The organism is Acidobacteriota bacterium, assembly GCA_040754075.1.
In the GTDB taxonomy this organism is placed as follows: domain Bacteria; phylum Acidobacteriota; class Blastocatellia; order UBA7656; family UBA7656; genus JBFMDH01.
Map to the genome: position 1 here is coordinate 57,672 of JBFMDH010000022.1, position 57,671 is coordinate 115,342.

The 57,671-nt window shown below is 46.8% G+C and carries 55 protein-coding genes (2 of these 55 cut by a window edge); 23 read left to right on the plus strand and 32 right to left on the minus strand.

What is annotated here, in order from left to right:
• The 4 genes from AB1757_21090 to AB1757_21105 all read left to right on the plus strand — a co-directional run.
• Positions 1–1,192 carry the 3' portion of a bifunctional oligoribonuclease/PAP phosphatase NrnA gene (locus tag AB1757_21090; protein MEW6129549.1) on the plus strand. The gene continues 5 nt to the left of window position 1, outside the view, so 1,192 of the gene's 1,197 nt are visible here — the last part of the coding sequence; its start codon lies beyond the left edge, outside the window; the stop codon is at positions 1,190–1,192.
• A gap of 33 nt (positions 1,193–1,225) precedes the next feature.
• A complete protein-coding gene (locus AB1757_21095; protein MEW6129550.1) occupies positions 1,226–2,692 on the plus strand; it encodes an NAD(P)/FAD-dependent oxidoreductase in 1,467 nt (488 codons plus the stop codon).
• An 84-nt stretch (positions 2,693–2,776) separates the two neighbouring features.
• Positions 2,777–3,040, plus strand: coding sequence for a type II toxin-antitoxin system ParD family antitoxin (locus AB1757_21100; GenBank protein MEW6129551.1), 264 nt, complete (start codon positions 2,777–2,779; stop codon positions 3,038–3,040).
• Positions 3,037–3,333, plus strand: a complete 297-nt coding sequence (locus tag AB1757_21105) for a type II toxin-antitoxin system RelE/ParE family toxin (GenBank protein MEW6129552.1) — start codon at positions 3,037–3,039, stop codon at positions 3,331–3,333. The genes AB1757_21100 and AB1757_21105 overlap by 4 nt, the downstream gene beginning before the upstream one ends.
• 212 nt (positions 3,334–3,545) lie before the next feature.
• On the opposite strand, the gene AB1757_21110 is transcribed toward AB1757_21105, so the two are convergent.
• The 14 genes from AB1757_21110 to AB1757_21175 all read right to left on the minus strand — a co-directional run bounded on the left by AB1757_21110 (position 3,546) and on the right by AB1757_21175 (position 23,935).
• Positions 3,546–5,081, minus strand: a complete 1,536-nt coding sequence (locus AB1757_21110) for an FAD-binding oxidoreductase (GenBank protein MEW6129553.1) — start codon at positions 5,079–5,081, stop codon at positions 3,546–3,548.
• 72 nt (positions 5,082–5,153) lie between these two features.
• The gene (locus AB1757_21115; GenBank protein ID MEW6129554.1) at positions 5,154–5,660 is read right to left on the minus strand and encodes a hypothetical protein; all 507 of its coding nucleotides are present in this window, start codon (positions 5,658–5,660) and stop codon (positions 5,154–5,156) included.
• A 97-nt stretch (positions 5,661–5,757) separates the two neighbouring features.
• Positions 5,758–6,690 carry a GntR family transcriptional regulator gene (locus AB1757_21120; GenBank protein MEW6129555.1) on the minus strand — a complete coding sequence of 311 codons (933 nt, stop codon included), beginning with the start codon at positions 6,688–6,690 and terminating at the stop codon, positions 5,758–5,760.
• A 109-nt stretch (positions 6,691–6,799) separates the two neighbouring features.
• Positions 6,800–8,953, minus strand: a complete 2,154-nt coding sequence (locus tag AB1757_21125) for a S9 family peptidase (protein MEW6129556.1) — start codon at positions 8,951–8,953, stop codon at positions 6,800–6,802.
• A gap of 307 nt (positions 8,954–9,260) precedes the next feature.
• Positions 9,261–10,445: a DUF3089 domain-containing protein gene (locus AB1757_21130; protein MEW6129557.1), complete on the minus strand. Its 1,185-nt coding sequence runs from the start codon at positions 10,443–10,445 to the stop codon at positions 9,261–9,263.
• 258 nt (positions 10,446–10,703) lie between these two features.
• Positions 10,704–12,134, minus strand: a complete 1,431-nt coding sequence (locus AB1757_21135) for a HEAT repeat domain-containing protein (GenBank protein MEW6129558.1) — start codon at positions 12,132–12,134, stop codon at positions 10,704–10,706.
• Between the two features lie 233 nt (positions 12,135–12,367).
• Positions 12,368–13,150 (minus strand): DUF4388 domain-containing protein, encoded by a 783-nt coding sequence (locus AB1757_21140; GenBank protein MEW6129559.1) that lies wholly within the window; start codon positions 13,148–13,150, stop codon positions 12,368–12,370.
• 63 nt (positions 13,151–13,213) lie between these two features.
• Entirely contained in the window at positions 13,214–14,599 is a 1,386-nt protein-coding gene (locus AB1757_21145; GenBank protein ID MEW6129560.1) for a response regulator, read from the minus strand.
• Between the two features lie 216 nt (positions 14,600–14,815).
• The gene (locus tag AB1757_21150; protein ID MEW6129561.1) at positions 14,816–15,823 is read right to left on the minus strand and encodes a VWA domain-containing protein; all 1,008 of its coding nucleotides are present in this window, start codon (positions 15,821–15,823) and stop codon (positions 14,816–14,818) included.
• A 2-nt stretch (positions 15,824–15,825) separates the two neighbouring features.
• A complete protein-coding gene (locus AB1757_21155; protein MEW6129562.1) occupies positions 15,826–16,362 on the minus strand; it encodes a hypothetical protein in 537 nt (178 codons plus the stop codon).
• Positions 16,363–16,669: 307 nt separating this feature from the next.
• A complete protein-coding gene (locus AB1757_21160; GenBank protein MEW6129563.1) occupies positions 16,670–19,153 on the minus strand; it encodes an HD domain-containing phosphohydrolase in 2,484 nt (827 codons plus the stop codon).
• A 495-nt stretch (positions 19,154–19,648) separates the two neighbouring features.
• Entirely contained in the window at positions 19,649–21,646 is a 1,998-nt protein-coding gene (locus AB1757_21165; protein ID MEW6129564.1) for a thioredoxin-like domain-containing protein, read from the minus strand.
• 148 nt (positions 21,647–21,794) lie between these two features.
• On the minus strand, positions 21,795–22,964 hold the full coding sequence (locus tag AB1757_21170) for a beta-propeller fold lactonase family protein (protein MEW6129565.1): 1,170 nt from the start codon (positions 22,962–22,964) through the stop codon (positions 21,795–21,797).
• Between the two features lie 98 nt (positions 22,965–23,062).
• Positions 23,063–23,935: a zf-HC2 domain-containing protein gene (locus AB1757_21175; protein MEW6129566.1), complete on the minus strand. Its 873-nt coding sequence runs from the start codon at positions 23,933–23,935 to the stop codon at positions 23,063–23,065.
• A gap of 580 nt (positions 23,936–24,515) precedes the next feature.
• Between AB1757_21175 and AB1757_21180 the strand changes: the two genes are divergently transcribed.
• Entirely contained in the window at positions 24,516–26,135 is a 1,620-nt protein-coding gene (locus AB1757_21180; GenBank protein MEW6129567.1) for a matrixin family metalloprotease, read from the plus strand.
• Between the two features lie 70 nt (positions 26,136–26,205).
• On the opposite strand, the gene AB1757_21185 is transcribed toward AB1757_21180, so the two are convergent.
• From AB1757_21185 to AB1757_21235, 11 genes are all read right to left on the minus strand, one after another.
• Positions 26,206–26,610 carry a cobalamin B12-binding domain-containing protein gene (locus tag AB1757_21185; protein MEW6129568.1) on the minus strand — a complete coding sequence of 135 codons (405 nt, stop codon included), beginning with the start codon at positions 26,608–26,610 and terminating at the stop codon, positions 26,206–26,208.
• A gap of 18 nt (positions 26,611–26,628) precedes the next feature.
• Complete coding sequence (locus AB1757_21190; GenBank protein ID MEW6129569.1) at positions 26,629–28,311, minus strand: methylmalonyl-CoA mutase family protein; 1,683 nt, start codon at positions 28,309–28,311, stop codon at positions 26,629–26,631.
• 159 nt (positions 28,312–28,470) lie between these two features.
• Positions 28,471–28,641 carry a hypothetical protein gene (locus AB1757_21195; GenBank protein MEW6129570.1) on the minus strand — a complete coding sequence of 57 codons (171 nt, stop codon included), beginning with the start codon at positions 28,639–28,641 and terminating at the stop codon, positions 28,471–28,473.
• Between the two features lie 151 nt (positions 28,642–28,792).
• Complete coding sequence (locus tag AB1757_21200; GenBank protein MEW6129571.1) at positions 28,793–30,436, minus strand: hypothetical protein; 1,644 nt, start codon at positions 30,434–30,436, stop codon at positions 28,793–28,795.
• A gap of 469 nt (positions 30,437–30,905) precedes the next feature.
• Complete coding sequence (locus tag AB1757_21205) at positions 30,906–32,042, minus strand: site-specific integrase (protein MEW6129572.1); 1,137 nt, start codon at positions 32,040–32,042, stop codon at positions 30,906–30,908.
• Between the two features lie 86 nt (positions 32,043–32,128).
• Positions 32,129–32,446 carry a helix-turn-helix domain-containing protein gene (locus AB1757_21210; protein MEW6129573.1) on the minus strand — a complete coding sequence of 106 codons (318 nt, stop codon included), beginning with the start codon at positions 32,444–32,446 and terminating at the stop codon, positions 32,129–32,131.
• A 96-nt stretch (positions 32,447–32,542) separates the two neighbouring features.
• The gene (locus AB1757_21215) at positions 32,543–32,902 is read right to left on the minus strand and encodes a hypothetical protein (protein MEW6129574.1); all 360 of its coding nucleotides are present in this window, start codon (positions 32,900–32,902) and stop codon (positions 32,543–32,545) included.
• 67 nt (positions 32,903–32,969) lie between these two features.
• Positions 32,970–33,245, minus strand: a complete 276-nt coding sequence (locus AB1757_21220; GenBank protein ID MEW6129575.1) for a hypothetical protein — start codon at positions 33,243–33,245, stop codon at positions 32,970–32,972.
• A gap of 51 nt (positions 33,246–33,296) precedes the next feature.
• Complete coding sequence (locus tag AB1757_21225; protein ID MEW6129576.1) at positions 33,297–33,704, minus strand: ArdC-like ssDNA-binding domain-containing protein; 408 nt, start codon at positions 33,702–33,704, stop codon at positions 33,297–33,299.
• Between the two features lie 9 nt (positions 33,705–33,713).
• A complete protein-coding gene (locus tag AB1757_21230) occupies positions 33,714–33,899 on the minus strand; it encodes a hypothetical protein (GenBank protein ID MEW6129577.1) in 186 nt (61 codons plus the stop codon).
• The gene (locus tag AB1757_21235) at positions 33,899–34,297 is read right to left on the minus strand and encodes an SWIM zinc finger family protein (protein ID MEW6129578.1); all 399 of its coding nucleotides are present in this window, start codon (positions 34,295–34,297) and stop codon (positions 33,899–33,901) included. Before AB1757_21235 ends, AB1757_21230 begins: the two co-directional genes overlap by 1 nt.
• A 651-nt stretch (positions 34,298–34,948) precedes the next feature.
• Here AB1757_21235 and AB1757_21240 point away from each other — a divergent pair.
• Positions 34,949–35,479, plus strand: a complete 531-nt coding sequence (locus AB1757_21240) for a phospholipase D-like domain-containing protein (protein ID MEW6129579.1) — start codon at positions 34,949–34,951, stop codon at positions 35,477–35,479.
• On the opposite strand, the gene AB1757_21245 is transcribed toward AB1757_21240, so the two are convergent.
• A complete protein-coding gene (locus tag AB1757_21245) occupies positions 35,456–35,668 on the minus strand; it encodes a hypothetical protein (GenBank protein ID MEW6129580.1) in 213 nt (70 codons plus the stop codon). The two genes, AB1757_21240 and AB1757_21245, sit on opposite strands and share 24 nt — an antisense overlap.
• Positions 35,669–35,836: 168 nt before the next feature.
• On the opposite strand from AB1757_21245, the gene AB1757_21250 reads away from it, so the two are divergent.
• The 6 genes from AB1757_21250 (at position 35,837) to AB1757_21275 (ending at position 38,261) form a co-directional block, all read left to right on the plus strand.
• On the plus strand, positions 35,837–35,986 hold the full coding sequence (locus AB1757_21250; GenBank protein ID MEW6129581.1) for a hypothetical protein: 150 nt from the start codon (positions 35,837–35,839) through the stop codon (positions 35,984–35,986).
• A gap of 1 nt (position 35,987) precedes the next feature.
• Complete coding sequence (locus AB1757_21255; GenBank protein ID MEW6129582.1) at positions 35,988–36,560, plus strand: tyrosine-type recombinase/integrase; 573 nt, start codon at positions 35,988–35,990, stop codon at positions 36,558–36,560.
• 8 nt (positions 36,561–36,568) lie between these two features.
• Complete coding sequence (locus tag AB1757_21260; protein MEW6129583.1) at positions 36,569–36,757, plus strand: hypothetical protein; 189 nt, start codon at positions 36,569–36,571, stop codon at positions 36,755–36,757.
• Between the two features lie 3 nt (positions 36,758–36,760).
• Complete coding sequence (locus AB1757_21265) at positions 36,761–37,213, plus strand: hypothetical protein (GenBank protein ID MEW6129584.1); 453 nt, start codon at positions 36,761–36,763, stop codon at positions 37,211–37,213.
• Between the two features lie 378 nt (positions 37,214–37,591).
• A complete protein-coding gene (locus AB1757_21270) occupies positions 37,592–37,975 on the plus strand; it encodes a M15 family metallopeptidase (protein MEW6129585.1) in 384 nt (127 codons plus the stop codon).
• A 16-nt stretch (positions 37,976–37,991) separates the two neighbouring features.
• The gene (locus AB1757_21275) at positions 37,992–38,261 is read left to right on the plus strand and encodes a hypothetical protein (GenBank protein MEW6129586.1); all 270 of its coding nucleotides are present in this window, start codon (positions 37,992–37,994) and stop codon (positions 38,259–38,261) included.
• Between the two features lie 16 nt (positions 38,262–38,277).
• Here the strand turns inward: AB1757_21275 and AB1757_21280 are convergent, their stop codons facing one another.
• From AB1757_21280 to AB1757_21290, 3 genes are read right to left on the minus strand one after another with little or no spacing between them, the layout of a single operon-like run.
• Entirely contained in the window at positions 38,278–39,447 is a 1,170-nt protein-coding gene (locus AB1757_21280) for a hypothetical protein (GenBank protein MEW6129587.1), read from the minus strand.
• A gap of 20 nt (positions 39,448–39,467) precedes the next feature.
• Entirely contained in the window at positions 39,468–40,301 is an 834-nt protein-coding gene (locus AB1757_21285; protein ID MEW6129588.1) for a hypothetical protein, read from the minus strand.
• A 48-nt stretch (positions 40,302–40,349) separates the two neighbouring features.
• A complete protein-coding gene (locus AB1757_21290) occupies positions 40,350–41,393 on the minus strand; it encodes a hypothetical protein (protein MEW6129589.1) in 1,044 nt (347 codons plus the stop codon).
• Positions 41,394–41,567: 174 nt separating this feature from the next.
• Between AB1757_21290 and AB1757_21295 the strand changes: the two genes are divergently transcribed.
• From AB1757_21295 to AB1757_21335, 9 genes are all read left to right on the plus strand, one after another.
• Positions 41,568–42,905, plus strand: coding sequence for a hypothetical protein (locus AB1757_21295; GenBank protein MEW6129590.1), 1,338 nt, complete (start codon positions 41,568–41,570; stop codon positions 42,903–42,905).
• Positions 42,906–42,970: 65 nt separating this feature from the next.
• Complete coding sequence (locus AB1757_21300; protein ID MEW6129591.1) at positions 42,971–44,281, plus strand: hypothetical protein; 1,311 nt, start codon at positions 42,971–42,973, stop codon at positions 44,279–44,281.
• Positions 44,278–44,676 carry a hypothetical protein gene (locus AB1757_21305; protein ID MEW6129592.1) on the plus strand — a complete coding sequence of 133 codons (399 nt, stop codon included), beginning with the start codon at positions 44,278–44,280 and terminating at the stop codon, positions 44,674–44,676. Before AB1757_21300 ends, AB1757_21305 begins: the two co-directional genes overlap by 4 nt.
• 9 nt (positions 44,677–44,685) lie before the next feature.
• Positions 44,686–45,093: a hypothetical protein gene (locus tag AB1757_21310; protein ID MEW6129593.1), complete on the plus strand. Its 408-nt coding sequence runs from the start codon at positions 44,686–44,688 to the stop codon at positions 45,091–45,093.
• Positions 45,090–46,100 carry a hypothetical protein gene (locus AB1757_21315; GenBank protein MEW6129594.1) on the plus strand — a complete coding sequence of 337 codons (1,011 nt, stop codon included), beginning with the start codon at positions 45,090–45,092 and terminating at the stop codon, positions 46,098–46,100. Before AB1757_21310 ends, AB1757_21315 begins: the two co-directional genes overlap by 4 nt.
• A complete protein-coding gene (locus AB1757_21320) occupies positions 46,093–46,728 on the plus strand; it encodes a hypothetical protein (GenBank protein ID MEW6129595.1) in 636 nt (211 codons plus the stop codon). The genes AB1757_21315 and AB1757_21320 overlap by 8 nt, the downstream gene beginning before the upstream one ends.
• A 54-nt stretch (positions 46,729–46,782) precedes the next feature.
• Positions 46,783–47,883: a hypothetical protein gene (locus AB1757_21325; GenBank protein MEW6129596.1), complete on the plus strand. Its 1,101-nt coding sequence runs from the start codon at positions 46,783–46,785 to the stop codon at positions 47,881–47,883.
• Between the two features lie 145 nt (positions 47,884–48,028).
• Complete coding sequence (locus AB1757_21330; protein ID MEW6129597.1) at positions 48,029–49,435, plus strand: hypothetical protein; 1,407 nt, start codon at positions 48,029–48,031, stop codon at positions 49,433–49,435.
• 204 nt (positions 49,436–49,639) lie between these two features.
• Positions 49,640–52,048: an AAA family ATPase gene (locus tag AB1757_21335; GenBank protein ID MEW6129598.1), complete on the plus strand. Its 2,409-nt coding sequence runs from the start codon at positions 49,640–49,642 to the stop codon at positions 52,046–52,048.
• 81 nt (positions 52,049–52,129) lie between these two features.
• Here AB1757_21335 and AB1757_21340 read toward each other — a convergent pair whose 3' ends face one another.
• Complete coding sequence (locus AB1757_21340; protein MEW6129599.1) at positions 52,130–52,510, minus strand: hypothetical protein; 381 nt, start codon at positions 52,508–52,510, stop codon at positions 52,130–52,132.
• 437 nt (positions 52,511–52,947) lie between these two features.
• Here AB1757_21340 and AB1757_21345 point away from each other — a divergent pair, with 437 nt between their 5' ends.
• Both AB1757_21345 and AB1757_21350 read left to right on the plus strand, forming a co-directional pair.
• On the plus strand, positions 52,948–55,554 hold the full coding sequence (locus tag AB1757_21345) for a P-loop NTPase fold protein (GenBank protein ID MEW6129600.1): 2,607 nt from the start codon (positions 52,948–52,950) through the stop codon (positions 55,552–55,554).
• 325 nt (positions 55,555–55,879) lie between these two features.
• Positions 55,880–57,064, plus strand: a complete 1,185-nt coding sequence (locus AB1757_21350; GenBank protein MEW6129601.1) for a hypothetical protein — start codon at positions 55,880–55,882, stop codon at positions 57,062–57,064.
• A 66-nt stretch (positions 57,065–57,130) separates the two neighbouring features.
• Here AB1757_21350 and AB1757_21355 read toward each other — a convergent pair whose 3' ends face one another.
• Both AB1757_21355 and AB1757_21360 read right to left on the minus strand, forming a co-directional pair.
• Complete coding sequence (locus AB1757_21355; protein ID MEW6129602.1) at positions 57,131–57,658, minus strand: DNA N-6-adenine-methyltransferase; 528 nt, start codon at positions 57,656–57,658, stop codon at positions 57,131–57,133.
• A gap of 1 nt (position 57,659) precedes the next feature.
• Positions 57,660–57,671, minus strand: the end of a protein-coding gene (locus tag AB1757_21360) for a hypothetical protein (protein ID MEW6129603.1). Its footprint extends 171 nt past the window's final position; 12 of the gene's 183 nt are visible here — the last part of the coding sequence; its start codon lies beyond the right edge, outside the window; the stop codon is at positions 57,660–57,662.

Here is a 57,671-nt window from a genome sequence, read left to right on the forward strand (position 1 = left end):
GAGAGACAGAAGAACTCTCACCGATGTGAGTGGTAGAACGGCAGAGGTTGTGCCATTAAAAAAATCTGCCGAACTGGTCGCCTTGCTTGAAAAACATCGAGGTGAGCGCCATGCCATTGTCATGCAAGATTATCCTGACCCCGACGCCATCTCTTCGGCATGGGCGCACAAAATGATTGCGGCGCGATTTGCTATTGAATGTGACATCATTTATGAAGGTCGCATCTCGCATCAGGAAAATCTCGCGCTGGTACAACTCACCGATATTGATCTGGTGCGTTATGGTGAAGGCTGTGACCTCAAACAATATCAAGGCACCGTGTTTGTCGATAATCAAGGAACAACTTCAAAACTCACAGACCGCTTTGAAGCCCTCGGGATAAAGCCTCTGGTCATCGTTGACCATCACGAACCGCAAAACCGCATCACCGCCGATTTCACAGATATTCGTAAAGTCGGAGCCACGGCAACCATTTATACCGAATACCTTCGCGAAGGGTTGTTTGAACTGAAAAAGAACGACCCCAAATGCGTGATGCTGGCGACCTCTTTAATGCACGGAATTCGCAGCGAAACCAGCGGACTGGTGCGCGCTCATCTGGAAGAAATGGAGGCTGCGACTTTTCTTACCAACCTCATTGATCATTCCATGCTTGAAGACATTATGTCCGTGAAGCGTTCAAAAAAAGTCATGGATGTGGTCAGGCTGGCGCTCGAAAATCGCACCATTCAAGACAGCTACTCGATTTCCGGCGTCGGCTACTTGCGCGTCGAAGACCGCGACTCGATTCCGCAAGCTGCGGATTTTCTACTCACCGAAGAGAATGTTCACACCGCGATTGTTTACGGCATCATCATCAAAGGCGACCGCGAAATGGTGGTCGGTTCGATGCGCACGGATAAAGTGACGCTCAACCCCGATGAGTTTTTAAAAGAAGCATTGGGCGCAACCGAAACCGGACGTTATTACGGCGGCGGACGACGCGGTGCCGGTGGGTTTGAAATTCCCATAGGTTTTTTGGCGGGAATCGTTGATGATGAATTGAACCGCATGAAATGGCACCTCTATGATGAGCTTATCAAAAAGAAATTCTTTGCTAGAATAGGAGTGACAAGTCCCACACAAATTCCCCGTGAATCATCACGCGATGCTTCAAAACTCGAAACCGGCGCACTGCGTCTGGAAGAGTGAAGCGAATTTTTAGTTCTATAAAAGAGTTTTCAAATGTCCGACAAATTTAATCGTCGCCAGTTCATTAAAGACTTGAGCCTTGGCGCAGCCGCACTTGCATTACTACCGAATGTTTCTATTGCCCGAAAACGCAACAATCTGACGATTCAAGGCACGCCGAAAAATGTCGTCATCCTTGGCGGCGGACTCGCAGGTCTTGCTGCCGCTTACGAACTTAAAAAAGCCGGTCACACGGTTACTGTTTTAGAGGCGCGCAAACAACCGGGTGGGCGTGTGCGCACCCTGCGCGATTTCGACGATGGGTTATATGCCGAAGCCGGACCCGTCGCTTTTCCCGAAAGCCACACCTTTACGTGGGACTACACGCGTGAATTCAGTTTGCCGATTCGTCCGGCATTTCGCATCGACCTGGATTCGCTGGCAAACATTCGCGGACAGCAATTCCGCATCGGCCCGTCAAGCACGACCATTCCGCTTGATTTAAAGGCAAGCGAAAGACAGGCAGGCATCGGCGGTATGCCGGCGCTCTATCTTGGTAATTATATGCGCGAAGTCGGCAATCCCCGGCGCGCAGGGTTCCCGACCGAAATGTTGCGGCAGATTGATTCGCTGTCTTTGCGCCAGTTGTTAATTAATGAAGGCGCATCCGAAGATGCCATCCGCATTATTGAAGCTTCGCAACTCGGCATCCTCGGATTCGGACTGGATTCGGTTTCGGCAATGGACGGCGTCGTCACCGAAGCCATCGCTTCGGACGCCATCTTTTATGAAATCATTGACGGCATGGATTTATTGCCGAGCGCGCTGAAAAAGAAGGTCAAGAAGCAATTCCGCAAAGCCGCCATCGTTGAACGCCTCGAACAGACCGCAACCGGCGTGACGGTTTATTATACGCAGGGCGGTGAAAGTTTAAGTATCAATGCTGACCGGGTGATTTGTACGATTCCCTTTCCGGTGTTGAAAAATATTCCTGTGACCCCGGCGTTTTCGGCTGAAAAACAACAGGTGATTAATGAATTGAAACTGACGCCGGTGACGCGCACCTATCTGCAATTTCGTCGTCGCATCTGGGAAGAGAGTAAATTGAGCGGTTACGGCATCACCGATTTGAATGTGCAAAACACCTATTCACCGACGATTACTCAACCGGGCGCACGCGGCATCCTGGCATCGTATGCAGGCGGGCAGCGGGCTTTGGATTTAAGCGCGATGAGCGAAACCGACCGGCAAAGTGAAGTGCAGAGGCAGATGTCGGGAATGTTCGGTGTAACCAAAAAGCAATTGGATATGGGGATAAGTCAAATCTGGCACGAAGACCCCTGGACGCGCGGTGGATTCGCCTATTTCGAGCCGGGACAGATGGCAACGCTTTTACCGCTCGCGCAACAAGCCGAGGGACGCATTCATTTCGCAGGCGAACACACTTCCGCGTGGCACGGCTGGATGAACGGGGCATTGGAATCGGGGGTTCGCGCCGCCGAAGAAGTCAATAACGCCTGAAATGAAAATTAAAGTGATTGACATGAATTTGCATCTGCCGAATACTTTGACAAACATTGCAAAAAGCAGAAGGAGTAAATTTTTATGACTATCACGCTGTCGCCCGAATTAGAGAAAAAAATAAACGAGCGCATTGAAAGCGGTAAGTATACTTCGGCAAACGAGGTCATCAGCGAAGCCTTTAAAGTTCTCGAAGAACAGGAAGAACTCGACAGGCTGAAATACGAAGCCCTCAAACGCGACATCGAAGAAGGCATCGAATCATTGGAAAACGGCGAAGGTATTCCGGCTGAGCAAGTTTTTGCGGAAATCCGTGAAAGACATAAAATGCTGAGAAAAACCCAATGAAAAAGTGCATTTTCAGTCGCCCTGCTCAAAAAGACTTTCAGAACATTTATGATTACATTGCCGAGATAGATGAAGATGCCGCTTTGGATTTTACGACCCGCCTGCAACTGATGTGCGATAATTTGGCGAAAATGCCGCAAATGGGAAGAGCTAGAGATGACTTGAAAAAAGGGCTTCGCAGTTTTTTCATAGAAAGCTATGTTATTTTCTATCAGATAACCGGCACGGATATTCAAATCATTCGTGTCTTGCACAGTGCCAGAAATATCGAACGAATCTTTTCAAAGCGATAGAAGCGGCGAACGAACGCAAGCGCGACGGTGTACGCAGATGTTCTATGCGTCCGGGCAGTATCCGTCTGACTCACGCCATTCGCCGCCTGAGTGAATAATTCTGGGTGTCTTTTGCGTCTAGGCGGTTTAACCTGTTCTGGCGCGGTCAGAGACCGCTTGCTCAACGGCAATAATTTAGAGACCGCTTTTTTAACAGCCATGAGTAAACCGCTCTAAACGCTTTCCATTTCAAACATCTTTTTGTAGTGGCGATACCAGTCGCTTTGAAATACTTCCTGCGTGTCGTATTTCAACTTCAGTTGCAAAAATTCTTTGAACTGCGGATAACATCGTTCAACCTGTTCGCGCCGCGCAAAGCGGTGATAGGTCAGGTAATAACTGCCATTATGTTTAATCGCCAAATCAATCAGAGAGCGAAAAGAATTCGCCGCCTGCTCGATGCCTTCCGTGTTGTGCGTGACGTGCAGGTTGAAAATCACGCAAGCCCAACTTTCTCGCGCCCACGCCAAAAAACTTTCGGTGTCTTTTTCAATCAGCCTCACCGTGCCATAAATCACATTGGCATTTTGCGCGCGTAACACGCGCCTGGCATCCATCATAAATGCGACCAGTTTTTCGCGCGGCACATAGATTTCCGTAATCATCTCCGTCGCTTTCAGTTTTGCGCCGAGCCTGCGGTCTAAGGCTTCATGGTAGTTGTCAACATAAGCCGCCGAAAGCTGTGAATCAGACCAGTAGATTTGCCCGGAGGTTGCAAGGTATCGCCTGGTGTAAACATCGAAGGCGCGTTTTTTGTATTTGTGGGTGTAGTAAGTCAGGCGTTCCCAATCTCGCGGATGAAAGCGCGTCGGGTTTTCGGTAATTGGCGTCAATGGGTCAACCGGCAGGTAACAGGAAAATACCCCACGACTTAAAAAACTTTCGCGGCTGCTGTCGGTGGCGAATTGAAAATCGCCGTACAGGTAACCATCCTTGATGCGTTGTTCAAACATTTGCGGGATGTCTCTGGTATCGCGAATCTCAACCACGCGCTGAACTTTTTTGCGTTCCCATAAACGCAGTTTCACGGAAATTACCATGCCAAACAGCCCATAGCCACCAATAACTAACCGAAAGAGTTCTGAGTTTTCCTGACGCGAACACTTCACCAATTCGCCCGCGTGATTCAAAATCGTAAACGACTCGACCTGATCAATGATGGGTTTAAATTTGAGTCCCCGCCCGTGAACATTTGAAGCAAGCGCGCCGCCGATTGACAGCCGATCAGCGCCGGTCTGCTTTTGCATGATGCCCCATTGTTTGCTGTCGCCTTCCTGCGCTTTGCGAAGATAATCAAGCAGCGCGGGCCATTCGATTCCGGCTTCGACTTCGACGATGCCGCGCGTTTTGTCGAAATCCAAGACCCGGTTCATTGAACCCATATCAATCAAAAAACTGTCGGTGGCGAATTGCTGCCCACCCATCGAATGTTTATGCCCGCAGATGCTTACAGGGGTTCGCTGTTGTTTAGCGTCCCGAAGAATTGCGCGAAGGTCTTGCGCGGTGTTCGGCGTAAAATATCTTGCCACGCGAGTGCGGTTGAGTTGCGAATGCACATCGTTGACAAAAATTTCCGAAACCGGATTATTTTTTGCGTTGCCTTGAACCTGGCTACCGTAGCCGGTTTCAGTAAACGCCTCGGCAGGCAACACGGCTACTGCACAAGAAGCTTTTAAGAATTCAAGAAACTCGCGACGTGAAATTGACATAAACAACTCCGGTGAAAAAATCTACGTGCAACCGACATCAGGCGAGTGATTGCTGCGTCGCCGCCTGGTTTTCTATTTTCCTTTTGCCGGTTGATGCGCGGCTTTCAGTTGTTTGGCGAAACTGTTGGCGATTTTGCCGGGCACGGTTCCGAATAATGAATTGACATGACCGCTGGCGACGACGATGCGAGTGCGGACGTGAATCACCGTGAATGAATACTCAATAGTGAACGGTTGACGGTCTATTGAAAGCACTAAATCAGCCGACGACATACTATCGGTTACGCCGAGTCCGTATTGCCGCAACTCTTTGTGGTCATTGAGGGCGCTAATCATCGCTTTGTTTTTAACGAAGGCGCTTTGCGAATTGACATAAACGGTTTTCGCCGAAGCGAGCAACACACGCGGGTCTCTGTCCGAAACGGTGTCTGGCTGGCTCGCTTGCAGTGTGTACCTGGCTGATCGTTGCAAGTTGTTGGTTTGTGCTAGTGATTGATAAGTGAAAATCGCCAGTAACATCAATAAAAATGCGCTTGCCTGACGCTTGAACGAATGAATAGACCTCTCTTGATGAAACATAAATTTGCCCTCCATCTGCGATTTGTACAGTCGGGAGTTTACGCGGTTTGCCAGCAGTTGTGTTGACGGGTTGTGACAGTTTTTTAAGTGTCACAATCTAAGTAAGCGGTTTGCTGAGGAAATCTTTGAATTTTCGGAGTTCATCAAGCGATGAATCGGCGAGGATGCGAAAGACGCGGTAGTTGCAGTCAGTGTTGAGTTGTTCGGCAGTCAACGCATCAGTAATCACCAACCAGCTTTGCTGTAAGCCTTTCTGCCAATCGTCAACACCTGCCGAACGAAAGCAGATGGTTTCGGGGTCAATCCCTGCGGCAACTAAAACGGTGCGCGACCACTTGAACAACTCTTCCCAATGCGACACCACGGTGATTAAATCCTCAGCCTCAGGACGCGCTTGTCCTTCTAAGGCTTCGGGAACCGAACGCATATGCAAAAAGAGACAGGACGCACCGACGGGGAGCGCGGCGCGAACCTGCTCGGTACGCGAATAGAGCGCGACGGGCGCTGCGCCTGCTAAATTTTTAGCACAGGCTTCAATAGTTGAACCGAGCACGCGAAAGCCTGTCGCCTGTTCAATCTCTGCCACGAGAATCCGGCGAAGCCCTTCGTCAGGTTCAATCAATAGAAAATGGTCAGGCGGTTGGGCTTCAATCCAGTGTTTGATGCGCGCAGCGATTTCGCGCATCCCGTAGCCTTTCGCCCGCGCCGTTTGAATCAGGTTTGCGATTAACCTGTCGAGTTCAAGCGTTGCATCACTGGCGAGACTGGCATCAAGTTCACGAACATAAACGCCGCTGCCTTTATGAAATTCGACCCAACCGCGTTCGGCTAAATCGCGATAAGCGGCGCTCACGGTGTTTTGATGAATTTGCAAACGATGCGAAAGTTCGCGTGTGCTTGGCAGTTTTTGATTGGGTTTGAGGTCGCCGCTAATGATGCCAAGCGTGATTTGCGTGGCGAGTTGTTCGCGCACCGGCACTTCACTGTTTTTCGAGAGCCAGATTCGCATAGCGGGAGGTGATTGAACCACATCATCGGCAAAAAGCGCGAGTCAACGATAACGAACAAATTCTGCTCAGGAAATGGTGATGCGTCAGGTCTGAGTTGTAAAACATCGCATCACCATTTCCTTTTAATCGCTACTCCACATCGTAAATTTTGATGGGTTTGTTTTGCAGATATTTTTCAAACCAGTTGACGATGTGCTGCAAGCGTTCGATGCGATGCCAGGGCGCGCCCGAACGCGACAATTCATGCGATTCATTCGGAAAACGCACCATCACCGTGGGAATCTTGCGATACTTCAAGGCGCGAAACATCACTTCGCCGCCTTCATTCGGAGGCGTGCGCCAATCGGCTTCGCCTTCGATAAACATCATCGGCGTCGTAATATTTTTCACATAAGTAATCGGCGAACGTTTGACGAAATCTTCAGGGTCTTCCCAGGGCGCGGCGCGAAACCACGTCGGTTGAAAGAGCGTGAAATCCGCCGTGTACCAGAAGCCCGCCCAATCCGCGATTGAGCGTTGCGACACCGCTGCCGCGAAACGTTGCGTATGCCCGGCTGTCCAATTGGTTAAAACACCGCCGCCGCTGCCACCTGTGACGCCCATGCGTTTTTCGTCGATGTAGCCGCGCTTTAACACTTCATCAACGCCCGCCATCAAATCTTTATAATCATCGCCGGGATAGTTGTACTGAATGATGTTGCCGAACTCCTGCCCGTAAGAGGTGCTGCCTCGCGGATTGGTGTAAAGCACGACGTAACCTTTCGCCGCCATCCATTGAAATTCATGGGTGAAGGTAAACCCGTAGGCTGCATGGGGACCGCCGTGTATTTGCAGAATGAAGGGATATTTTTTCGAGGCATCGAAATCGGGTGGCTTTTGAATCCACGCTTGAATTTTTTTGCCGTCAAAACTGGTGTACCAGATTTCTTCCGGGTGAGTGAGATTTAATGTTGAAAACAGTTCGTTGTTGATATGGGTAAGCTGCGTGAGTTTTCCCGACGCCGTCTCAAGCAAAAACAGGTCGCCAATATTAACTGAATTGGAAATTAACGCCACGAATTTCGAGCCATCCGCACTTGCCGTATAAGCTTGAACTTCGTGGTCGCCTTTGGTGAGTATATCGACTTTGCCGCTTGCTGCATCAATGCGTTTTAGGTTGGCGCGACCATGTTCTGCGACGTTGACATACATGAAGCGGTCGTCTTTGCTCCAGATGACGCCGCCGGGAGCGCCACCTCGCGGCGCGCGCTGGTCGCCACCGATGCCACCGCCAATATCGAAATCATAATTTGCCGTCAGGTTTTTCGCGGTTGCGCCCAGGCTGTTATCAGCGACAAATAAATCGGGCTGTTTGTATGACAACGCGGGTTTCTCGGAAAGCGCGCCGGTAAAAGCAAGGCGTTTGCCATCGTTGCTGAATGCGTAATTGCGCATCCCGCCTGCAAAACTCAAGACCTTCGTTTCATCGCTGCCATCCGAGTTAATTGAATAGAGGTCTGTGCGCGGTTGCTCGTAATAGGTTTCGACAACACGATTGGCGGTAAAGTAAATCCGCGAACCATCGGGCGACCAACTGGCATTGCCTTCATCGAAATTGCCTCTGGTGATTTGATTCGGCGTGGATATTTCACCTGGGACTGTAGGAATTCTTACCGTCCAGAGATGCGACCGGGATTGGGCATTGAGGTAGCCCGCGCCATTGAACCGATAAGTGGCGCGATTAATCACCCGCACATCGCTGGTGCGTTCCGTCGGTTTTTCTTTGCTGCTGCCTTCGCTTGCAGGCTTGGCTTTTTTCATCTCTTCCGAACTTTGAAAGACTATCATTTTGCCGTTGGGAGACCAGTCAAAACTGCCTGCGCCACGCGGTATCTCCGTAAGCGGTTGCGCTTCGCCGCCTTCAAAGGTCATCAGATAAATCTGTGGCGGTTGCGGACGTCCTTCTTTTTCCGGCGAACGAATGAAGGCAAGCATTTTGCCATCGGGAGACCAACGCGGACTCGCGTCGCGCGGTCCCGCGCTCAGTTGTCTTGGCTGACCGTCTGCTGTTGAAGTAATCCACAGCGCCGATTCGTAACGGTCAGCTTTTTGATTGACCCAGACCTTTACGAAAGCGACCCGCGAACCATCAGGCGAAATCTGCGGGTCGGCAATCCATACGAATTTGAATAAATCCATTTCCGTAAGGTTTCGTTTGTCTGCCGCAAATAAAGGCACAGGCAAAGAAAGAACGATAATCAGCAAGCATGAAAAAGCGAGGTTAAGGCGAAATAGACGAATCATCAGACGCTCCTTGGTGAAAAATAGATTTCGGTATGCGTTTAAAAGACGTTAGGAAAGCAATAGCTTATACAATAAAAAGTGCAGTGCCAAATCACCGTTTACTTTTCAATTGCTGCGCGGCAGGCAGAGATTGAACATCGCCACCGTTTAAAACTTATGGTGTGTTAATGAAAAGTTGTAAACGACGAAGGCTCGAAAGCCGACAATGCTCACCTGGACACTTATCGTTTTTCGAGCCTTCGCAACAAAACTGTTCAGGTCAGTTTCAACAATTATTCACGTTCATCTGTTCACCTTCATCGTCGGATTACTTTTTCTTTTTTGTTGCCAGATAGGTTTTGCCCTGCTCATGCACAACGTCAATCAAGTTGCCTATAGCCAGATGTACATCGATTAAATGCAAGCCCCAATCCATCATCACCTGTCCGTTGGTAACCACATCACCGGCGATGTTATCGGTGCGCGGGTCTTGTGGATTGCCATGAACTTTGACCGCAAGATATGAGCCTTTGTCATTGGCTAGGCACTCAGCCGTAAGCAAACCGGGGAGGCTCACAAAAGGCGTATCAATCGTTTTTGCGGGTGTCACCCATGCCGGTGGTTCAGCCGATGAACTGAAACTGCGACCCCGCGCCGAAAGATAGGCGTGCAACTCGCCGCTGCCACCGCCAAGCGCCGCAGGGTTGACGCAAGCCGCCATCATATTTTCGCCCGCCACGCGACCAAATCGTGAATTGGCGGGCGGCGGCACGCTTTCGCGAAACGAAGCATAAGCAATCACACAACCCGTCTGTTTTGACGACCGGCAAAGCGGCATCTTTTGAAATGCGCCGCCGACATCTTTTCCTTTCGGCACAGGAAGATTGGTGCCCAGCAACAACGCTGAAATAATGCGCTCCTGCACCGGCTTGCCGTCAATTTCGTTACGAATCAGTTGTGTGAGTACGCCTGAACCTTGCGAATGACCGATTAACACAACGCCGCGACCTTGGTTGTCGTTTTGCAGATAATAGTTCCAGGCATCAAGCACATCGTTATAACCAAGCGCGCGGTCAACCGGCATGGGCTTTCCGGCAATTCCGGCGCGTAGGGCAGTCAAGGTAACTTGGCGATAAAGCGGCGCAAATACGCGACACTCGGAAGCAAAGCGCGCGAACTGTACTTGAATCACCGCTTTTTCTTCGGTGCCGGCAACCATGTCGCTGTTGGGCGTCGGGTCATTGGAAACCGTCGGATAAACATAAAAACAATCGATAGGCGCTTTCGGGTTGGGTTTGAAAATCTCTTTGGTCAACTTGCCATTTGCGGCAACCACCGTCGTGGATAAATCAACTTTGCAGGCATCATCTCTTCCCGGACGACAAAGCCAGGTTTCGCCTTGGCTGTAATCATTTTTAGGTTGCAGGGGTTTGTTGTGTTCCTGCGCGATTGCGGTTGAGGCGATAGTGAAATTGAGAGCCAAAGTTAAAGCAATGAGAAATTTTTTGAGCATATCTCTTCCCTCTTGAGTATGGTGAATTGCACAGTTTCAAGTTTGAAGCAGTATCGCTTGCGCTTTCGACAAGCGCAAGCTTTGCTGCGGGTTTCAGGCGCATTTTTATTGGTTTTTTACAATAAAACTATTGTGTGCGATGAGGGGTGAACGTAGAATGCGACTAACCCAACAAACATCAAGTTGGTTCTTTCGTTAATCATTTTATCAGGCTGAACGGAGTCGCGTCCGTTCAGCCTTTTTGTTTTGGAGAGAGGGTTATTGGGGATTGGCGGCGCGGCGCGGGCGCGTCTGTTTACGTAAAACTTCATCACTGGCGCGCGGTTTCCCGGCAATGCGCCATTCGATGCGTTTGATGGCAAGCGTCGCATTGTTTGCGGTTTCCACACCCGAAGTCGTGGCTATCGGTTCAAGTTCAGCGATGGTCGCTTTATCGCCGATTTTGCCGAGAATCTCGATGGTTTTATGACGAACTTCCAGATTTGCGGAACGCGCGTAAGGATAGAGGTCAGAGATATATTCGGTTTCCATCAAGTAACCATAAGCCTGTTCGCTTTGCCCGGTTGAAAGTTTTGGCGCGATATTGCGAATTTGTTCGCGTTCGCCCATTTTGTAAAGCGCCCAGTTCAGTGCCAGTTTCACATCGCCATTCTTTTCAATCAGCAACATTCTTGATAACTGATCGGCATACTTTTTATCGGCAATGCGCGCCAGCCCTTCGACACTGTAGCGGCGACGTTCGCTGTCTTTATCATTCAGATTTTCGAGAAAAATCTGTTCAGCGCGATCATCACCGATTAACGCCAGGGCATAGAGCGCGGCTTTATCACGCGGCGGCGCAGAACCCGTGAACACATCTTTCATGGTCTTTAATGCGCCTTTGCTCTCTTCGCCGCGACCATACAATGACATCAACGGTTGCACTGCGCCGCGATATTTTAAAAAGCCCGTGGCAAAAATTGCCTGAGTGCGAACCTCTTCATTGGAATCGCGGAAAAACGGCACCAGATAGCGACCTGATTCAGGGTCTCCGATTTTAATCATTGCGCGAATCACGTCCACGCGAACATTCTGGTCGGCATTCAACGCATCCGCGAGTTGCGGCACCGCGTCGCGTCCGCGCAATACACCAAGCCCGCGAATTGCCGCGAGTCGAACTTCGCGGTCGAAATCGCTGCGCGCGGTTTCGCCTAAGGCTTTAATGATTGCCGGATCGACGGCAGCATATGGCTCGATGATTTCCCGATCATCGGTGTCCATAAACGGATTTAAACGATTCCAGCCTTTGCGATGGTTGGTGATGAAATCAATATTGTGTTCGGTATAAAGCGCTACCAGCGAGCGCACCGTGATGTGGCGCACCTCTTTGTTGGCATCTGTGAGCGCATCAATCATATCAGCGGTTGCCGATAAATCTTTAATTAAACCGAGAGATTTTATCGCCTCGATGCGCACATCTTTGTCTTCATCACGACGCGCGGCAACCGCCAGCGCATCGACCACATGCGGGTCGCGCGCCCGACGTTCGCCCAATTTGCGCGCAGCATCCTCACGCGTTTCCGTAACCGGACTTTTTAAATAAGCCAGTAAGGTTTCAATAGATTGATTTTCAGCCAATACCGGAATGATGAGGGAGACAAGCAAAATGGCTGACGCGAAAATAGACAAATTTAATTTCCTTGAAGGCATAGCAAAACTCCTGAGAAGACTATCCTGAAAATAGGTTCTGTGGGGGTAACAAAAAGCGGGAACTTGTCTTGGGTAGTCAACATTGTTGTACGCTTCGATGAATTAAGTCAAGCAGTTCTCGCTTGCTTGTGACGGATTGAGCCGGATTTTCAGACTCAGGAAGTTGATGAAGAAAAGTTGTGGGTCGTTGCCTTGATGCGAGTCGTGAATTTGCCTGACAAAAGTCCTGGTGGTTAAACAAAACTGACTTTTGCCAGTTGGTTATTGAGCGCGCTTAAAAAGATTTCGTACATCTCCCGCCATTCGTCGCGCATCGACGGCGTTTGGTAATCTTCTTCGATTTTCGCGAAGAAGGTTGCCAGGGTTTGTACCTGATGCTGGCAATGATCGCACAGCGCGGTTTTGGCGCTCGGCTGAAATTGCAGAAAGTCATCCGAAGCGTTTTTCAATAACAAAGATTGTGCCGCCAGCGGTTTTTTGTAATTCATCACAAAATCGACTAATTGATTCACCATCTCTGTAAGGTTTTGCAAAACCGCTTCGCCATTTTTCTGCATTTTCGGTTCGCTGAGTTTGACGACCAACCGCTCCAAATTGGCAAGCAAGCCAATTAATTTGAATTCCAATTGTTCATCTTCACTCATCTCCGGCATTACAAAAGCGAAGTTCGATGAAGCAGACACCTTAGCGACAACTTGCGCGTCATCCGGTAAGGTAATGAGGTTTAAGGTTTCAGCTTCGCGCAACACTTCCTGCCAATCTTTATGAATGGTGCGGTAAGGGAGCGGTTCCTGTTCGATAATTCGGAAAAAGCCATCATGCCAGGTGATGAGTTGATGAAACGCTTCTTCGCCTTCGGTTTTGCCAAGAACGGCATGCAACATTTCACCTTTCATAAAAAAGATGGCGCCCTCCTGGGCGCGATGGCGCAACACCAGACTGGCTGACCGCCCTTCAAGACAAGCTTTTTGAATCAAACTTACCAGATGATTATCCGCGAGATTACCTTCCATCATGATTTGTTATCCCTTGACACTGCGTACAGGTTCGTTCGCCTTTTAAGTTTGACGAGGTGTTCATCAACTGTGTTTGCGCATCATATCCAAAAGCGCCTGCGGTTCAAAAGGTTTCATAATCCAATCCGATGCTCCGGCAACTCTGGCGCGCACTTTATCAAAGAAATTATCTTTGCCGCTCATCAGCACCACAGGAATACTATCCATCGCTGCATTGCTTTTAATTAATTTACAGAGCTGGTAACCATCCATGCCGGGCATGAAAATATCCATCAAAATAAAATCGGGCATCTCTTCTTTCAGTTTCGCCAACGCTTCAATGCCGCTTGCGGCGGTGAGTACGCGGTGCCCGCGGCGCGTGAAAATGACGGTTAATAGTTTTCGCATGATGGCGCTGTCGTCAACGACCATCACGACCTTTTGAACCTGATTCTTGAGCTTGGCTTTCTGCGTGAAATAAACCTTCAAATTTTCCAACAGGTTTTGCAGGGGGTCAGGAAATGTCGGGTTTTTGACTGCGAGTGCCAATGCCATTTTGAAATATTTGGTCGCCGCTTCCAGCATTCCCATATTTAAATATGCCAATCCCAAGTTAATTAACGCGGTGTGGTTTTGCGCCAGATTTACCTCATTGCCATATTGCTCGATTGCCCGCAGTAATAATCGTTTATCGGCTTTCAGGATTAACGCATTCAAATCAATATCGGCAAGCGATACCATCGCCTGACAACCTGCACAAATTGGCGGCAGTTTTTTGGCTTCGGTAAAACAAAACGGACAAACCCATTTATCGGCTACGGAAGTTTCTATGACCGGATGATTGCCGGGTGCGGTCAGGCTTGAATCGGTTTGCACACAAGTAGCCGCTGCTAATGACGCTTCATCAATTGCCGCTTCCGTCGTAACCAATGCCTGGTTTTCCGCTGCGATTTGAGTGCCTTCGGTATTTGGCAAGCTTGCGGGTTCATCAATTATCGGTGTTTGTTTGGACGGTAACTTTGCCAACCAATCTTGCACCTTTTGATTGTGCGGATTGACTTCAAGCAGTTTTGCAATATAAGCCTCGCGTTCCGCCTGGCTATCGGCAACCGAAGCCAGCCACATCCAAACCATTTCATCCGTGGCGTCGAGTTGCGCGGCTTCAAGCAGATAGGCGCGCGCTTGCAGGCAATTCATCGCTTTTGCGCATTCAACGCCATTTTGAAATAAGAATTTTTTTAGCGCGCTGCGAGCTTCCTGTTGCTGTGGATTGATTTCGAGAACGCGGCGCAAGTGAAAGATTTTGTCATCGGAAGAATCGGCGACGTATGCCAGCCAAAACCAAGCCATCTCATCCTCTGGCGCAAGCGCAATGGTTTTTCTGAGCAGGCGACGCGCGGTTTGCGCATCTCCGGCTTGCGCCGCGGCGATGCCTTTATGCAAATAACTTTGAACCCGAATGGCTGACAAATTACACCTCTAAATTTAAGGAGGTCATGGGCGCTATGCAAAGGGGCTGGTTAGAAAATTTACTTAATGAAGGTTACGGGATATTTTATTCAAACATGCTGCATTCTAAAATTATTCAAACAAAAGTCAATAGTCCATTCGCCTGGTTTTAATAAATATTCCCCAAGCCTAACCTGAACTGACCATTTTCGACCAGGTCTTTAAAATCAAAAAAAGTCATTTTTTTGCGGCGTAATAACCGCGTCGCGCCCGCACGCTGAATTTCGCATTGAGCAAAGCGACCTGGATGGTTCGCCATTTGCCGTCACGTTTGTCGTTAGTCGAATAGTAGGTCAGGGTGTATTGATTGCGGAGTTCTTCAATGATGTTGGCAAAAGCGGTTTCGAGATTATCGCCGTTCGGCGAATTGATATATTGTGCGCCGGACTGTTCAGCAAACTGTTTCATCTCGTTTCTGCCGCGCAAGAGTTCCAGGCTGTTACGGGCGCTGGTATTGATTTCACTGCCATCGATTAAATCGACGCAATAGATGTTTACGCCCAGTTGCAAAGCTTTTTTCATGACTGAATCAAGCGAAGCTTTTTGACTGCTGGTATCATAGCCATCGGAAATCAACAAAATGGCGCGCCGTCGTTCGGGTCTTTCCGCCAAGGCACCGAGCGCCTCATTCAGGCAATCATAAAGCTTGGTGGTCTCTTTGGCTTCGGCATCCCAGATGTATTCGGTGATGTCGCGCACATTGGAAAATTCCTGCATGAGTTTGACCTGATTATTAAATCCAAAAACCGCCACCTGATCGTCTTCACCGATTTTTTCAACAAAAGAGGCAGCAGCGGCGCGAACCAGACTGAATTTGTAACCCATGCTGCCGCTCATATCCACCAGAATGGCTGCGGCAAATGGCGCTTCCTCGGCGTCGAAAGAATTGATGGTTTGCAGGGTTTTGTCTTCGCTTAACTGAAAATCTTTAACCTTCAACCCGTGGGCATATTTGCCTGCCTCATTGATGACCGTCACATTGACGACCACCAAATCCGAACGCAACTGCACAGACTCATCCTGCGGTTCGGGCGACGCCTGTGGCGGTTGCGGTTCCGTTTTTGTCGCAGTTGATTTTTTGTTTTGCGCCAATACCTCAAGTTCTGCGGGTTGTTGTGGAGCAAAAAGGATGATGAGAATCCATAAGGCAAGAAAAATTTTGTGCATCGCCGGTTTTCTGAACATAGTTACTTCTGCATCTTCCGAATGAATTGTGTGAGATTGATGGCTTCGTTGGAATTATAAATTACCGTAGCCGAAATCACGTGACGGGTTTCTGTGGTTAAACTGTCCTTGATTTTCGTAGAGACTTCCAGCAGTCGGTTGACCATTGCTTCCAATGACAGGTTCTTGTGGGCGTCATCTTTTTCTTCGGAACCGCCGGCAAAACTGAGTATGCGTTTGGCGAGCTTTTCAATCGCGTTCACATTTTTCATGTCCTGCGAAGACAGGGTTTTCTGTTCCTGAAAATGTTTGGCAATATCGCCGGATAAATCATTCAACTTCTGGGCGTCTTCAACGACTTTTCGATATTCATTATTTCTGCGCTCAAGTTCCATGCGAATGCGCATTTCAGGCGGTAAAGTGGTTTCCTGTTCGATTCGTTCAAACTCTTCGTCGTCGGTTTTCGGCGGACGCGGTTTGGATGAGGCTGTCGAATTCTGCGCAACCGCACTAAAGGAAATAGCGAAAAGACAGCTGACTAACAGAAAAAACTTCATCATCCAAACTCCATTGATTTTTTTAGGGCAGATAAAATTTTTAGCACACTCATTACTGTGAGTTCAAACCTTTAAAATTTAGCCAATGATGCGGACAAAAATTTGCAAATGACCTGGTTATCGCCCAGCGCAAGCTGGCATCCGCGAAATTAAAAAATGAGTTTTCGGTTTGGCAGGTTAAGTGAATCGCTTGAGTAAGGCTTAGCCACCATCGGATTGGTCAGTAAGTAAGCTTTCGACCGCTTGTTTCGGTAGGGTTTCTTGTCTATAGGGCGAAATGCAGGGGGCGCAAAAATTTTTCATTCAACCGTTAATTCAAATCGCCGGTATGCATCATATTGCCCAACCGGGCAGTCAGGAAATCAAAGCTCGTGCGATTGGCGATGCAATCCATTTGCGCGGCTTGCAACATCTCTTCAAAGCTTTCCGGATTGCCTGAAGAGGTGGTTGCCGAACCGATGCTGACGGACAAATTTAAATGATCGGCGGATTGAACGACTTTTTCGATTTTCTGGCAAATCTCTGCGCTCTCTTTGCGACTGCGATGCGGCAGTAAAGCAATTAAGGCATTATCCCAATATTTTGCTACGACCTCATTTTCCATCAATTGTTGTTTAATCAGTTTGCCGAGATTAACCAGCGGATGATTGGTTGAGGCAAGCGCGCCGGTGGTGACTTCTTCAAAATTATTTAAGGAGACAAACAGTAAAGACATCGGCGTGTTGAACTGTTGGCAACGCACGCGCGCCTGTTCAAACTGCGCCGCCAGTCCGCGGGTATTTGCCAGTCCGGTTTGCGAATCAATCGAAGCCGCTTTTTGCGCCTGTTCAAACATCAGAGCGTTGAAAACCGCATCCGATGCCGGTTGCGATATGGAATCCATCAACTGAATAAACTCGCTGCTGTAACTTTCAATCTCCATCGAATAGATGGCGATAGCGCCGAGCGCATCATTATTTTTGCAAAGCGGAAACACCATCACGCCTTTGTATTTATTGGCTTCGTGCGCGTCGAGATAGCCAAAGTCGAGCAGCGGATTGGTGTTATACATGGGCTTTTGATTGGTAATGACCCAACCGGTGATTCCGGCTTCGGCAGGTTGACGTTTTTTCGATAAGCGGTCGGCATTGCGACCGATGACGTGAACGATTTCATATTCCGAACGGGTGGCATCAAAGAGGGCAATCGCGCACGTCGTAAAGGGAATCATTTTGGAAAGCCGATTGGCTAAAATCGCTACCGTGTCTTCGACGGAAAGCACACTCGATAAGGTGCGCGACAATTCATAAAGCGCGGAAACCCGTTGATTGGTTTCGGCAATCGAATGCAAAGCGGCAGCCGCGCGGTCGATTTTGACTTCCTGCGCCAGTCCGTTCGCCGGTTTGGCATTGGTTAAGGCGGCGCTCTTTTGTTCAGCGCGTCTTTCAGTTTGCGAAGCCACGAACGACGCGGCTTCCATTTCGAGTTCATCAACCCTGTTTAAGAAAATTTCGACAAGGCTGGGGTCATACATCGAACCGGCATTTTGTTTGAGATAAGTCAAAGCATCTTCGCGGCTCATCGCTTTGTGATAGGGTCTATCGGAACGCAACGCATCATAGGTATCCACCAGAGTCAGGATGCGTGCGGTAATCGGTATGGCTTCACCTTTCAAGCCGTCCGGGTAGCCACGCCCATCCCAACGTTCGTGATGATGGCGGACAATCGGCACCACCGGATAACGAAAATCGACATTGGATAACATATCGGCACCGATGATGGTGTGCATCTTCATTTGCTCAAATTCATGTTCGGTGAGTTTGCCGGGCTTATTCAAAATATAAGCCGGTACGCCGATTTTACCGATGTCGTGAAGCAGAGCGCCGGCTTTTAACGCTTCGATTTCCAGAACTGACAAGCCGATATTTTCTCCCATGCGACGGGCAAACAGCTTAACCCGCTGAATATGGTCGTGCGTGACATCGTCTTTGGCATCGATTGCCATTGCCAGCATTTCCAATATCGAATCATAAATGCTGGTTACCTCTTTGTAATGGTACTCTTTTTCAATCAGGCTCGATTTATAGGTTTTGAAGGCGTAGTAAATAATAACCGGCACCGGCGCGACCAAAAACATGGTGACCATCATGGTCACAATACCGAAATTACTGTAGGTGTATTCGACAACGCCAACCGCAGTAGCCGTTGCAATCAAAGTGACCAGTTCCCAAGGCAAAGTTTCCGAAATGGTTTTCCTGAAACTGGTTTTGTGGCGGAAATAAAACATCAAAGCAACATCTCCGGCATTGACTACATAATAAGCGATTGCCATCAAAATCAACGGCACCGCAAAGATCAGCATTCGCTCATTGGTGTTCGGCAGGTTGAAAGACTCGCTTAAAAAAGTTCTGACATAATCATAGGTCTTCGCTGCGGCAAAAACCGATAAGGTGTGATTCGATATATTAAAAATGATTAGACTTGATCGGGAGGTCGCGCGATGGCTCGCCAAAAATACATCAATCAAGGTGAGGATGATCGCATGTGAAGGAGAGAGCGATAAAATTGCTAAAAAGGTGACAATCTCAACCAACGAAATGTGACAATTGGTTCCCGGCAATTCAATGACAAAGCGCGTTGAAGCAATCGCCAGTAATAGTCCTAAAGCAATAAAAAAGAGTAAAGATTCAGCAGAAACCACAAACAGGTTAGTCAATGACACAATGATTAACACGGTTGCCACGATGGCTTGTAAAACCAGCCAAATCAAACTGCTTTTGCTGTATTGCTGAATATCTGCGCTTAATTTTTCCATCTTGAGATCACGGAGAATGCAGGAACAAGTTGCCTTGAACGCTGGCGGGTTCAACGCACTTGCAAATGAAAGGTTTTAGGGGCTTGATTGGAGGCTAGTAAATATCCCCTTCCCAAATCACGCCATCACATACATTCGCTCGGTTTATCATTACACTAAACTCCTATAGTTTTTCAACGAAGAGGGAGGTGAAACTTTTTGGCGAAACTCATGAAACAAATCAAATGCCATGAAGGCAGAAGTCACTTGTGAACCGGCTAACCTTTCTGTCAGACAAAATTAAAGCGCCTCGCTTCAGAAAAAGCTTTAGATTCGCCTCGGTTTATTCAGTCAATTTGCTATGAATGATTTCAGTCAAAATGAAAATATGAAGGATAGCTTGAGTGAAAATTTGGGGAATCAAATTGCCAATAGATGAAATGCTACCCCGACAAAGCGAAGCTCAAAGGCTGGACTATTCAATGCCTGCTTTCAAAATCAACTTCGTTAAAGCGGCTAAAATTTTATTGCAGCCGTGGTCGTAATCACACGATTCCCTGCGCCTTTTTGGGCTTTAACCGGAATCTGCAAACGAAGCTCTTTGAAATAACACAAACTCTCTCTTGCGGCTTCACAGTAGTAGACCACCAGATGCACTCGGATAAGGGTTTCACCGTCGCTTACTTTAAGCGGCACACGCATCGGAAAATGGGGATTGCGAAAAGTTTTCTCCGGTGCACCATTCACTTCGACCACAGCCGATGACGATGAACTGATGGCAACCGAGGATGGCGCTTGGGGATTTAATTTATACCCGGCAGGCAATTCGAGTTGAATGATTAAATTTGCTTCTCCGACATCGACAGTTTGCATGGGTTGTTCAATGATTTCGCCACTGAATTTATTTGGTTTTGCCGATGGTGGTCGCAGCTTTTCGAGGTTCTTGAATTGAACCGTTGTAACTTTCCTGCTCTTTAAATCGGCAACCCGAATGGCGTGATTATTGGTGTCGGCAATATAGAGTTTGCCAAACGCCAGGCTGACACCACCCGGTTCATCAAACGTGGCTTTCGCGCCGTCTTCCAAGCCTTCTTTGCCGGTGCCTAAAAAGGTGGTCGAAGATTTATCGGCGGGCGAAACCATTTTAATTTTGTTGTTGTAAGTGTCCGCGACATACAACACGCCATTGTGATAAGCGATGCCGAGCGGATGTTGCAGTCGAACATTTTTTCCTCTGCCATCTTGATCGCCATAATCGAATAAACCTTCGCCGACGATGGTTTCGACGCGCCCCTTGAGGTCAAGGTCTGCGGCGCGAACGGCGCTCACTTCGCTGTCGGCGAAATACAATCGCTTGCCGTCGGTGGTTAGCCCGGAAGGTTGAGCGAGTGCCGCTTCATTCAACAACCCGTCAATGATGTCTTCGCGTCCCGACCCGGCAAAGGGAACCGCGCCGTTGGTTTTTGGATTGAGTACCCAGAGTTGATGTGGACCCGCCATAGCGATATAGAGCAAGCCGTTTACCAGCGTTAAATCCCAGGGCGAATTGAGCGCGACCGTTGTGCCGATGCCGCCCATCAAATCAATGCGCCGCGATTGTTTGCCGGTGCCTGCAATGGTCATCACTGTGCGCCTTTCAAAATCCACTTTGCGAATTGCATGGTTTTCGGTATCGGCAACATAAAGCACACGACCATCAAAAGCCATGCCTTGCGGATGATTGAATTCGGCAGTTTGAAAATCGCCGTCAGTAAGACCCATCGAACCCGCGCCAATCACTTCTTTGATGGCGTAATCATCAAGCGACGCGACCACAAGGCGATTGTGATTTGAATCGGCGATGAAGAGTTGTCGTGACCGTTCATCGGCAAGCACTTTACCGGGAAACGCCAGCATCGAAGTTGGAGCTTTGGATTTTTCAAGTTTCAAGTTGAGCGGCGCGCGATCAAGTTTTCCCTTTGTGCCGAATTCATCAATCAATTTGGCGATGGCTTTATCGAAGGGGTCGTAGATATTTTCTCCCGAAGCATAACCAACAACTTTGCCGTCGGGGTCGATGAGCATAAGTGTCGGCCAGGCGCGCACCGTATACTGTTGCCACACCTCCATCGCAAAATCGTTGACGACCGGATGCTCAATTTCATAACGCAAGATTGCCTGGCGAATGTTGTCAATGTCGCGTTCGCCTGTGAACTTTGCGGAATGCACACCGATGACCACCAACTCTTTTTCATATTTGTTTTCGAGTTTTTTCAAATCGGGAATGATGTGCATACAGTTGATGCAGCAATAGGTCCAAAAATCCAGCAACACAATTTTACCGCGCAAGGCTTTAAGCGATAGCGGGCGTTCGGTGTTCAGCCATTCAAGTTCCGTCGGAAAATCCGGCGCATTAACTCGCGCTTCATATTCAGGCACTTTGCTTTGCTCCTTTTGTTGGCTCGCAATCAGGTTTGCCAATCCATTCACATTGGCAAAACACCAGAGCGCGATGATGAACGATAACCGTCGCATAAAAATTTCGACCTTGATTGAATGATGATGAACGAAAGACGGCAAAGGCAAGTGAAAAAGGCGGGAAACGCTCTTCAACAAAAGAGACAGGATAGACTGCGGGTTTATCGCTTTCCCCCCAAAACGCCGCGGTCTATCCTGTGTGAGATTATTCGACAATGACCAGACCGGCGGGGGTGCCGCCATTTACGGCAACTGCGCCGATGTCTTCCAGACCGGCGTTTGCGGTGCTCGCGGTGAGCCGCAAAGCGTGAATGGTGCCGCCGTTGCCGACATTCAATTCATACAAAAACCGGTTGTCTTTATCGAGCGCGATTTCAAATGGCAACCGTCCGAACGCCAGGGTGTTATGGGAACTGAGCAGATTCAATTCGCCATTGGCTGCCAGTGAAAAAAGTGAAAGCGTGCCGCTTCCGGTGTTGGAAATCCAGTAAAACGTGCCGGTGTTGTTGGCGACTATCCAACAGGCAGCGCGTTCAGGTGCATTGGAAATGGCGCTGATGCGACGAATGTCGCCGCCGGTTGAAACCGTGTAAGAAACCGCGCCCGGAAGTCTGGCATCGCCAACAATGAGTTGCGAATCGTTTGCCGGATTAAAGACGCCGGCAAAGGGACCGGTTTGCTCGTTGAGTTGTCTGAGCAATCGCAAGCGCCCGGTGGGTTTGACGCGAAAACAATCAACCCCGCGACCGCCCAGACGTAAACCGATAAGCATATTGCCTGCCGGATTGAACAAAATCTGTGTCGGGTTATCACCAATCGCCAACTCAAACGGACGTTTGACATTGGTAAGCGAGCCATCGACGTTCAAACGAAAACCCGCATAATTTGGCGGCGTGGTTGCATCGCCTTTATTAGCTACATAAAGCCTATCACGATTGATGGCGAGACTCCCTGGGGCAATGCCTCTTGAAGGCACAGGTTGTCCGACAAGGCTCAGTGACCCATCCGGTTGAATAGCCATTACCGAGATGTCATTGCTTGCGGGATTGATGGCAATTAGAAAAGCGCCGCTCGGGTCGACAATCAAGGGGCTTTGTGAATCAAGGATACTGCCGGTGCCGCGTCCACCGGTTGGATAGGTTCCGAAAAACGTCAATTCACCGGTTTGCGTATTGCGCTCAAAAGCCACAATCGCATTATCGCCGTTCGGATTGGTCATGGTGTAAACCAAACTCTTTCCCGAAGCGGCGCTTTCATCTCGATTGGGAATTGGCGAAGCAAAACTCGCAGAGGAAATAAAAAATAATTGCAGACCAAGAACGGTTACAACACCGATAACTCTGAGGTAAAAACGCTGAATGATTGAACTGCTCATTGCTGGCATACATCCTTAAAAAAAACTGTGTTGAATGCGACAGAAGATCCTATTCGGTCGCATTTTGATTTTTCCGGCAATCGCTTAAAACTTTTCGCTTAAGAGGGTATTGCGCTTAAAAAATCCTGAATCACAGGCGCAAGGCTTGATGCCATTTCGAGATTTTTTCGGGCTTCTAAATTGGAAACCACAAACGCGAGATAATCACCGCTTGCGAAACCTGTGACCTCACACTCCTTTAATCGCGCCTGATGCAAATCTATTCCCGAAATTTGCGCAACGATTGCCTGTTGATTTGCCGAAAATACTTCGTCGCCTTTTTGGGTGAGCGCCAGCGAAACCACCTCATCCTGATTTTTTAAAATCAAATGCACGAACGAGCGATTATTGAATTTACAACGATGCCCGACAAGGATTTGGTAATCGGCAGGAATTTTGGTTTTGACCAAGGCAACGAGACCCGCGAATTCGCCCAGTCTCGTATCCATCTCGGCTTCAGAAAAATATCGGTTAGCGAAATCCTTATCAATGGCACAATGGATATGGTTATTCAATCCAACCTGTAAAACCGCCGCATCCTGCAAACGCGCTGCGGCGAGGGTTTGAGATTTTTTATAAGCTTGAATGGTTTGCAAAACGCCAACGCTCAGCACTCCCAAAAGCACAGTTGCGGCAACCGCTAAAACCCATCTTGGAAATTTTAAAGGCGTGGACGAATCCGGTGATTGTTTTTGCAACTCACGGTGAATTCGTTGTTGCAACGCGACCGGGACTTCATCTTTTTGGACTGCCCGACGCAAAGCCTGTTTAATCCGCTCACGGGTTTTGAATTCCTGGTTGCAATCCGTACAGGTTTTCAGGTGATGAGCGATTTCCTGAGTTTGTGATTCAGACAATTCTCCGCTCAAAAAAGCATCCAGATTATTTTTTATTTTCAGACATTCATTTTGCGCAAAATTTATGATTTCCATCTTGGTTCCCTGATTTCAATAACTTGGTCTTTGCGAATGGATGATACATTGACCCGAAGATACGAATCGCCTACTTCCGGGAATGGCAAAGCAACAGCGGTTCTCAATGCCACGGGCTGATACATCACGCACCTATTGAATACCAAAACAAATTAAAAATATTCCCCGGTGTGAAAATTTTTTGGATTAAAAAACGACGAAATTAATTTCCCTCGACAGGTTATTTTTTAGTTCACTTTGAGAAACTTTTCAGTCATATTGACACCAGAAGACACACCAAATTTTACATAGTTCCATTTGAAACCAAGTAATTTTTTCACCTTGCTTCCCTTAATCGGTTAGGAAATCGCGCTTGTAATGTATTTATTTACGCGGTTTTTTCTCTTTTTGAATGTGGCACGAGGTTTGCCCCTTTGAGATTGGCGTCTTATGCCCCCCGCATTAGGTTTTAAGCCATTGAAAGGAAATAACAATGAAAAATAGGAGCTTAAAACTTCTGTATTTGCTGTCTCTTTGCCTCACGCTGTACCTGTCTCAAATCACATCTGCCACAACTGCAATTGAACCCAGCGATTTGGAAATGGTAGTCAGTGCTCGCGCCATCGTTATCGGTGAAGTATCAGACATTTCAACAGGAGTACAAAACGATAGAGTTTATTCATACATTCGCCTGAAGGTTGAAGAGGTCATCAAAGGCAAAAATATTTCCAGCGAAGTCGTTTTAAAACAACCGGGCGGTGAATATGGCGATCTGGGAACCTTAATTTTTGGTATGCCGAAATTTGAAGTCGGCAAAAAAGTTCTGGTTTATCTCGATAGCTGGGCTGACGGCGCTTTGCGCGTTCACCAGATGTTTCTCGGCAAATTCGATATTACAAAGGACGCCTCTACCAATCAATTTTTCGTCACCAGAGATCAGGGCGAAAATGTGCAATTATTCACCCGCGCCAATACTGCCAGTACACGACGCGCCGAACTTAATACTTTCAAATCGCGTCTCTGGAATTTATATGAAAGCAATTTTTCGCGAGCCGAGAAATTCGAGGAGGAAACTTACGGCGATCTGCCGATGCTTGCCGAACCACTGGAATTTGCCAGCCTCAGACAACGCGGACAAATTTCTCCGATGTGGGTGACGCTAAATCCGCCGCAACCGCCGCGCTGGTTTGAACCGGATAGCGGACAAAGTATCGCTTACTATGTCAATCGGGATGGCGCACCTTCGCCGATTGTGGTTGATGATGTTGATGCAGCGCTTCGCGCCTGGACGGAGGGCACGACTTTACGCTTTCACCTGGGTGGTGAAACCAGCGCTTGCCAGGCAGGCGTCAACGGCTCCATCACGGTCGTCTTTAATAACTGTGACGGCTCATTTTCGAGAAGCGATGGGTGTTCAGGAATTTTAGGCGTCGGTGGTATCAGCAAATACCTGCCATCGCAATCCAAGAGCGTCAACGGGATGACATTTTACAAATCGCTTGAAGGCATGGTGTCGCTCAACCCTTATGGGTTGTGCAATGTGATGAACCGTTGTGACCTGCAAGAAACGCTGACGCACGAACTCGGTCACGCGCTGGGACTTGGTCATACGACCGATGAAATAGCGACGATGTGGCCGATTACGCATTTCGATAATCGTTGCAACAGTTTGTTAGGTGATGATATTCAAGGCATACGGTTTATGTACGGATCGACGGGGGGGGCGCTCAACATCACGACCGGCACCGACCTGTTACCGGCAACCGTCAATTTCCCTTATGCGACCAAACTCGATGCTACCGGCGGCAGCGGCACCCAAACCTGGCAGTTGACCGGCGGTCGTTTACCTTCGGGGTTGCAACTCAGTTCAAACGGCACGTTGTATGGGCTGACCTTTGAAGTGGGAACCTATAATTTCTCGGTTCAGGTGCGCGATACTTCCGGCAGGAGCGCACAAGCTTCGTTCAATCTGTCCGTACAAGCCGCAACCCCGGTTCCGGAAATTAGTGAAGTGATTTATAAGAAGAAAAAGGTGATTGTCACCGGTCAGAATTTTGCGCCATCAGGGGCGCTCTACATCAATGACCGGCAGCGCTTTGCAACCTTTACCAGCGATAAAATTCAAACCGACAAGGGCAAACTCAAAGTTGGAACTTATACGGTTTATGTCGTGAATCCCGATAACAAGGTTTCAAATCGCTTTACTCTGGTCATTCAATAATTGCTCGATTTGAAGAAGGAATAGCTGGAGTTTTAATTTCTTGAGCGCGTCAATTATTGACGCGCTCTTTTTAACCGTGACGCCGCGCGTGTTTGCGGATGAATTCGATAATTTCTTCCATACGCGCGCCCGGCGTGAAAATTTCGGCAACGCCCTGCTCTTTGAGTTTCGGAATGTCGTCATCGGGAATAATCCCGCCACCGAAAATAATCACATCATCAAGCCCCGCCGCGCGTGCCAGTTCAACCACGCGCGGAAACAAAGTCATATGCGCGCCCGAAAGAATCGATAAACCAATCGCGTCAACGTCTTCTTGAACCGAGGCGCTGACGACCTGTTCGGGCGTCTGCCGGAGTCCCGTGTAGATGACTTCCATTCCGGCATCTCGCAGGGCGCGAGCGATGACTTTTACACCTCTATCGTGCCCATCAAGTCCGGGTTTTGCCAGTAATACTCTGATTCTATCCTCTGTCATATTTTCCTTTTCAATTCATTAAAACGCCGGTTCCTGATACTCGCCGTAAACCGGACGCAAGGCATCGCACATTTCACCAAGCGTGGCATAAGCGCGCACTGAGTCGAGTAACAGATACATCGTGTTTGCGCCTTCGCGCGCCCCATCGGCTAAGGCTTTCAAAGACTCTTGCACACGCTGGTTGTCACGTTCGGCTCGCAGTTTTGCTAATCGTTCGCTTTGCAGTCTCGCGGTTGATTCATCAATTTGCAGAAGGGGAATTTCCTGCGGTTCGTTTTCCATGACGAATTCATTGACCCCGACAATGATTTTATCTTTGGCATCAACTGCGAGTTGATATTGATAGGCGGAATCCTGAATTTCGCGTTGCGGAAAACCTGCATCGACCGCTTCAATCATGCCGCCGAAATCATCAATCTTGCGGAAGTATTCAAACGCCCCCTCTTCCATTTCGCGTGTGAGTTTTTCAATGAAGTACGAGCCGCCCAATGGGTCAACCACGTTTGCTGCGCCCGACTCATGGGCGATGATTTGTTGGGTGCGAAGCGCAATCAGCGCCGCTTCATCCGAGGGCAACGCAAGGGCTTCATCATAGGAATCCGTATGCAAAGATTGCGTACCGCCGAGCACGCCCGCGAGCGCCTGAATCGCCACGCGCACAATATTATTTAACGGTTGTTGCGCGGTGAGTGATACGCCTGCGGTTTGGGTGTGGAACCTGAGCATCCACGAGCGCGGACTCTTGGCGCCGAAACGCTCTTTCATCACCTTGTACCAGATGCGCCGCGCGGCGCGATATTTGGCAATCTCTTCAAAGAAATCATTATGCGAGTTGAAGAAAAACGATAGTCTGGGCGCAAACTCATCAACATCCAAGCCGTGATTGATGCAATACTCGACATATTCAATGCCGTCGCGCAGCGTAAATGCCAACTCTTGCAACGCCGTCGAACCGGCTTCGCGAATGTGATAACCGGAAATTGAAATCGGATTAAAGCGCGGCGCCTCTTTGGCGCAAAACTCGACACTGTCAACCACGAGTCGCATCGCCTGACGCGGCGGATAAATCCACTCCTTTTGCGCGATGTATTCTTTGAGAATATCGTTTTGCAATGTGCCGCCGACTTTCTTCCAATCTGCGCCCTGTTTTTCCGCAACCACGAGAAACATTGCAAGAATCATTGATGCAGGCGCATTGATGGTCATTGAAGTGGTGACCTGTTCGAGAGGAATGCCATCGAATAACACTTCCATATCGGCAAGTGATGAAATCGCCACGCCGCATTTACCGACTTCACCTTCGCTGAATGGATGGTCTGAATCATAGCCCATCAAGGTCGGTAAATCGAAAGCTGTTGAAAGTCCGGTCTGCCCATGTTCGAGCAGGTATTTGAAGCGTTTGTTGGTATCGAACGCTGAACCGAAACCGGCAAATTGACGCATCGTCCAGAGTTTGCCGCGATAGCCGGTCGCGTGAATGCCGCGCGTGTAAGGCGGCTCGCCCGGAAAGCCCAACTCTTTTTCATAATCGAGGTCGGCGATGCTGTTGGGGGTGTAGAGACGTTCGACCGGCGCGAGCGAAGTGGTGGTAAAGACTTCGCGACTTTCCGGCATTTTTTTCAGTGTGGGACTGAGCGTGCGTTCTTCCCATTCTGCTTCGGCTTCCTGCAAACGATTGGTGACATCAAGTGTTGCGCTCATAACTTTCCTCTCGCATGAATTTCAAACGATAAATCAAAGGAGCACTTTAGAATTAAAGCTGATGATAGTTGAGCCTTCAAACGGGTGTCAACGCCAATGAAAATGGGCGTGTTGATAAGGGTTGGCGTAAAGATTGTCAACTGGTTAACGAATGGTAGATTATTCGTCGTTGGTCACGCGCCGCAAATCTTTTTTATATTTTTCGCGACGTTCCTCTTTTTTGCGCCGGTCTTCAATCTGTCGAGTAGGTAAAATTGGGGCGCGCTCGCGCGGTCGCAACTCCTCTTTTTTAATGGTGATTTTTCCGAGTTTATCTTTTTTAGATGCCATCGGAAATTATTATACAAAGGCGGGAATGGTTTGTTGATGGCATTTTAGAGATTCATCCCAGGAGCAACGGACTCAAAATCCTATACTCTGCCCTTGACCATATTCAGGTATTTCTAATTTGCCAGCAGTTTGCGGTTATCGTGTCCCTGGGTTATTGCTTTCCCAGAAATACCTTCGCCGCTTGAAGCTCAGATTGTCGCCCGGTAGCCCTATTACATCCCTTTGTCAACTTCGTGTAATAAAACCGTGTCTTGCGTCGATTGCCCGCAATTTCAGCCGCACGGGCAGCACCGTAGAGGCTATTAAATCGGTTCGGTGTAATCTGAAGCACCGCTTCATATTCCTTTAGCGCTTCAGCCGGTCGTTTAAGTTCAAGCAGTAAATCGCCCAGCATCTCGCGCGCCGGTAAAATCGCGCCCGGCGTGACCGGATGTTTATCGGTCGTGTCCTCTAACTCTGCCGTAGCGCGCAACAACCGTTCTGCTTCGTCAGGTTTTCCTTTTGCCTGTGCAAACCAAGCGGTAGCAGCGAGGAGTTGAATCTGAACCTCCTTTGCCCAGTCATATCCATCTTTAATCTTAGCCAGTTCCATTTGAATGGTGGTCAGCTTTTCAATCTCTCGTTGTGCCGTAACCAGGTCTCCACTGCGCGCCGCACCTATCGCTCGCGCGAAATAGAGATTGGCTTCGGCAAAGCGGAAACGTTCCCAGGGAAATTGACCGGGGTGCAGGGTTAGCGATGCGGCATCCTGCCAGCGGTGCCTTTCAAGGGCAAAGCGCGCAGGAATTGCCGTCCATGCAAAAGCGACTTGAAAGACTGCTTCATCAGATTCACTGTAAGACAGTGCTTTATCCAGAATGCGTTTCGCGTGCTCGTCCTGTGCGCCTTGCAGATAGGCATACATCAAATAGTCCATCGCGTGAAGATGATCGTGCGAAGTTGCATCGGGTTGCACCCGGTCGAGTTGTTGTCTGGCAGCGGCAGCGGAAGCGAGATTCGATTGAATCGAGTCCGACCACATCCCTAGCCGCGTGAAAATGTGCGAGGGCATATGCAGGGCATGCGCCGATGAAGGCGCTATTTTCGCATAGCGTCGGGCTGCGGTCAGCGCCAGGTGCGCAAGTGACGGATAGTCGTAGCTGTGAATCAAGTAGTGAGTGATTCCCGGATGGTCAGTTTCGTGCGATCCGACACGGTAAAGAATCTTCGCAGCTTTGGTGCGGTTGGTTAAATTCTTGTCGCTCGCTGGCGCCGTCCCGTTCAGGGCAAGCGCATAGAAAATTGCAGCCTCGTGGTCCTGCGGATAGCGCCGATAGACACTTTCCATCGCCACGGCATAAGCGCGCGCGCGCTGCCAGTGATTTTGTTTGTCCGCGTCTTTGTAAAAGATGTCGAGAGCCACAATATAATCTCGTTCGCGCGCGGTTTTTGGATTGGCAGCTTTGGCGCGCTCGATTGCCTGCTGGCCTTTTCGCAATTCCGCAGGCGTCGGTGGAAGCCACAACGGATGATATAAACTCATTGCCACGCCCCACCATGCCATCGCGCAGTTAGGGTCAGCGGCAGTGATTTCAGCAAATGTCATCTCGGCATCGGGATATTGAAAGGAATGGAGCAGCGCCAGAGCGCGATTAAATTTTTGCTGTGCGCCAGGCTCACAAGAGATGGAAAAATTCACCCGTCCGAGTTTTTCTGTTGGTTCATGCTGATGTTGGTGATGTTCTTGGGCACTAACCAGAGCGACATTAAAAAAGACAATTAGAAGTATGAGTCTTAAAACACCGATGGCGTTCATCTTCTCCCTCCATCAATCTGATTTGCATCTCTCTGCCCTTAGTGGCAATAGAAAATTAAATATGTCGGGATTATTAATGCGTTTGAGAAACTGTTGAGCGCCTGCCGATGAAAAGTCCCACCTATTTTAAGCGGATTAAAGGTGTCACAGCATTCTCCCACTTACATCACTTCATCTCATTTGAAGTGAGGGCGAAATAAAATCCTTTGATCAATCTGTGGTGATCGTTATAGACGGAAAAGAACCAAAAAGGCGACCAGAAGATGTAACAGAGGCGCGCAGTAGAGGCAATTGAAAAGTCCCGCTGCATTGCCGCTACGCCACAAACAGAAGAAGAAAAGTTGAAGCTTGTAAACCGTTGAAAGTATTGATGGCCCCTCAGGGATTTGAACCCCGGACCAAAGGATTATGAGTCCGATGCCCAGGCATCCCTACCCGCTTTCAATGCCTTTTATTTGCACAGTTTGGTTCATCCGGCTTTCTCCTTTCTAAAATCATGTGACCGTAATGTGACCGCCGCTGATTTTTTCTCAATGGCTTCGACTGCCCGGCGCATTCCTGCGTCTGTCGGGTGAGCGTATTTCTCTGTGGTCTTGGTTGATTTATGCCCCATCACTTTGGCGACATCTTTGAGGGGAACTCCTGCGTCGGTCGCTCGGGTGCCGAAGGTGTGACGCAAATCATGAAACCGCAGGTCTGTGATTTTGGCGAGTCGGCATGCAGTTTCCCAGGCTGTCTTAATGGTCGTGTAACGAGTCTGCGTTTTAGGGTTGGTAAAAAGATATTGCCAGCCCTTCATTTTTGCTTCTTCGACCAGTCGTTTAAGCAGCGCCCGCGAAGTGTTATTCAAGGGAACCTGACGGTCTTCGCCGGACTTGGTTTCTGTGATGTTCAGACAATCGCGCACGAAATCCACCTTGTCAGCTGTAAGCTTGAAAAGTTCGGATTCTCTGCGTGTGCCTGTGTGAATCGCAAGCGTCACCATATCCCGCAGGTGAGCACGTTCACCGATGAGAACTTTCATCAGCTTTTGCTCTTCTTCAGGCTTGAGGTAACGGACGCGATTTTGTTCCGGGTAAGCCGCGACTTTTGAGCAGGGATTTTCTATGATGAGTTTTTTTTCGACTGCCAGTTTGAGAATTGCCGACAGTAAAAAAACTTCCCGGTTAATCGCTGCAGGGGTTCGCGGTTTGGTTGTACGCTTGGTTTCGTCTTTGTGACGGCTCACAATTGGCGTGTTTTTGCGTTTGATTCTGTACGACTCAACATCAAAAGGCGAAATATCCTTCAATCGCTTTTTACCGAAAAATCTGATCAACGCTTTACTGCGTAACTGGTCATCTCGAAATGAGCGCTTCGTTGCTTGTGAGTATGGCAGATAGACTTTCTCGGTAAAGGTTTTGAAGTTGTCGCTTTTTTGAAGTTTGCCGTACTTGCCTTCATGAATATCTGCCCCGATTTTGATGGCTGCACGTTCAGCCTGGGCTTTGGTGCGCGCCGTTGGAATCGGGATTCGGTGACGAACATCATCAATGGTTTTGTGGAAGTACCAACAAAAACGGTCGCGTCCCTGCTTATCCTTCCACTCACGTTTGTAAACTGACATTGGTTTGTCCTTTCCCAAGCCGCAAAGCAATGGGCGCGAAGATGTTACCCTTCGCGCCTGATTGCTTCAAGATGTTTGGTTGCAGTTTAGAGTTCCTGAATATCCAATTCATTCACGCCTTTAATCCAGTTCACAAACTCGTTGATGTCGAAAAGGATGTTGCGGCTCCCGGGCGCTTTGTAGGATTTCAAGCCGTTTACGCTGGCGTTGTCTATCCAGAGGTAAAGGGTTCGAGGGTTGACGTGGGCCAGTTCGGCTGCCTGCTCGACGGTCATAAATTCGATTTGCTCAAAGGTAAAGCTGCCGTCCGTTTGTGGCGTGACCTTGAGATAAAAAGGCTTCGGCGGTTTCGCGGTAACGCGATCTAAAAGGCGTTCAACTTGTCCGAGTGCGGTTGCTGTCATTGTTGTTTCTCCTTCTGTAGTTCTGTTACACTTGGTTCAACATTTTGGTTTGTCCGTGGAGGGCTGAGGGCTTTAAAACTCTCAGCCCTTCACTTCTCAAGCTGTCACACGACCGGCGGTGATAGCTTCTTCTTTGTCGAGCAATGACAATCTGAAAAGCCCTCGCATTGATTCAATCTCGGCTCTCAAGCATTCGCGTTCGTGTTCGAGGTCGCGTAGGTTTGAGAGTTTGATTTGATAGGTTTCGTTATCTTCAAGCCTGAGTTTCAAAGCACCGGCTCTTGCGGTGTCGTTTGAATAAAGCGGCTTGCCGGTTTCTTCGTTTTTGGCTTCGACGATTGCCAGTTGGTGTTTCGCTTCGATGATGGCAAGCGAATCTCTGAGGTAATTGATTGAGCGGGTATATTCGGCAATGCGCTTGCCGTGTTGTTCGATGTTTTCAAGCAGTTCTTTCATGGTTGTGTGTTCTCCTTGTGATTATGAGTGACCGGGTTTTCAAGTCGCCCGGTCACTTGTGGGTTGATTAGTTTTGAAGGTTTGAGCGTCGAACTGTTACGGTCGAGTTGTCGAGCGCCCAAAGCGTCGCGCCTTCATAAGGTGCGCCAAATTCTTCTGCATCGCTGCTGCTGTATTGCTTTACGAAATAGAATGAAGCGCGAATTTTTTCATCAGAATTGATGAGATATTGAGCGTGTTGCTGTATCTCTTCGGTGAAATCGCCTTCGCCTTGCGCGATTTGTTTTGCAGTCCAGTTCGTCGCGCTGATTTCCTCAGCATAAAATTCATGGTGCTTTTTCATTGTTGTATCTCCTTGTGAAGTTATGGGCGCGCACAACGCGCCCGGTTTTGGTTAAGCTGCTTGTTGTTCGGTGGCAGGTTCGGTCTGCGCTACATCGAAAACATAGCCCATTAAAAAATTTGGTTTCTCTCGGTTCACATCGTCGCCGGTCGGCTCGTCGTTGGTTCCTTTGGGAATCCAAATCATTAACCCCTGCTCACCTTTTCGGACGGTTCGCCCAAGTCTTCGCCATTGCTGAAACCCGCCTACGAGTGAGGCTGTTGGGTTCTGATTCAATATCAGGCAAGTATTGAAAACTGATAGGGCGTGACCTTCACAGGTGGTAACGCACCCAAGCCGGTTGACGATTTCCAGTCGCTCGGTTTCCGAAAGTCTCGCAACAAACTCAACAATTTGTTTGAAACTTTCTCGCCGTTCGGCAGCGCGGGCTTTCTGTTCTTCTGTTGGTCTTCTTTTCATTTTTTCCTCCTAAAATTTGCAGCGTTTGAGCGACCACCTGAGCCGCCAGTAAATCGAAGTCGAACGAAACGACCACCACCAGCGCCGAAACATCAACCAGGCGGCGCGGTCGTTGGCTCGCAAGATTGCGGCTGTGCCGGCGCGCAAGGCGTCCAGCACAGCCAAAGCGAAGGCGACCACATCGGGGCGACGCATCAGGCGGCCACCTCCGAGGCGATGCGTTGGGCATTTTCGGCAAGTCTGAAAATTTCGCGTTGTCGTTTGAATTCGTTTCGCGCAATCGAGACAAGCGCATTCGGCACGTCGGCAAATTTAGGGGCGAAGTCGTTGGCGAGCTGGTAGAGCTGCGATTCGGTGGAAGCCTCACGGAATGAAATGCAGGCAAGCGTTACGAGTTTGCCGGTCGTCGCTAAAATGTGTTTGCAAATGTTGCCATGCAAGGCGTCAGGGCATTCGCAATACAAGCCATAGACTTCGTAAGTTTTCGTGGCGTCTGATTGTGAATTGACAATGAATTTGTCGAGGTGTTTCACATACCAGGCGTCGTTAATTTTGATAATTTCCCAAGCGCGTGAAATTCGGTCATTAAACATTTTGGTTTGTCCTTTCCGGTGTCTAAACACCGCACGCGTTGCTGAGTCGCGCCCCTCGGATTTAATGTGTTTAATTATACATTATTATACATATTTACACATAATGAATTATTTTGATTGAGTTGACGGATTAGTAAAGAAATGTTTAAGGCGCGAGTTGTGGCACGCGGTGTGCAGAAAGCCAATGAACAGCGAGTCCGACGAACGAAGCGAGGTTGTCACCCGAAGGGGCGTAACGCAGTGAAGCACCGCGCAAGCGCGGTTGGCAACGAGCGAGTGAGTGGATAATAGCTGTTCTGGCGTTCGCACACGCGCACGAATCGCGCGGCGAGTGTTCGCGACGCCGCGCATCAAAAAGGGATATTCATTTGTAGCGAAGCGTGAGAGATGCTGCGATGCTCGATGCGTCGCGGCATCGCTATCGAAAGATTGTTTCATTGTGACTGGCTTGCTGGTCGCCAATTATCGAGGTTTCACATTTCGATTATTCCGGCTCGACGGAACACTGCTCTTGAACCCTGAAAAAAACTTTGCTACAAATCCGATTCGATGAAGTTGCTATTGATTCTCTTTCTTTTTCAACAGTCGAATTCGCAACCCTCCGTTTGTTTTAATCCACAAGAAGCGTGTTTCAATCAAATCATTGAAGAAGTGTCTAAAGCTAAAATCTCGGTGCGTCTTCAAGCCTACAGCTTAACGAGCGATGCGCTGGCGAATCTGCTCATTCGACTTCAGGAGCGCGGCGTCAAGGTTTCGGTTATTGTAGACGCAAATAGAATCAATGAACGCGGCAGTGATGCGATGAAACTCAGTGGTTTGCTTTCGGTTTATTCGGACTCTCAACATAAAAGCGCGCACTCGAAAATTATCGTCATTGATGAAGGCACAGTGATAACCGGCTCAATGAATTTCACTGATTCAGCAAAACGGAATGCGGAGAATGTTTTGATTTTGAAGGATAGAAATCTGGTGAAAAGTTATCTTGAGAATTTTAAAACTCATCTTGAACACTCGAAAAGGGTCGGCGCAAGTGGGGATAGAGCGATCCCTAGCAGAATGCAAAAGGTGAGAGGGGAAATTCACATTTTAGATTTTGCCAAAGCACTTGCGCCTGGCGAACCGGATAGTAACACAGTCGGTTTGTCATTGCACAGTCAATCAAGCATTCAACTCTTTGATTAAATTTTCCAGCGAATCCCTGCCAATTTTCCATTTACCTTCAATCAACTTTGCATTGATTTTAATATCTATTCCATCAATAGATACACTGCCCTGCTCAAGCCAGCGGGTAAACGTTCGGCGTTCAAAATCGTGCCCGCTCTTTTCTTTGATGTAGGCAAGCGCATCGGTAATCGTGACTCGCTCATTCATACAACCTCCGCGTGGGCTTGGTGAATTATGCCATCGAAAAGCGAATTTTCAGCCTGCTACGGGTAGTCAACTTAGACGAATAAGACGAATCGGACGGATAACATTTGTTTATTTGCCAATCTGTGCGATTTTGCAGGCGCAAACTACAACAGAAAGTGAGACTAAGCGATGACTTCGATTTTGATTTCAACTTTAATTTCGCTTCTTGCATCAACGGTGAAGAATCCACGCTCTGAAAAAGCAAAGAAACTCCGCTCGACGGTTGAGAAGCTGCACGAGGCAACGGAGCAGTTTTTAGCTCAAGTTCCGGAGGCGTAAGATGCGCGGTTCCGATTCGCTTTCAATCAAAGAACTCAATGCGCTAACCGAAGCCTGTGGCGGCAATCTCGGCATCAGGGATAAAACCTTGATTGAATTGTTTGCCGCTACGGGTCTTCGGGTTTCTGAAATCGCAACGCTTAAAGTGCCGCAAGTGGTCGTTGCATCGAAGGCGCTGGACTTCTTGCATCTGGAAGCCGAGCACACCAAACGAAAGCGCGGCGGCAAACTGCCACTCAATGAGCGCGTCAAAGCGATGCTTGAGATTTATGTGGTGTGGTTGAGAACGTGGTATCAAGGCGAGTGGTTGTTTCCGGGCTACGATGACAAGCACATCACCTCGAGGGCGATTCAAAAAATCATCAAGCGGCTTAAGCGTGATGCTGGACTTACGAAGAAAGTCACGCCACACAGCTTGAGGAAACATTTCATCAACCGGCTGCTCGACGATAAAACCGATATTCGCGTGGTGCGCTCGTTAAGTCGTCATGCCAATCTCGAAAGCCTGCATGCATATGTCGAAGAGAACGAAGGCGAAGCGGTCGCGGCGGTCGAACGATTGGGCAAGCGGTGAGGTGGACAATGGCAGTACAACTTGAATTCAAAGAAGTGTGGAAAACTTACGAAGGCGATAGAGGGCGTGGCTGTACCACCGGCATTTGCGATGAAAACGATGGTCAGCCGATTGAAGAAATCGGCTACACGCCACCAGCGCATCCCTTTTGTGAATGCGAAGTGGTGACGCGGCTCGTGGTCATTGGTGAGGTGTGATTGATGGCGAGTCCCTGGGGTGGTGACAAAGGCGGCGGTCGCAAGAACCCGCGTAAGCCCGGCGGTCAACCGGGCAACACGTCGCGGCGCGGCAGTCTCGTTTTGCCTAAAGCCAGTGATGCAGAGGAACGCCGGAAATTTCTTGATGCCTATGAAGACGCGCAGCGACACACGCTCACTGAAAAGTTGCAAACGCTCTTAGACCTGGCGTTTTGCAAAGCGACGTTGTGGGCCGAAGCGATTGGCGTCCAGCGACTCGCGCAGTTGATTGAAACGCTCGACAAGTTCAGGCGAACGGATGCGGAACTCGACGAACGCGGCAAGGCGAAACAACGCGAAGCGTTAAAAGACGCGGTCATCGGTGACATCTGGGAAGCGGTGAAAGATTGCGAGCATTGCTCACAGTTGATTGATCGGCGGCTGTCGGCGCTGGAAATAGAGCTAAAGCAATTGTGATTAATGGCGGAAAAGATTTTTGAAATTCACACGCGGAAAATTTCTGGTGAAAAACGCGCAAGATTTTCAACGGAAAATATTTTTAGAAAATTTCAGCGAGGGTTTTGTTTCAAAGCCTGGTGCGAGTGGAGAGCGCAAGGCTCGCTTGAGGGTGAACCTCTGAGTTCGCGATTTCGAGCACGAGCGCGACCGGGTGAGGTGGAGTAAAAGAGTGAAGTTCGCAGAATGTGAAAATGCGAAGTGTGCGTTGAACAGGGTTTAAATGAGCGAATAAAAGCGTTTGTGAAAGTGCGAACTGTGGTGGTCGGCGGGTGCGAGTGGCGCGAATCGCCTTGAAATCAGCCGAAGATTCAAAGTTCGCGATTTAAGAGGTGAAAGATGGCAAGCAGAAGCGAGATAGATTTGACGATTAAAGCGCGTGAGGCCTGGGTGAGTTCGGCGGTTGAATTTCGAGAGAAGTATCCGAACTCGCCACAGCCGTTTTTGAGTTGCACCTATCGAAGCCCGGAAGAGCAGAACGCGCTTTATGCTCAAGGGAGAACGAAGCCGGGCAAAGTTGTTACCAATGCGAAAGCCGGTCAATCGAATCACACCAAATATCCGAGTCCGGCTTTTGATATTGCTTTTAAGGACGGCGCGGGTCGCGTTCACTGGACGGTTGATTTATTCAAATTATTTTCGGTGATTGCAAAGCGAAACGGACTCAGTTGGGGCGGCGATTGGAAATCGTTTAAGGACTATCCACACTTTGAGAGTGTTTGATTGAAGGAGCAAAAACATGATTTGGACACAACGAACCAAACAAGCAATGCAAAAACCGCGACGAGCAACCTGGGCGGCTGTTGCTCTCGCGGTGATTTCGGTTATCACTCAAATCATCAATTTTGTGAAAATAGATTTGCATCCGATCAAATCTAAGCTTGATGCGATTGATGAAAAGACCTCAAGAATTGAACAGAAACTTCAAGATCATGAGATGCGTCTACAAATTTTAGAATACCTTCAAACAGAAAAACCCGACAAAAAATCCAAAGTTGAAGGTGATTAATTTTGTAGTTGATATTTTAATCCTTTAGCTGCTTATTTTTAGAAAGAGAAAGGAACCCATTAGGAAGGGAAATTAGATTATTAACCGCTTCATTAACTAACTGATGCTGATATTCAAATACGTTCTGACATTCATATTTCCCAATTTCTCTTTCCCTAATCACTCCTGAATAGAAGGTATTCAAATAATCTAAATTTTCTCTCAAAACTATTTTGGCTTTCAAAATATCATTTTCAATTTGTTTTGGGGCTCGGGAAGGTAAACCCAACCTGTAATTGTTTAATTCTCCATATAATGAACGAATATGCGTTAAATTAGTGCCGATTTGTTCCGAACCTCGGTTATAACCATCAGTCCATTTAGACATAGTGGTAGTCTCAAAGATTCCTCCGAAAATGCTTACGGCTCCGCCTATTATTTTAAACGACTTCGACTTTAAAGCGTCCGCTAAAGATTTACTGACTTTTTCGATTGCTTTCATAGCCATTGATGATAGCACTTCATCTGTAATGATACTTTTGGTTTGATCTTTCAATTCGCCAATCGTTTGAGCCGTTTCGCTATAACCGGTTACAGGTACACAAGTATTGTTTTTGCACTCCATACCCGGTGGACAGCTCCACGTCTTACAATCAAAAGTGTAAGGATTATAAACTTGAGAAATTGAATTCGACTCCTGAAGCGTTTTTTGTCTGCTTACCACCATTTCATTTTTTAGGCAGCCACAAGCTTGCGACAACATGTATTTCTCTCTTTCGCCTCGAATTTTCGCTTTGTCGTCAATCATCCGTTGTTTTGCTTCTTGGGGTTTCCTCTCCCAATGATCAACAGGGCATATAGGAGGCGGGCCACCAGCTTGACAGGTATTCGGCTTTTTCTCGACCCAACCAAGTTCATAAGAACAAGCGCGATTAGCAATCGATTGCCAATTTCTAATATCTTCATCAATCCAATCCTTTATTTGTTTTCTTGCTTGTTCTTTACAGGTAGCTGAAACATTTAACGCTTCTGCATTAGGGTAACGCCCCCTTAAAATCTCCTGCGCCTCGACTTGGACATTTTTGTTTATTTCACATACTTTTTTGAGCTTGCTAATATCTTGTGAATTGGTTTGTCGGTATGAATATATTGTGGGACAAAGGAATAAAATTAAAATGAGTAAAATATATATTTTACTGGTAATCATTTTTCTTCTCTTATTATCAATCACTTGATATAACGAGTTAAAACAAACGTTCCTTCAACAAGATAATCTTCTCTACATTGATCTGCACCTGCGCTGTATTCAATTATTTTTCCATCACGCTTCCCTGACAGCGTTTTGCCATCATCGGATATCCTCAATCTCATTCTAACCTTCGCGTATCTATCAACATCGCAATTCTCACGGACATCTTCTTCATATCTCATGTAGCAATATCCTTCCAGAACTCCATCTTTAAATTGAGCGTCTTCAAATAATAAATCTCCAACACTGGTGCCAAATTTATCTTGACTAGCAAGAGAAACCTCAGCATAGGTGGCGTCAACATAGGAAGCGATTTGATTTATTCTTATTTTGTCATTACCACTTCTCACCCAAGTTCCTGATAAATCTGTTTTCATTTTTTTTAATTTCGCGGCTTCGCTTGCCTTTTTCTCCGACTCAAGTCTTTCAGCCTCTTTTGCCCTCTCAGTTTCTAGTCTTTTCCGCTCTGATTCTTCTTTGTTCTTGTTCGCCAGATAGCGTAACTCTGCAATTTTATCGATTATCTCAGTCCTTCCCGGATAAAATTTTTCATACTGCTCATAATAAACTAAAGCCTTGTCATAGTTTTTCAAGCATTCATAGGTTCTGGCGATGTAATGAATCCAGAGGGCGTTACGTCCTTTTTCGGAAACTTTTTCAAAGGCTTTTAAAGCCGCTGGGCAATCTTTATATTTATCCAATGCAACTCGCCCTTCAGCAAAGCTGTGTGCATCAGTTTGTGCAAATACAGAAACAGGTATCAAAGACAAGGCGAATAACAACACCAATTGTAAAATTTTCCGAAAATTCATAAAGCCTCCAAAAACATCAAGCGAGAAAGTTCTAATTTTTCGATGAGACTATTTCTCCACCCGAATCAATATCGATTCTGACCAAGTCATTCCATTTTTATATTTGTCCTCTGCAATAAAATATGCAGAGGATTTTGGCGCGCCAGCAATTGAAGTGATTAGCGGTATTGCCCCATTTGCCAAATATGGATTCTGAGGGCCGATAGGAAATGGATAAGGATCATTTACTAAGTACCAGATACCCTTATCGGTTCTTAAGATGCCAACAATGAGTGCTGCATGCATAGGGGGAAGAAATGGGTTCATCTGCCGTTCAAATGAGAACTGCTGTCCGGGGCTGATACCTGCTATAACTGGATAACCGCGTTCAATCTCGCTTTTCAGTTCGGCAAATGAAAGTGGCGGAGCAATTGATGAAAATATTCTTGGCACCCGTTTGCCACTCGTTGATATTCGGCGTGGGAAATCCGCTAACATTCCTGCTAACTCTCTGGAACTCCCTGCACCGAGCGAACCACATTGATTACAGTTAAGACTGCAAATAAAGTTCTGACTACCTTGAAAAATCGTGCGTATAATCCGGCATTGAGTTCCGTGACCGGGCGGATCTGCATCGCTTAATACACCTGTGTGTCTAAAAATCATTTCGCCAACAGTTATCCAACACCACATTTGTTGACTTTGATATGAAGGCGCTATTTTCAAAGTTTTAAGTTCAATTTCAGATTTTCGGGTAATTGTCACTGGAAAGACTGCTTGGCCTTGTCTTAGTTGGGCATTCCAAACAGAATCATTAAATGTTCCAGTTATAATAACCGGAAAGTTGTTAGGGACATCCACTTCTACGCTTAAGTTTGCCCCTGAACGAACAACCGTCTTAAATTCACTGACAAAATTTTGAGCGGAAGACACAAAGTATCCTTTGAGACCAGTGCTGTCCTCCGCAATTAATATTTGAAAAGGCAGAGTTACGGGAGCTCCGTTCGGAGCAATGGTATTAATTGCCCCCTCCCATTTACCAAGTGGGGATTGAGCAAATACATTTACCTGATAAACAAATAGAAAAGAAATCAAAACAATTATCTTCCGCATTGTTACTCCAGTTATTTCGAGTTAATTATTTCAGTAATAATTATTGATGGCTTTTCGTTGAAGCGGCGGCATCTTATAAAAGCCTGTTTATTTAATCAAGCAAAATGTGAATTGATTTTTGAGATTCATTATTGAAAGATTTCTGTAAAGCAGCCCATCAACAGGGAGAAATCAATGTCTCGAATACGATGGGCTAATCGTGAGAAAAGAAATCAGGCTGTCATCATTCCGAGCGGCGAAGAAATTCGTTCGTTGTTGTTTCCTCCGGGCAAGAAAGAAATACCGGGGCAGGTTAAGTTCCTTTCACTGTTCGACAACAAGGAATGTAAATATGTGGCGTATCGTGGCGGCATCGGCGCGGGCAAGTCGTGGATCGGTTCCCATTACGCCATTGAAAAAGCGGCAAGGAATCCGAACGTGCGAGGATTCATCGGCGCGAACACTTATCCGCAACTCTGGCAGTCTACACTCACAGGGCTTTATGAAGTTTGCGAGGCTTACAAGGTGCCGATTCGTCCCGATAATCCTGAATCTGCTGCAAAGAAAAAGGTGCTTTATCTCTGGGGCAAGGTCGAAGTCTTGTGTCGAGCCGCAGAGAACAAAGGTTATAAGACTTGGGATGGTTTCAAGTGCGGGTGGTTCTGGCTGGATGAAGCCAAAGACATGGACGAAGAAGCTTATCGCACGATCTGTGAGCGGCACAGGGATAATCGGGTTGATAGGTTAGAAGGGTGGCTTACAAGTTCGCCTTCGGGGATGAACTGGTTTGGCGTAATTGAAGAAGACCCGGAAGTAAGAGTGGTCACGGCGAACACGTTGGATAATTACACGCTGCCGACGGATTATGTGCCGAGCTTACTCAAGAAAATGTCGCCGGATATGGCGATGCAGCAAATCGAAGGCAAGGTCATCAATGTTTATTCCGGTCAATGCTATCCGTTTTTCTCTCGTGCTGAAAATGTGAAGGCGCAATCCATCGTCGAAAATGAAACGCTGATCATCGGAGTTGATTTCAACGTCGAGCCGGGAATGCATGCAGAGGTGATGCAGATTATCGGTGATGATGTTTTCGTGATTGATGAGATTTACATCAAAGGCGGCAACACGCCGCAGCTTACCAAAGAGATTGAACGGCAGTTTGGAACGAAAGGCGTGGTGATTCACCCGGATGCTGCGGGCGGGCATCGCTCGACGACCGGCACCAGTGACCATCAGATTTTGAAAGATGCCGGTTTCAAGGTCGTGTGTCGCGCTGCCAATCCGCCAATCAAAAATAGAATCAATTCGGTGAATGGTCGCATTTTGAATGCGCTTGGCGAGCGGCATCTGTATGTTGACCCGCGTTGCAAGTTGTTAATCAAAGACCTCGAACAATGCACCTGGGAAGTGATGATGACTTCGAGTTATAAAGGACCTCTCACGCATCCCGGCGCGGCGCTTGGTTATCCGGTAGAGTATCGCTTTCCGTCAATCTCGCAGAGTTTTGCGATTGCCTTACCTCGTCATTTTTAAGTTTATTTATACATACACATAATTAAGTTTACTTATAAAACTTATCTGTTGTATAAATCTGGCTAATGAAGTTAGGCAGGTTTGAAATCACCTTCAAGCGTCGGCGTGAACGGGTGCGCGAGTTCGGTATTCAATCGCTCGGCTCGGTTTTGCTGGAACTTGAGCAGTTCAGAGGAAACTCCAACGCCAACAAATACCTTTCGCGGGCTTCACAGGCCGCCGAAACCATTCGCAAATATCGCGGGCAAGCAGTGCTCGGCAATCAACTGGTCAAGAACATTATCAACACGCGCTCGGCGTTTACGGTTGGGCGTGGGTTGAATTTTGTTGGTGGCGAAGCCGAAAAAGAGTTTGTCAAAAAATTCTTTGAAGTTAATCGCCTTGGGCTTGGCTACTTGCAACACCTGGCGCGTGAACGGTGCTTTGAAGGGCAAATTCTGCTGGCGCTGTTGCCTTCAACGGATAACATTCCCCGCGTTCGTTTCCTGTCGTGGCTCGACACTTCTTATGACGTTAATTCCGACCCGTTCGACTATAGCAACATTTTGAGCGTTGATTATCAGGTCGGACACCGTGAGCAGAAGTTAAGGCAAGAGCAGTTTGCTTTCTTCAAGTTTGACACGCGCTTGAACAGCTACGAGGGAACGCCATTGCTCGCCGGAATACTCAATCAAATAGAGAATCTGGACGTGGCGCTCGGTTCGTGGCGCAGCATCAACGACAAGTTCTCGAAGCCTACCTCTTACTGGAAGTTTGACGATTCAAACACCGCAGAAGCGTTTCAGGCGCAACTCAAGGAAATCAACTGGAAATGGGGCGATCCGCTTGCAGGGGCTGGCGATGGGCAGGTGTTGCAGTTGGGTTATGGACCTTATACCTCGATGCTCGAAGAGATTAGCTGTAATGCAAAAATTATCGCCGGACATACGGGCGTGCCGGTTCATTATTTCGGGTTCGCGGATCTGCTCAACAATCGCGCGGTTGCCGATGACATCAAGGCGATGTTTATCAACGTGAGCGAAATCGAGCAAGCTGAATGGTCGCAAGGCTTCACGGATTTAGTTGGTCGGGCGATGGCGATGTTTAATCAGGTCACGAGCGGTGGGCTTTCGATGGTGGGCGCTCGCGTTGATATTGAGGTGGTGAGCGAAGAAGCGTACAAGCGCATCATTGAACTCTGGTTCCCGCTTTATCTGGATGGCGCAATCACGCTTGAAACCTTCCTTTCTAAAGTTCCTTCGATTGATGAGAAGACCGAAGCCGCCAAGGTGATAGCGGAAACCAAACTCAGAGGCGGAACGCCGCGCGCGCTTGGTCGAGCTAAAGCCGATGACATAACGCGCCCGGCGAATGGCGAGAGTGAGGTGATTCAATGAGCACAGAATTTTTAAGCGCAGAGCAGATTTTAAACCGGGTCTACGATGAAGAAACCGGAACCTTGAAGACTTCGGAGGTGAGCGAAGTGAAAAAGTATGTCGCGCTACTCACGCAGACAGGGACGAATGCGCCGGTGGTTACGGTGCTGGAAAACACGCTCGGTGAAATCGTTTGGAGTCGGTTCGGAGCAGGTGTTTATAAAGGCACGCTCAACAATGCCTTCCCGCAGAATAAAACCGTGCTGTTTACCCAAAACAACAGCGAAGCCTCAAATTTTTACCTCGCATTGTGGTTAGACCTCAACACAGTGATTGTTGAGGTCATTAATGCTGGCGCGGATAGTATCGACGATACGCTTTTCAATACGCCCGTTGAAATCCGCGTCTATCCATAAAGAGGCACAATGAAACGAAGCACTGAATTAAAACTGTTATTCACGCTCTTATTTTTATTTTTGATAACGGCGACTTGTACAGCTCAACAGGCGAGCCGCAAGCGCGCTGAGAAGTTTCAATTTACGCCAGCCGATGCAGTCTATTTTGTGGGGAGCGGGTTGGACATGGTGAGTAGTGGGATGTGCAAGGGGTGCGTGGAGTCCAACCCGTTATACAAAGACGCCAAGGGAAAGTTTGACGTGAAGCGCAACCTGACGGTGACGGTTGCGATGTGGGGAGCATTCAAAATTGTTGAATGGAAGTTTCCACGCGCGCGTCAGTTTTTGAATCGTTTGAAGGTGGTCATTGGCGGGATTCGTTCAGGGGTTGGTTTCTACAATTTTTATCAAGCAGCCCACAATACGAGGCGAAGATGAAAAAATTTTCTTTGATTTTAATTGCGGTGATTTTGTTGGCGGCGAGTGTGCGCGCCAACGAATCAAGTAATGAGGTGACGATGAGACAGACCGTAGCAGTAAGAGCAAACATTCAGGAACTCCAGAGCAATGCAGTGAGCGCGCTCATAGGACCCGTGAGGCTTGCGGCGATTCAAGCGATAGACGCGACGCCGATGTTCGTTGAAATGACCGTCGGACACGAAGGCGTGAGTCGCGGTGAGATTGTCGGGCTTGGCGCGAAGGCTAAAGAATGGGGCAAGCGGGTGATTCGCAGACTCTCGGAGTTATTGAATCCTTCAGGTAGAAACTCTGCGCAGATTTTCGATGGTGGACTGGTTTATCACGGCAATCAGGACGCGCGAACGCCTTGCGGTGAAGTGGTGCATTCGCGAACAACCGAAGAAAGCGGACTGATGACTTCTAAAGCGGTGGGCTACATCTACGAAGGCGAGATTCGGGAATTGATACGAAGCGGCGAACGCGATGTGTGCTCGGTCGAAGCCGAAGTTGAAATCGTCGAAGAAGGTGGTCGGCATTTTGTCGAGGATGTTTTGAACGCGACAGCGGTTGTGCTCGGAGATTCGCGCAAGCAGACGCCGGGATTTGCGGGAGCAAGAGTCGCGCTGATTACCGAGTTTATGCCCGATGGTGGCGCGTCCGGTGGCGATGATCCACCGCCTGCAACGCCGCCTGCAACGCCACCAGCACCCCCGCCTGCAACGTCGCAACTGACGAAAGAACAGCTTGTGCAGGCAATCAAGGATGCCGGCATCACGGCTGCGGATTTAGGCATCGCGCCACCACCCGCGCCGACGGTCACGCAACCAACAGCTACGCCACCCGCAACACCACCCGCAACAGCGAGTACGCTTTTACCACCGGCTGCGCCACCTGAAAAGCCACCGCAAGCGACAAGCGAGACGCTGGATTTGAGCAGCCCGGAGTTCAATGAATTTTTACCTAAGGAGGTGAAGTACAATGGCTGATCAACTGGAAGTGAAAAGCGCGTCGGAACTCACAAAGACGTTTATGGTGCCGGCGTATGGTACAGCCGTAACCAGGGGGCAATTGAGAACTTTCAATAAGCTTGCGGTTTTTGCATTTGACACTTATGCAGAAGGTCAAGACTCGGTGTTTGTGTATGCGGCACCGATGGTGCGCATCACGGAAGTTGCTGGTGCACCGATTCTTGATGCTGTGAACTTCTCTCAGGGACAGCGCATTTATTGGGATGGAGTGAAAGTATCAAATCTGATGAAAGGGCTGTGTATTGGAATCTGCCTTGAAGCGAATGATTTGAGCGGCGGCGTTTCGGTGGGCGACTCGTTGCTGATAGAGTTCAATCAGGATTCACAACCGCAGGTTTTGGGCGGAACCGTTCTACTGGATGGCGCGAATCCAGTATCGGTTGTAACCGGACTGACAACCATCTTTGGGGCGACTGCCTCAATTCTAAAGAACTCATCACCTGGCGATGACCCGGTACAAGTAACGGTGACGTTTAGCGGCGGCAATCTTGAGATTTTTGCATGGAAGACTGACGGTTCAGACCCGACGCTGATTGCTTCGACAAACAACACAGAGACGGTGTCCTGGGTCGCAATCGGCTATTAAGCGAAACGGCACATTCGATTTTTCAAAGCAGCCCACCACAGGAGAAATGAAGCAATGAATTTTCAAACTCAGCAAAACATCGGTCGCCCGATTCTCGACAGCGCCCAGCGGGCAATACGGAGTTTAGGCGCGGCGCGCATTCAGGAATTCCAGCAAGCCACTACTCGACAGGCGAACTCGGCAACTTTCGATATGGAGCGTTGCCTGCACGGATGGCGAAACGGCAACCCGCTTGAACGCCTGAAAGCGATTGCCGCGATTCAGGAATTTTTGCGCGCGCCGGGTGAGATGGTCAGACGTTACCCCGCGCAGGTCAGAGAGATGACGGTGAGCGGCGATTTTCCGGCAGGCTCATTCCTTGCGCAGTTCATCGAAAGATTCTTAGTCATTCCCGGCGAAGTGGATAATGGCTGGCAGTTGATTTTCGACATTCACGACGTTGCTAAATCCGAGCACATGCCCAACCGGTCGGATTTCAAAACGCTGGATGTGAACTTCGGATTGCAGTTCAGAAAGAAAGCGCCCGGTCAGCGCGTCGAACTCGAAAAGGTAAGCGGTGAGAGCACGTCAACCCCTTATGATATGTATGGCGGCGGACTCGGCATTGACCGGGTGTTCTGGGATGACCAGGACTATCTGACGATTGGCGATTTGATCACTGCCTTTCGGGCTTTCTATTACGATCAGCAGGCGGCGAATTTCTATTCGCTGATCACCGCGCTTTCAAACGCCATCAATTTCAACACCGGGGCTGACCTCATCACCAAGCTGAATAAAGCGGCGGCGACGATTTTGCGAGCCGTGAAGAATAAAGGCTATTCGGTAGGACCTTCAACGGAATTCATCATCCTCTTCCCTGCCGAAAAAGCCGGTGATGTGTTTGCGGCGCTGGCGACGCAATCGGATGTTGCGATGGCGACGCTTGCGGGCAAGCAGAAACTCGCCTATCGCTTCCGACCGGTGCAGTCGGTTTATGTGGGCGCGAATGATGGGCCATATGTGATTTTGCCGAAACGTAAACTGCGAGGCGGCATTCGTATGGATTTGACGTTGTTTGGCGACTTCGACATTTACAGTTATTCGGAGGCGATTGCTGGCTTTGGTCGTTATGCCGGCGTGGTAGCCGATACGGATCAGGTGAAGCGCATCACCTAACGAGTGCTGGCGTGACTAATGGGCTGCGTCACGTCGCAAGCCTGCCTCTTGTATCCATACCGCAAGAGGCAGGCAAACTTAGCCCTGCTTGATTTGTGAATCCATCCACACCGGCTTCGTGAGTCTGCGGAGTCGGTATTTTTCTATGAGCTACAAACTGAAAGAGAAACGCACCTCATTTACCCGCATTCGCGTTGGTGTCGGGGACGTTGTGATTGACCCGGCGTGGTTGGATACGCAACCTTCGACCGCGCCGAAATCGGCTTCGGCGGTTGAACTCGGAATGATTGTTTATGTGCGCGTCGAGCAGAGCCTTGATGTAAAAATCGGCGATTGCCTGCGCGAGACCGGCACGATGGTTAAACTGTTTGTTTATGATGTGGGCTACGATGACACGAACTTTCTGTTTTCCTGCATTGAAATCTTTCCCGATGTGATTAAACGCGAACGTCCCTCGGCAGCAACGATCACTTTAGACGCAACCTGGTTCTATCCGCACTCGTCGGGGTTTGCTGAAGATGTGCTCGGCTTTCAACGCATGGCGATCAGGACAAGGCGAAGCGCCGATACGATTGAAGGCGACATAATTTATAACGAGACCACCGGCGAACGCTTTTTTGTTTACGAAGTCATCTATCAGCAAATTACCAAGGTGCTGCTCTGTTTGAAACTCTCCGGGCAGACGCTTGCAAGGCAGCGGTACGGAGTGGCTGATGTGACGATTGATCCGGCGTGGTTGCAGGTGTTGAAAGCGGGGACTCGCAAAGCGATTATCACAAGCGGCGCGGAAGTCGGCATCAGCGCCGAGATGCGCGCAAGGAATGACGCCGATATCAAGGTAGGCGATACGCTCTATTATGCGGCTCGCGGGCAACGCTTCAATGTGCAACAGGTGATTGCCGAAGCTGCGACATTGCAAGCCCTCCTGCAACAGATTCCGCGATTCATTCCCGATGAATTCGATAATCTGTTTTTCGAGCCGTTCTGGTCGCAACGTTTGAACGGCGGCGCAATCAGTGAAACCAGTAGTCCCGGTTCGGTGGAGTTCACTGCGCCAAGCCCTGCGGTGCAGTTGGCATCGAACGGGCTGTTTGTCTATCAAACCCTGAGCGGTGATTTTGATGTGTTCGCGCGAATCAGCGTGAGCAATACGCTCACCGGAGCGCAGTTGCATTTCGGTTATCTCGGCGCGCGCATCGCTGCATCGGTGAATGGCGTTTACATCGGCAATAAGGGATATGCAGGCGGCTCGGATAACGTGAGGCTCGACCAGTACGGCGCATCAGCAGGTCAACAGGATGAGTCTATCGATACGACGGCAAAAAACTTTGTGAGGATTAAGCGAACCGGCGCGGTCTTTCACACCTATTACTCGAATAATGGCGCATCCCAAATTCCGAGTAGTGAAAGCGATTGGATAGAAGTCGAACCGGCAGGCACTCAAGTCACAAGCGCGGCTGATGTAGAAGTCGGTTTAGGCTGTTATAAAACCGTCGGCGCAGCAGCGAATGTGACGACGGTTTTTTACGTGCGGAATGGGAATAATCTATAAATTATGATTATAATCACTGCATATAAAGGTCAATTCCTCATATAATTATCTAACATAAATATACACCAATAGAATTACTTTTAAAAAACGTGAACAGGCTTCTTAGTTATTCAGATTAAATTGACTTTTTATCTGGCTAGAAATAGACTTTGCCGCCATAGCAAGAGAATACTTAACAAATATTAATCCAGTTTTTGAGGTGATATGAATTTAAAAACCGTTTTTATCAGATTTTACAAATCTTTCAATTTTGATTACCTAAGAAAATACCATAAAAATGCTCAGAGAAATCCTTGGGAAATGATTGATGGTCTTTGGTATCCTCACGTCCGAATACCTATTGACGGAAAAGTAACAACAATTGTTGGTGCTAATGAATCTGGGAAAAGCCACTTATTATCGGCAATTAAAAAAGGAATATCAGGTAAAGATATTAATCGTGAAGATTTCTGCCGTTATTCACGATTTTTTACTGTAGAGAAAGGTAAGTTAAAATTACCTGAGTTTGGCTTTGAATGGGTTGATTTAACTGAGGATGACATTGCTCATGTTTTACGCGCTTGTGGAATCTCTCAACCAACTACAATTGACCGGTTTTTGATGTTTCGCACAAACCGTCATCCATTAATAATTTATTTACCCCATGATAATGGCTATGCTGAACATGTTATTTCAAGTGAGTTAGCAAGCAATTTTAACGAACTGTTGCCACGGGTGATCAATATCGATGCTGATATAGGCCTACCAGACAGTGTACCCATACGTGATCTTGCTGGGGATTTGTCAACAACCGGGGAAGGCATAATAGAGTCCTTGGGGCGACAAAAACGTGCCAAAGCATTCGAGAGTTTATTTCGTCTAAAACCTCACTTGGCGACACCTCAATTGATAGCAAGCGGAGCTGAAGCCATAGCATCTACTATGGCAGAATTTTTTTCTGCTCCAGAAACACCAGCAGAACGTCAAGAAAGGGAAAAAAGCCAGAAAGAATTAGAGCTGGCAAGAAAACTTATTTTAAAAGTATCGAATATTGACCCTGATGCTTTATTAGATTTATACAATGCGCTAAAAAATGGTAAAGAAGGACACGCAAATGGAATCATTCAAAAAATAAACGAACACCTTTCTTCAAGTCTTAACTTTCCTCACTGGTGGGTACAGGACAAAGATTTTCGTCTTATTGTTTCACCTAGAGAATTTGACCTTGTCTTTACAATCCGAGACAAAACTGAAACAGAATATTCTTTTACTGAACGTAGTAGTGGACTTAAATATTTCTTAAGCTATTATGTTCAATACTGCTCCCATGAACCTATAGATGATAGACCTGAAATCCTCCTGATGGATGAACCAGATGCATACTTATCTAGTCAAGCTCAACAGGATCTTTTAAAAATTTTTCAAGCTTTTGCAACGCCTGAAACAAATCGGAAGCCTGTTCAGGTTATATATGTAACCCATTCTCCTTTTCTAATTGATAAAAATCATTCACAAAGAATTCGAGTTTTAGAAAAAGGAGCAGCGGAAGAAGGAACTCGGGTTGTAAAGGATGCTTCTAAAAATCACTATGAACCTCTGAGATCTGCATTTGGAGCGTTTGTGGGTGAAACAACCTTTATCGGTAATTGCAATTTGATGGTTGAAGGTCAGGCAGATCAAATCCTTATTGCTGGCGCGGCATCCCATCTCTTAGGTCGCAAAGTTTCAATTTTGGAGACATTAGATTTAAATCACGTCACGATAGTGCCAGCAGGCTCGGCATCTCATATTCCTTATTTAGTTTATCTTGCACGAGGAAGAGATATAGAGCGACCCGCAGTCATTGTTCTATTAGATAGTGATTCGAGCGGGAATGGGGCTAGAAAACAATTAAAACGGGGAGGGGCACATGGAAAACAAATTTTAAAAGACGATTTTGTTCTTCAAATTCATGACCTTAATGAAATTACAATGCCCCACTTAAGTTCACTGGTAGAAATAGAAGATCTTATTCCGTTGAGGGTATGTATAGATTCATCAAAAGAATATGCTAGAGAAATTTGCGGTGCCGATGAAGAACAGATAAATCAAATAACCGAAGAAAAAATAAGATCATATTTAACAGGGGATAAAACTATTTTCGATGCAATAAAGGAATGCGTGGTGGAAATTTCAAATGGCGAATACCATATTGAGAAAGTAGGTTTTGCTCGAACTACAATAGACTTAATATCAAAACTATCAAAAACAAATCCCCAGGATGAAAGTTTGCTGCTATTTGAGTCTAATATGAAAGTACTATTTAAAAGGCTTAATGAAATTAGACGAAGAGCTGAGAGGGAACTTGCAACCACTAAGATTTCCCAACGAGTTGAAAGAGCTAAAGATTCATTTCTAAAAGATCATCCGGAAACAGCCAAACGGGAAGAAGCGCATGTGCTTTTAGAGGAAATTGAATCTGCTTTGGATAATACCCTTGAAAGTGATGAAATTAAAATTGAGCTATCAAAAATTCGTCGCGATTTTCAATTAGAAATAGATCTAACTGAGCAAATAGCTGAATATGAGGATTTTAAAACTGCCCTGGAAAGGGTTAAGTATGCAGGGAGAATAGCTACTCAAGTTTCTGAATAGAAACGCAGACGAGCCAACACTGAAACCACCACACCGCGTCACGCAAGACCGCTTTGGATTTGTTCACCGGATTTTCTACCGTTAGCTTTCATCCCACGCTTCGATCAACAACCACTCAGATGAAGGACAGGCGTTGATAGCCTCATGGTTAAGGACGGTCTGCCCCAGCCAATTTTCGGTAATAATGTCGCCCGCCTGAACTACCCAAAATCGCCTTGCATCCGGCGGTTCATCACTAATATGAGGGAGAATGTACTCGGCTTTAGCGGTGAACAGACAAGGATAACCATCACCGCCCAGGTTGATGGCTTGTCCTTCGGTAACGAGGTCATAAACCCAATCAAGTCCATTCATTCCTGTCTGCCACACCGCGAGGCGTTCGCCGCTTTTAGATGCTCTCGTTGCGGGCATCGCGGCGTCATCGCCAGCCAGTCGGTAAACCATGACAAGCCAACCAAGCATAATCTACTCTCCATTGATGTTGGATTTTAGTGGATATGATCAACTGATAAATAATCATCTTCATGAATAACCTTCGTGCATTTTATTAGAAATCGCTTCTTCGTCAATTCTTAAAAAAGTTCTTGAAATTAAGGCGCGAAAAATTTTAAAGGCGGAAAGCTGGGAGAATTTCGATTGCAGAAATTTTTAAAAATGTTTTTGAAAATTTTCAGCGAGGGGTTTGTTTTAAACCCTGGTGCGAGCGGAGCGCGCAAGGTTTATTTCCGGTCAAAGGTCGAAGTTCGTAAAAAGGGATTTATTCATGAAACAAAACACTAAATTGAACCGCCTTTCAAAGCTTGGTGATTTAATTTCTCTCATAATAAATTGACATATTTTTCGGGGTAGAAATAAACTGTCACACGTTTTCCAATAAGAATCTTATAAAGGCAAAATACATGAAAATATTCTTTGGTCAAATTAAGACCTATTTTCTATCTAATTCATTTTCTCTATTTTGTATCAATTTATTAGCAATCGCGGCTGCCTCATTTATTCCAGCGTCAATAAATTTAGACCCTATTATTCAAAATTTCTTTAGTAAATTAACCAATTATTATTATATTGGTGTTTTATCTCTTCTTTTATTATTGTTGATTTTATCTTGGAATTTGGCAAAATCTTACATAATACGCTGGATCAACACCCTTAAATCCGAAGGACTGAGATTCGTATCCTTAGACTATTTTATTTGGTTTTTTCTGATTTTTACTATTCTATGGTTATGCAGGGTTAAGCTTAGTTTTATTTGTTTTCTTATAACATCAATGATTATCGGTTCCGTTTTTTTTATAATCTCTAATGCAAATAAAAAGATTAACAAAAAGCAAAATAATCAGCTAAAAACAAACCCAAATTCACTTTCTGATGACCCTCTTGGAAAAGATGACTTAGATTTACTCGATAGAGAGCCGTTTGTTGCAAACCTTTACAATTTAATTACAGCAGTTACATCACCCACAGCTTATGTTTTTGGACTTTCAGGAGATTGGGGTGAGGGAAAAACCTCTGTACTCAATTTACTGAAAAGGAAATTTGAAAATAATCATAATTTTTTAATTACTGATTTTGATCCTTGGTATTTTAAAACTCAGGATGAAATTCTTAATGGTCTATATAAAAGCGTCGAACAAGTTATCAATGATCAATTTATTTTTCCTGGTTTCAAAAAAACGATTAAGAAATATCAACAAAATGTTAGCCCTGAATTTTCATTGTTTGGTCTGAAAATTAAATTCGCAGCCGACGAAGATACACTTGATAAAATTAAAGAGAGAATAGAATTCTATATTGAACGGACTAAGAAAAAGATTCTAATTATCATAGATGATTTAGATCGCTTACCATCTGAAGAACTTCATTTTGTGTTAAAACTTGTGCGCCTTAATGCAGGTTTTAGGAATACAATTTTCTTGTTGAGCTATAGTGATCGGGCGGTTGGGAGATATCTTGAAGAATTAAATCTTGATAAAACATACTTAGAAAAAATCATACAGAATCCTATTCCTTTACCGTCAATAGAGCCTTATGTACTTGATAAATTTCTGATCTCTCGAATTGAAAGCTTTCTTATTGAACACAGTACCGAAGAAAATAGGGTAGAATTATTCAGAAAACAATTTAGAAATATCTATCCAACTTTACTCCGACGTCATTTCAAAAATTTGCGAACAATCAAAAGATATTTAAATTCTGTTTTACCAACTCTAGCTGTACTGAAAGATGAAGTAGATATATCAGATTTTCTTGTTTTGGAAGTAATACGAATCAATTTTGTTAAAATTTATAATGATATTTGGCAAAATCGTTGGAGTTATTTAGATGCCGATGATGAGATTTTCTTTTCCTCGCCACTCCGGCAATTGTCATTTGATAAAACCAAACAAAAAGACCTTAAGAAAGATCATATTAATACTCTATTAGAGGGTGTTAGAGAGAGAGCTGAAATACTTAGAATCCTTGGCTTTTTGTTTCCCGAAATTGATAGTTTATTTTCAACATATTCGACGAGGCGTTTTAATCCAGTTGACGCTATTTCACAAACAAAAATGATTTCCAATCCAGAAGCATTCAAAAAATATTTTCTCCTCAAAACTCCCATAGCTACTATCTCTAATTCTGAGATTGAAAAAATTATTAGTGGATGGAACGGATCAAAGGTCGAAGGTGTCGAAGATTTAATAAATAATGACCTTATTAAAATAAAAAGTGAGGGGAAGTTAATTCCATTTTTTAAAAACCTCGTAGGGGCGTATTTGGAAAAGGTCAAATCAGAAGTAGCCTTGCCGGTAATTAGAGTTATTTACAAAGACCCATTTAAATTTGCAGGCTCAATGCCTTCCAAAGAGTGGTATGACATGTCTTTTCAGGGGATATGGACTGAGCTAGGATGGGCTTTACTTTTAACCGGGCATCTGATTAACACAAAGGTAGAATCCAACAACATACAGCCTATCTTAGAAGATATAATCTTTAAAACACCATCAATTGCCTTTGCCGCTTATTTTTTTGAACAATGCATACCTTCAACCGAAAAGAAATATCAACATATTTTCAATAATCAGGATTTCTCTAAGCTCAAGGAAAAAGCACTAGATCGGCTAGTGCAGGTTTTCCAAAAAGAAGGAAAAAGCCTATTTGATCTTGAGGACTTTGACGAAAAAAGAGAAGTGCTACTCATGTGGGATTATCTAGCTGAATCGGATGCTGATAGGTTGAAATTCAAGGAATACATAAATACTGAGGTACAAAATAAAAGTAATTTTTTGTTTATATTAGATTTTTATCGAAAAGGTGATGCATACGGTGGAAGTGTTTATGAGATAAAAAGCCTTGAAAAAAAATATGATCTTGCTGAGTTTGAAAGACTTGCCAGACAGTTTCAATCTTCTTTTTTATCAGATAAAGATAAAAAACATATTGAGAGCTTTTTGTCATCCATACAAAATTCAAAAGAAAATAACGGTCAAGTTGGTGAAGATATTAACGGGACTAATGGTGATTAGGTATTATTTATCATCAACAAATCTATAAATTTGAAATTAATTGACAAATTCCACTTTGAATCATAATCTTTGGTGGCATTACGCTAATACCCGTTTAAGATATTTATCCTAATTAATAAATGACTCAATATTACCTAAAATGTGTGGTTGTGTGAGATTGCACCTAACTCAATGTAAGAATTAAGTTGGATAGAATCCTATTCATCTTAGTAATAAAGATCATAAATCTGGTTGTAATCCAGTTTAGTCTTTATTAATAACCAAAGTAAAAATTAACTCTTTAACCTAAAGAAGCATCCTGGTTAATAATCCGGAGATTTGAACTATGTTCAGCCTACTCATGTCTTGGTTAGGAGTTACAGGAACAATAGTAACAATGGGAGCTGCTGCGGATACTTGGTTGGTTGAGGATGTCCGTATTAAATTGAGTGAAAGCTTAGCTACCCAGTTTAGATCTAATCCCGCCAAATGGTTTCATTCAGTTGAAACTGCCTTTACAGCAATTTTTGACTATTTCTATAAGTGGCGCAGACCTGAATTAAGTAGAATCATATGGCGAGGAATATTACTTACATACCTCATTCTCATTTTGGCTCGGATTGTATTACGAACCTTTGAGATTCAAGTGCCAGCAATGGAAAAAATACTTGTGATTGCTTTTGTGATTGCTATAGGACTAACACTGATACTTCAAGTTGATTTTAATCTTCTTCTCAGAAGGGAAACTTATAGTGATACACCTTTGCGAATTCTCATAAGGAACAAACAATTTGCAATGTCCGTTATTATGGCTACCTTAAGCGTAACCCTTTATACATTTGCCTCAATAATGACTGCACATGGTATGGGAATGACTTTTAAGAATATTGCAGCAATTACATTTGGTTCTGGTATCGGGGTTCCAGCGGTTGTAGCAATATCAAGGGTTAATGATAAATATATGCCCGTTTCTCCACTCCGTGCTATAGCATCTTCCATGATTTTTATTGGGTTGTTGGCATTAATGTTTCCTTCTGCGGCTAATAGTTTTGTAGTTGATTTTGAGAAAGTTGGCCCACTTATATTAGCTACAGTGGCATTTAACATATTTGGTGACGCCATATCTTTACTGGAAACCCGATGGGTACTAACCCTTAGTAGGGGTTTACCTATTTTAGGTATTTTAGGCGTTCTTATTGCGGATCTATTGCTCTCGGGTCTAATTTATTTGGTACTTCCTGGTATATCTAATGTCAATTGGGTGAACCTTATTTCAGCAATTAAGTTCCAAGGATCAGAGCCATGGATAGGAATTCTCTTTTGGAGTACATTTTTTACTTCCTTTTTATTTTACCTTTTTGTCATTGCTGTATTACTTCTACGACTTATTGCCCCACTCGTCAAATTCGTTAATAAGCTTGATGATTGGTTTGCTTTATATCAACATCCAGTTAGGTTAATAACAGTAGCAATGATTTTTGTTGAGACGGTTGGCTTCGTAATCTATGGTCTTCTATGTAGACCAATATAGAACTTGTGCTAAACCATAATTAGGCAGACGAACCATTGAAGCACCTCTGGTACTAAGATCGCTTTTTCATTGTTCCGGTAATAACACTCGCCCGATTGAAGAAAAGACTTTTTGAAAGCGGGTGATATTTCGACCAAAGTACACGAAGGTCTGCGCTTTCTTTGACTGCCCATCTATGCTTCCATCCACAGCTACGAAATGAATGCGCTCGCGGACACAGCAGACCGGGTAGCGCGTCCATAAACTCTCATACCACTTATAGCCATGCGCGGAGTTGATTAACAGAATCGCTTCTTCGACCAGACCCTTTTCGTAAAACTTAAGTAAGCGATTCGCCCAAATTGCCTGGTTGCTTTTCCCTTCGGATTTTCCATAGGGAGGGTTTAGAAAAACTTTGCCCCACCATGTTTGTATTAATCCGTTGTCTTCTTTGGTGAAATAGCGCCTTGCTTGAATCCATTGCTGCGCTTTTTCACTAGATGCCGGGTCAAGGTCGATCACAGTAAGAACCTGCTCTACCAGGGTGATGTAAAATGGTGGCGTGTACCATTCGTCGGTGAGTTGTGAAGTGAGAACCTGCATGGATTGTTTCATATCAAGCCGTCCT

Excerpts from the sequence above, each read along its gene's own strand:
- AB1757_21230 (MEW6129577.1), bottom strand. The coding sequence starts at position 33,899 with ATGCGTCGCCCCGATGTGGTCGCCTTCGCTTTGGCTGTGCTGGACGCC.
- AB1757_21115 (MEW6129554.1), bottom strand. The coding sequence starts at position 5,660 with ATGTTTCATCAAGAGAGGTCTATTCATTCGTTCAAGCGTCAGGCAAGC.
- AB1757_21125 (MEW6129556.1), bottom strand. The coding sequence starts at position 8,953 with ATGATTCGTCTATTTCGCCTTAACCTCGCTTTTTCATGCTTGCTGATT.
- AB1757_21320 (MEW6129595.1), top strand. The coding sequence starts at position 46,093 with ATGGCTGATCAACTGGAAGTGAAAAGCGCGTCGGAACTCACAAAGACG.
- AB1757_21130 (MEW6129557.1), bottom strand. The coding sequence starts at position 10,445 with ATGCTCAAAAAATTTCTCATTGCTTTAACTTTGGCTCTCAATTTCACT.
- AB1757_21340 (MEW6129599.1), bottom strand. The coding sequence starts at position 52,510 with ATGCTTGGTTGGCTTGTCATGGTTTACCGACTGGCTGGCGATGACGCC.
- AB1757_21255 (MEW6129582.1), top strand. The coding sequence starts at position 35,988 with ATGCGCGGTTCCGATTCGCTTTCAATCAAAGAACTCAATGCGCTAACC.
- AB1757_21180 (MEW6129567.1), top strand. The coding sequence starts at position 24,516 with ATGGTAGTCAGTGCTCGCGCCATCGTTATCGGTGAAGTATCAGACATT.
- AB1757_21355 (MEW6129602.1), bottom strand. The coding sequence starts at position 57,658 with ATGAAACAATCCATGCAGGTTCTCACTTCACAACTCACCGACGAATGG.
- AB1757_21275 (MEW6129586.1), top strand. The coding sequence starts at position 37,992 with ATGATTTGGACACAACGAACCAAACAAGCAATGCAAAAACCGCGACGA.
- AB1757_21170 (MEW6129565.1), bottom strand. The coding sequence starts at position 22,964 with ATGAGCAGTTCAATCATTCAGCGTTTTTACCTCAGAGTTATCGGTGTT.
- AB1757_21305 (MEW6129592.1), top strand. The coding sequence starts at position 44,278 with ATGAGCACAGAATTTTTAAGCGCAGAGCAGATTTTAAACCGGGTCTAC.
- AB1757_21335 (MEW6129598.1), top strand. The coding sequence starts at position 49,640 with ATGAATTTAAAAACCGTTTTTATCAGATTTTACAAATCTTTCAATTTT.
- AB1757_21210 (MEW6129573.1), bottom strand. The coding sequence starts at position 32,446 with ATGACAGCAACCGCACTCGGACAAGTTGAACGCCTTTTAGATCGCGTT.
- AB1757_21165 (MEW6129564.1), bottom strand. The coding sequence starts at position 21,646 with ATGCGACGGTTATCGTTCATCATCGCGCTCTGGTGTTTTGCCAATGTG.
- AB1757_21135 (MEW6129558.1), bottom strand. The coding sequence starts at position 12,134 with ATGCCTTCAAGGAAATTAAATTTGTCTATTTTCGCGTCAGCCATTTTG.
- AB1757_21225 (MEW6129576.1), bottom strand. The coding sequence starts at position 33,704 with ATGAAAAGAAGACCAACAGAAGAACAGAAAGCCCGCGCTGCCGAACGG.
- AB1757_21205 (MEW6129572.1), bottom strand. The coding sequence starts at position 32,042 with ATGTCAGTTTACAAACGTGAGTGGAAGGATAAGCAGGGACGCGACCGT.
- AB1757_21285 (MEW6129588.1), bottom strand. The coding sequence starts at position 40,301 with ATGAATTTTCGGAAAATTTTACAATTGGTGTTGTTATTCGCCTTGTCT.
- AB1757_21200 (MEW6129571.1), bottom strand. The coding sequence starts at position 30,436 with ATGAACGCCATCGGTGTTTTAAGACTCATACTTCTAATTGTCTTTTTT.
- AB1757_21215 (MEW6129574.1), bottom strand. The coding sequence starts at position 32,902 with ATGAAAGAACTGCTTGAAAACATCGAACAACACGGCAAGCGCATTGCC.
- AB1757_21195 (MEW6129570.1), bottom strand. The coding sequence starts at position 28,641 with ATGGCATCTAAAAAAGATAAACTCGGAAAAATCACCATTAAAAAAGAG.
- AB1757_21140 (MEW6129559.1), bottom strand. The coding sequence starts at position 13,150 with ATGATGGAAGGTAATCTCGCGGATAATCATCTGGTAAGTTTGATTCAA.
- AB1757_21330 (MEW6129597.1), top strand. The coding sequence starts at position 48,029 with ATGAGCTACAAACTGAAAGAGAAACGCACCTCATTTACCCGCATTCGC.
- AB1757_21175 (MEW6129566.1), bottom strand. The coding sequence starts at position 23,935 with ATGGAAATCATAAATTTTGCGCAAAATGAATGTCTGAAAATAAAAAAT.
- AB1757_21105 (MEW6129552.1), top strand. The coding sequence starts at position 3,037 with ATGAAAAAGTGCATTTTCAGTCGCCCTGCTCAAAAAGACTTTCAGAAC.
- AB1757_21290 (MEW6129589.1), bottom strand. The coding sequence starts at position 41,393 with ATGCGGAAGATAATTGTTTTGATTTCTTTTCTATTTGTTTATCAGGTA.
- AB1757_21260 (MEW6129583.1), top strand. The coding sequence starts at position 36,569 with ATGGCAGTACAACTTGAATTCAAAGAAGTGTGGAAAACTTACGAAGGC.
- AB1757_21350 (MEW6129601.1), top strand. The coding sequence starts at position 55,880 with ATGTTCAGCCTACTCATGTCTTGGTTAGGAGTTACAGGAACAATAGTA.
- AB1757_21270 (MEW6129585.1), top strand. The coding sequence starts at position 37,592 with ATGGCAAGCAGAAGCGAGATAGATTTGACGATTAAAGCGCGTGAGGCC.
- AB1757_21245 (MEW6129580.1), bottom strand. The coding sequence starts at position 35,668 with ATGAATGAGCGAGTCACGATTACCGATGCGCTTGCCTACATCAAAGAA.
- AB1757_21300 (MEW6129591.1), top strand. The coding sequence starts at position 42,971 with ATGAAGTTAGGCAGGTTTGAAATCACCTTCAAGCGTCGGCGTGAACGG.
- AB1757_21185 (MEW6129568.1), bottom strand. The coding sequence starts at position 26,610 with ATGACAGAGGATAGAATCAGAGTATTACTGGCAAAACCCGGACTTGAT.
- AB1757_21345 (MEW6129600.1), top strand. The coding sequence starts at position 52,948 with ATGAAAATATTCTTTGGTCAAATTAAGACCTATTTTCTATCTAATTCA.
- AB1757_21310 (MEW6129593.1), top strand. The coding sequence starts at position 44,686 with ATGAAACGAAGCACTGAATTAAAACTGTTATTCACGCTCTTATTTTTA.
- AB1757_21110 (MEW6129553.1), bottom strand. The coding sequence starts at position 5,081 with ATGTCAATTTCACGTCGCGAGTTTCTTGAATTCTTAAAAGCTTCTTGT.
- AB1757_21280 (MEW6129587.1), bottom strand. The coding sequence starts at position 39,447 with ATGATTACCAGTAAAATATATATTTTACTCATTTTAATTTTATTCCTT.
- AB1757_21155 (MEW6129562.1), bottom strand. The coding sequence starts at position 16,362 with ATGATGAAGTTTTTTCTGTTAGTCAGCTGTCTTTTCGCTATTTCCTTT.
- AB1757_21235 (MEW6129578.1), bottom strand. The coding sequence starts at position 34,297 with ATGTTTAATGACCGAATTTCACGCGCTTGGGAAATTATCAAAATTAAC.
- AB1757_21325 (MEW6129596.1), top strand. The coding sequence starts at position 46,783 with ATGAATTTTCAAACTCAGCAAAACATCGGTCGCCCGATTCTCGACAGC.
- AB1757_21095 (MEW6129550.1), top strand. The coding sequence starts at position 1,226 with ATGTCCGACAAATTTAATCGTCGCCAGTTCATTAAAGACTTGAGCCTT.
- AB1757_21295 (MEW6129590.1), top strand. The coding sequence starts at position 41,568 with ATGTCTCGAATACGATGGGCTAATCGTGAGAAAAGAAATCAGGCTGTC.
- AB1757_21315 (MEW6129594.1), top strand. The coding sequence starts at position 45,090 with ATGAAAAAATTTTCTTTGATTTTAATTGCGGTGATTTTGTTGGCGGCG.
- AB1757_21160 (MEW6129563.1), bottom strand. The coding sequence starts at position 19,153 with ATGGAAAAATTAAGCGCAGATATTCAGCAATACAGCAAAAGCAGTTTG.
- AB1757_21250 (MEW6129581.1), top strand. The coding sequence starts at position 35,837 with ATGACTTCGATTTTGATTTCAACTTTAATTTCGCTTCTTGCATCAACG.
- AB1757_21100 (MEW6129551.1), top strand. The coding sequence starts at position 2,777 with ATGACTATCACGCTGTCGCCCGAATTAGAGAAAAAAATAAACGAGCGC.
- AB1757_21190 (MEW6129569.1), bottom strand. The coding sequence starts at position 28,311 with ATGAGCGCAACACTTGATGTCACCAATCGTTTGCAGGAAGCCGAAGCA.
- AB1757_21265 (MEW6129584.1), top strand. The coding sequence starts at position 36,761 with ATGGCGAGTCCCTGGGGTGGTGACAAAGGCGGCGGTCGCAAGAACCCG.
- AB1757_21150 (MEW6129561.1), bottom strand. The coding sequence starts at position 15,823 with ATGTTCAGAAAACCGGCGATGCACAAAATTTTTCTTGCCTTATGGATT.
- AB1757_21220 (MEW6129575.1), bottom strand. The coding sequence starts at position 33,245 with ATGAAAAAGCACCATGAATTTTATGCTGAGGAAATCAGCGCGACGAAC.